Annotated in this window: 48 protein-coding genes and 1 riboswitch (1 of these 49 running past the window's edge); of the genes, 33 read left to right on the plus strand and 15 right to left on the minus strand. The window is 48.9% G+C overall.

Features of this window, described 5'->3' with window-relative positions:
* Positions 1 to 63 precede the first annotated feature (63 nt).
* The 4 genes from ACLR2L_RS03960 to ACLR2L_RS03975 all read right to left on the minus strand — a co-directional run bounded on the left by ACLR2L_RS03960 (position 64) and on the right by ACLR2L_RS03975 (position 2,707).
* Positions 64 to 630: a YqgE/AlgH family protein gene (locus ACLR2L_RS03960; protein ID WP_140961872.1), complete on the minus strand. Its 567-nt coding sequence runs from the start codon at positions 628 to 630 to the stop codon at positions 64 to 66.
* Between the two features lie 37 nt (positions 631 to 667).
* A complete protein-coding gene (gshB, locus tag ACLR2L_RS03965; RefSeq protein ID WP_413365891.1) occupies positions 668 to 1,618 on the minus strand; it encodes a glutathione synthase in 951 nt (316 codons plus the stop codon).
* A gap of 104 nt (positions 1,619 to 1,722) precedes the next feature.
* Positions 1,723 to 2,451, minus strand: a complete 729-nt coding sequence (locus ACLR2L_RS03970; RefSeq protein ID WP_413365893.1) for a 16S rRNA (uracil(1498)-N(3))-methyltransferase — start codon at positions 2,449 to 2,451, stop codon at positions 1,723 to 1,725.
* A 103-nt stretch (positions 2,452 to 2,554) separates the two neighbouring features.
* Entirely contained in the window at positions 2,555 to 2,707 is a 153-nt protein-coding gene (locus tag ACLR2L_RS03975) for a hypothetical protein (protein WP_181405266.1), read from the minus strand.
* A 387-nt stretch (positions 2,708 to 3,094) separates the two neighbouring features.
* Here ACLR2L_RS03975 and ACLR2L_RS03980 point away from each other — a divergent pair, with 387 nt between their 5' ends.
* Positions 3,095 to 3,934: a mechanosensitive ion channel family protein gene (locus tag ACLR2L_RS03980; RefSeq protein WP_413365895.1), complete on the plus strand. Its 840-nt coding sequence runs from the start codon at positions 3,095 to 3,097 to the stop codon at positions 3,932 to 3,934.
* 70 nt (positions 3,935 to 4,004) lie between these two features.
* On the opposite strand, the gene ACLR2L_RS03985 is transcribed toward ACLR2L_RS03980, so the two are convergent.
* Positions 4,005 to 4,802, minus strand: a complete 798-nt coding sequence (locus ACLR2L_RS03985) for a M48 family metallopeptidase (protein WP_140961879.1) — start codon at positions 4,800 to 4,802, stop codon at positions 4,005 to 4,007.
* Between the two features lie 208 nt (positions 4,803 to 5,010).
* Between ACLR2L_RS03985 and ACLR2L_RS03990 the strand changes: the two genes are divergently transcribed.
* From ACLR2L_RS03990 to prsR, 11 genes are all read left to right on the plus strand, one after another.
* On the plus strand, positions 5,011 to 6,801 hold the full coding sequence (locus ACLR2L_RS03990; protein WP_413365898.1) for a choice-of-anchor I family protein: 1,791 nt from the start codon (positions 5,011 to 5,013) through the stop codon (positions 6,799 to 6,801).
* Positions 6,802 to 7,095: 294 nt separating this feature from the next.
* Positions 7,096 to 7,449, plus strand: a complete 354-nt coding sequence (locus ACLR2L_RS03995; protein ID WP_413365900.1) for a hypothetical protein — start codon at positions 7,096 to 7,098, stop codon at positions 7,447 to 7,449.
* Positions 7,450 to 7,452: 3 nt separating this feature from the next.
* On the plus strand, positions 7,453 to 7,818 hold the full coding sequence (locus ACLR2L_RS04000) for a response regulator (RefSeq protein WP_140961885.1): 366 nt from the start codon (positions 7,453 to 7,455) through the stop codon (positions 7,816 to 7,818).
* 26 nt (positions 7,819 to 7,844) lie between these two features.
* The gene (locus ACLR2L_RS04005; RefSeq protein WP_413365902.1) at positions 7,845 to 9,743 is read left to right on the plus strand and encodes a chemotaxis protein CheA; all 1,899 of its coding nucleotides are present in this window, start codon (positions 7,845 to 7,847) and stop codon (positions 9,741 to 9,743) included.
* On the plus strand, positions 9,740 to 10,237 hold the full coding sequence (locus ACLR2L_RS04010; protein ID WP_140961889.1) for a chemotaxis protein CheW: 498 nt from the start codon (positions 9,740 to 9,742) through the stop codon (positions 10,235 to 10,237). The genes ACLR2L_RS04005 and ACLR2L_RS04010 overlap by 4 nt, the downstream gene beginning before the upstream one ends.
* A 369-nt stretch (positions 10,238 to 10,606) precedes the next feature.
* Positions 10,607 to 13,318, plus strand: coding sequence for a PAS domain-containing protein (locus ACLR2L_RS04015; RefSeq protein WP_413365964.1), 2,712 nt, complete (start codon positions 10,607 to 10,609; stop codon positions 13,316 to 13,318).
* Entirely contained in the window at positions 13,303 to 14,148 is an 846-nt protein-coding gene (locus ACLR2L_RS04020) for a CheR family methyltransferase (protein ID WP_413365904.1), read from the plus strand. Before ACLR2L_RS04015 ends, ACLR2L_RS04020 begins: the two co-directional genes overlap by 16 nt.
* Before the next feature lie 4 nt (positions 14,149 to 14,152).
* On the plus strand, positions 14,153 to 14,755 hold the full coding sequence (cheD, locus tag ACLR2L_RS04025) for a chemoreceptor glutamine deamidase CheD (protein WP_140961893.1): 603 nt from the start codon (positions 14,153 to 14,155) through the stop codon (positions 14,753 to 14,755).
* 217 nt (positions 14,756 to 14,972) lie between these two features.
* Positions 14,973 to 16,097 carry a beta-ketoacyl-ACP synthase III gene (locus ACLR2L_RS04030; protein WP_140961806.1) on the plus strand — a complete coding sequence of 375 codons (1,125 nt, stop codon included), beginning with the start codon at positions 14,973 to 14,975 and terminating at the stop codon, positions 16,095 to 16,097.
* A 63-nt stretch (positions 16,098 to 16,160) separates the two neighbouring features.
* Positions 16,161 to 18,185 (plus strand): XrtA/PEP-CTERM system histidine kinase PrsK, encoded by a 2,025-nt coding sequence (gene prsK, locus ACLR2L_RS04035; protein WP_413365907.1) that lies wholly within the window; start codon positions 16,161 to 16,163, stop codon positions 18,183 to 18,185.
* A 36-nt stretch (positions 18,186 to 18,221) separates the two neighbouring features.
* Complete coding sequence (gene prsR / locus ACLR2L_RS04040; RefSeq protein WP_413365909.1) at positions 18,222 to 19,583, plus strand: PEP-CTERM-box response regulator transcription factor; 1,362 nt, start codon at positions 18,222 to 18,224, stop codon at positions 19,581 to 19,583.
* 3 nt (positions 19,584 to 19,586) lie between these two features.
* Here the strand turns inward: prsR and ACLR2L_RS04045 are convergent, their stop codons facing one another.
* From ACLR2L_RS04045 to ACLR2L_RS04055, 3 genes are all read right to left on the minus strand, one after another.
* The gene (locus tag ACLR2L_RS04045) at positions 19,587 to 21,752 is read right to left on the minus strand and encodes a diguanylate cyclase (protein WP_413365911.1); all 2,166 of its coding nucleotides are present in this window, start codon (positions 21,750 to 21,752) and stop codon (positions 19,587 to 19,589) included.
* Between the two features lie 142 nt (positions 21,753 to 21,894).
* The gene (locus ACLR2L_RS04050) at positions 21,895 to 22,242 is read right to left on the minus strand and encodes a replication protein RepA (protein WP_413365913.1); all 348 of its coding nucleotides are present in this window, start codon (positions 22,240 to 22,242) and stop codon (positions 21,895 to 21,897) included.
* Positions 22,202 to 22,897: an AAA family ATPase gene (locus tag ACLR2L_RS04055; RefSeq protein WP_140961796.1), complete on the minus strand. Its 696-nt coding sequence runs from the start codon at positions 22,895 to 22,897 to the stop codon at positions 22,202 to 22,204. The genes ACLR2L_RS04050 and ACLR2L_RS04055 overlap by 41 nt, the downstream gene beginning before the upstream one ends.
* A 123-nt stretch (positions 22,898 to 23,020) precedes the next feature.
* Positions 23,021 to 23,104: riboswitch (cyclic di-GMP riboswitch) on the minus strand.
* A gap of 242 nt (positions 23,105 to 23,346) precedes the next feature.
* On the opposite strand from ACLR2L_RS04055, the gene ACLR2L_RS04060 reads away from it, so the two are divergent.
* A complete protein-coding gene (locus tag ACLR2L_RS04060) occupies positions 23,347 to 24,099 on the plus strand; it encodes a glutathione peroxidase (RefSeq protein ID WP_413365915.1) in 753 nt (250 codons plus the stop codon).
* Between the two features lie 51 nt (positions 24,100 to 24,150).
* Here the strand turns inward: ACLR2L_RS04060 and ACLR2L_RS04065 are convergent, their stop codons facing one another.
* The gene (locus ACLR2L_RS04065; RefSeq protein WP_413365917.1) at positions 24,151 to 24,498 is read right to left on the minus strand and encodes a putative quinol monooxygenase; all 348 of its coding nucleotides are present in this window, start codon (positions 24,496 to 24,498) and stop codon (positions 24,151 to 24,153) included.
* Between the two features lie 136 nt (positions 24,499 to 24,634).
* On the opposite strand from ACLR2L_RS04065, the gene ACLR2L_RS04070 reads away from it, so the two are divergent.
* On the plus strand, positions 24,635 to 25,936 hold the full coding sequence (locus ACLR2L_RS04070; protein ID WP_140961790.1) for a M20/M25/M40 family metallo-hydrolase: 1,302 nt from the start codon (positions 24,635 to 24,637) through the stop codon (positions 25,934 to 25,936).
* 84 nt (positions 25,937 to 26,020) lie between these two features.
* Positions 26,021 to 27,067 carry an alpha/beta hydrolase gene (locus tag ACLR2L_RS04075; protein WP_413365920.1) on the plus strand — a complete coding sequence of 349 codons (1,047 nt, stop codon included), beginning with the start codon at positions 26,021 to 26,023 and terminating at the stop codon, positions 27,065 to 27,067.
* A 67-nt stretch (positions 27,068 to 27,134) separates the two neighbouring features.
* On the opposite strand, the gene ACLR2L_RS04080 is transcribed toward ACLR2L_RS04075, so the two are convergent.
* The 6 genes from ACLR2L_RS04080 to ACLR2L_RS04105 all read right to left on the minus strand — a co-directional run bounded on the left by ACLR2L_RS04080 (position 27,135) and on the right by ACLR2L_RS04105 (position 37,285).
* Positions 27,135 to 30,257: an efflux RND transporter permease subunit gene (locus ACLR2L_RS04080; RefSeq protein WP_413365922.1), complete on the minus strand. Its 3,123-nt coding sequence runs from the start codon at positions 30,255 to 30,257 to the stop codon at positions 27,135 to 27,137.
* 12 nt (positions 30,258 to 30,269) lie between these two features.
* A complete protein-coding gene (locus tag ACLR2L_RS04085; protein ID WP_413365924.1) occupies positions 30,270 to 32,087 on the minus strand; it encodes an efflux RND transporter periplasmic adaptor subunit in 1,818 nt (605 codons plus the stop codon).
* A gap of 3 nt (positions 32,088 to 32,090) precedes the next feature.
* Positions 32,091 to 33,455 carry a TolC family protein gene (locus tag ACLR2L_RS04090; protein WP_413365926.1) on the minus strand — a complete coding sequence of 455 codons (1,365 nt, stop codon included), beginning with the start codon at positions 33,453 to 33,455 and terminating at the stop codon, positions 32,091 to 32,093.
* 118 nt (positions 33,456 to 33,573) lie between these two features.
* On the minus strand, positions 33,574 to 34,014 hold the full coding sequence (locus ACLR2L_RS04095; RefSeq protein WP_413365928.1) for a hypothetical protein: 441 nt from the start codon (positions 34,012 to 34,014) through the stop codon (positions 33,574 to 33,576).
* A 95-nt stretch (positions 34,015 to 34,109) separates the two neighbouring features.
* Positions 34,110 to 35,321, minus strand: coding sequence for a dipeptidase (locus tag ACLR2L_RS04100; RefSeq protein ID WP_255439381.1), 1,212 nt, complete (start codon positions 35,319 to 35,321; stop codon positions 34,110 to 34,112).
* Between the two features lie 20 nt (positions 35,322 to 35,341).
* Complete coding sequence (locus ACLR2L_RS04105) at positions 35,342 to 37,285, minus strand: S9 family peptidase (RefSeq protein ID WP_413365930.1); 1,944 nt, start codon at positions 37,283 to 37,285, stop codon at positions 35,342 to 35,344.
* 371 nt (positions 37,286 to 37,656) lie between these two features.
* Between ACLR2L_RS04105 and ACLR2L_RS04110 the strand changes: the two genes are divergently transcribed.
* The 18 genes from ACLR2L_RS04110 to lpxC all read left to right on the plus strand — a co-directional run.
* On the plus strand, positions 37,657 to 38,421 hold the full coding sequence (locus tag ACLR2L_RS04110) for a SapC family protein (RefSeq protein ID WP_413365932.1): 765 nt from the start codon (positions 37,657 to 37,659) through the stop codon (positions 38,419 to 38,421).
* Between the two features lie 74 nt (positions 38,422 to 38,495).
* Positions 38,496 to 39,944: a molybdate ABC transporter ATP-binding protein ModF gene (modF, locus tag ACLR2L_RS04115; RefSeq protein ID WP_413365934.1), complete on the plus strand. Its 1,449-nt coding sequence runs from the start codon at positions 38,496 to 38,498 to the stop codon at positions 39,942 to 39,944.
* Positions 39,945 to 40,331: 387 nt separating this feature from the next.
* Positions 40,332 to 40,790 carry a division/cell wall cluster transcriptional repressor MraZ gene (gene mraZ / locus ACLR2L_RS04120; protein WP_140959941.1) on the plus strand — a complete coding sequence of 153 codons (459 nt, stop codon included), beginning with the start codon at positions 40,332 to 40,334 and terminating at the stop codon, positions 40,788 to 40,790.
* Positions 40,787 to 41,722: a 16S rRNA (cytosine(1402)-N(4))-methyltransferase RsmH gene (gene rsmH / locus ACLR2L_RS04125; protein WP_413365936.1), complete on the plus strand. Its 936-nt coding sequence runs from the start codon at positions 40,787 to 40,789 to the stop codon at positions 41,720 to 41,722. The genes mraZ and rsmH overlap by 4 nt, the downstream gene beginning before the upstream one ends.
* A complete protein-coding gene (ftsL, locus tag ACLR2L_RS04130; protein WP_140959937.1) occupies positions 41,719 to 42,039 on the plus strand; it encodes a cell division protein FtsL in 321 nt (106 codons plus the stop codon). The genes rsmH and ftsL overlap by 4 nt, the downstream gene beginning before the upstream one ends.
* Positions 42,036 to 43,814 carry a peptidoglycan D,D-transpeptidase FtsI family protein gene (locus ACLR2L_RS04135; protein WP_140959935.1) on the plus strand — a complete coding sequence of 593 codons (1,779 nt, stop codon included), beginning with the start codon at positions 42,036 to 42,038 and terminating at the stop codon, positions 43,812 to 43,814. Before ftsL ends, ACLR2L_RS04135 begins: the two co-directional genes overlap by 4 nt.
* Complete coding sequence (locus ACLR2L_RS04140) at positions 43,804 to 45,333, plus strand: UDP-N-acetylmuramoyl-L-alanyl-D-glutamate--2,6-diaminopimelate ligase (RefSeq protein WP_413365939.1); 1,530 nt, start codon at positions 43,804 to 43,806, stop codon at positions 45,331 to 45,333. Before ACLR2L_RS04135 ends, ACLR2L_RS04140 begins: the two co-directional genes overlap by 11 nt.
* Complete coding sequence (locus tag ACLR2L_RS04145; RefSeq protein ID WP_413365941.1) at positions 45,330 to 46,748, plus strand: UDP-N-acetylmuramoyl-tripeptide--D-alanyl-D-alanine ligase; 1,419 nt, start codon at positions 45,330 to 45,332, stop codon at positions 46,746 to 46,748. The genes ACLR2L_RS04140 and ACLR2L_RS04145 overlap by 4 nt, the downstream gene beginning before the upstream one ends.
* Positions 46,742 to 47,824: a phospho-N-acetylmuramoyl-pentapeptide-transferase gene (gene mraY, locus ACLR2L_RS04150; RefSeq protein ID WP_140959929.1), complete on the plus strand. Its 1,083-nt coding sequence runs from the start codon at positions 46,742 to 46,744 to the stop codon at positions 47,822 to 47,824. Before ACLR2L_RS04145 ends, mraY begins: the two co-directional genes overlap by 7 nt.
* The gene (murD, locus tag ACLR2L_RS04155; protein ID WP_413365943.1) at positions 47,824 to 49,140 is read left to right on the plus strand and encodes a UDP-N-acetylmuramoyl-L-alanine--D-glutamate ligase; all 1,317 of its coding nucleotides are present in this window, start codon (positions 47,824 to 47,826) and stop codon (positions 49,138 to 49,140) included. Before mraY ends, murD begins: the two co-directional genes overlap by 1 nt.
* Entirely contained in the window at positions 49,137 to 50,459 is a 1,323-nt protein-coding gene (ftsW, locus tag ACLR2L_RS04160; RefSeq protein WP_413365945.1) for a cell division protein FtsW, read from the plus strand. The genes murD and ftsW overlap by 4 nt, the downstream gene beginning before the upstream one ends.
* On the plus strand, positions 50,452 to 51,516 hold the full coding sequence (gene murG / locus ACLR2L_RS04165) for an undecaprenyldiphospho-muramoylpentapeptide beta-N-acetylglucosaminyltransferase (RefSeq protein WP_413365947.1): 1,065 nt from the start codon (positions 50,452 to 50,454) through the stop codon (positions 51,514 to 51,516). The genes ftsW and murG overlap by 8 nt, the downstream gene beginning before the upstream one ends.
* Positions 51,517 to 51,519: 3 nt before the next feature.
* Positions 51,520 to 52,965, plus strand: a complete 1,446-nt coding sequence (gene murC / locus ACLR2L_RS04170) for a UDP-N-acetylmuramate--L-alanine ligase (RefSeq protein ID WP_413365949.1) — start codon at positions 51,520 to 51,522, stop codon at positions 52,963 to 52,965.
* Positions 52,962 to 53,912, plus strand: a complete 951-nt coding sequence (locus ACLR2L_RS04175; RefSeq protein ID WP_413365951.1) for a D-alanine--D-alanine ligase — start codon at positions 52,962 to 52,964, stop codon at positions 53,910 to 53,912. The genes murC and ACLR2L_RS04175 overlap by 4 nt, the downstream gene beginning before the upstream one ends.
* 2 nt (positions 53,913 to 53,914) lie before the next feature.
* Positions 53,915 to 54,637 (plus strand): cell division protein FtsQ/DivIB, encoded by a 723-nt coding sequence (locus ACLR2L_RS04180; protein ID WP_413365953.1) that lies wholly within the window; start codon positions 53,915 to 53,917, stop codon positions 54,635 to 54,637.
* A gap of 9 nt (positions 54,638 to 54,646) precedes the next feature.
* On the plus strand, positions 54,647 to 55,876 hold the full coding sequence (gene ftsA / locus ACLR2L_RS04185; RefSeq protein WP_413365955.1) for a cell division protein FtsA: 1,230 nt from the start codon (positions 54,647 to 54,649) through the stop codon (positions 55,874 to 55,876).
* Between the two features lie 105 nt (positions 55,877 to 55,981).
* Positions 55,982 to 57,139 carry a cell division protein FtsZ gene (gene ftsZ / locus ACLR2L_RS04190; protein WP_140959913.1) on the plus strand — a complete coding sequence of 386 codons (1,158 nt, stop codon included), beginning with the start codon at positions 55,982 to 55,984 and terminating at the stop codon, positions 57,137 to 57,139.
* A 145-nt stretch (positions 57,140 to 57,284) separates the two neighbouring features.
* Positions 57,285 to 57,671: the 5' portion of a UDP-3-O-acyl-N-acetylglucosamine deacetylase gene (lpxC, locus tag ACLR2L_RS04195; RefSeq protein WP_140959911.1), read on the plus strand. It continues 525 nt past the right edge of the window; 387 of the gene's 912 nt are visible here — the first part of the coding sequence; its start codon is at positions 57,285 to 57,287; its stop codon lies beyond the right edge, outside the window.

A 57,671-nucleotide genomic window follows, 5' to 3' on the forward strand; every position in this document is an offset into this window, starting at 1 on the left:
CCAATCGCAACGCCGATGCTGGTTGTGCCAAAATCGAAAGCCAGTACCGTTCTGTTTCCTGGCTCAGGCATGACCCACCTGAGGTGCCAGTTTCCATACATCAACGCCAAGCAGTTGCATAGCCGCTTCCCAGCGTTTGTGTATAGGCGTGTTAAACAGAATATGCGGATCAGCCTCAATGGTTAGCCAGGCATTGTTCTGAATTTCTGATTCCAGTTGTCCGGCACTCCAGCCCGCATAGCCTAAGGTGATAACGGCGCGATCAGGTCCACGGTGATTGCCAAGCGCACCCAAAATATCTTTAGAGGTGGTAACCATAATTTCCGGCGTTAGGGATAAACTTGAACTCCAGCCTGGTTGTGGCGTATGCAGAATAAAACCACGCTCCTGGCTGACCGGCCCGCCCGCCAGCACTATCTGCTGGCCTTTTTCATCGTCAACATCGGCGTCTTTTTCGGCTTGTTCCAGCAGTTCCCGCAGCGTCATGTTGGTAGGGTGGTTAACCACCAGACCCATTGCGCCGTCAGCATTGTGCTCGCAGATATAGGTTAAACTGCGTGCAAAAAATGGGTCTTCCATGGAAGGCATGGCAATTAAAAAGTGATTTGCCAGACTTTTTAGCTCAGTCATTGTACTACCTCGTTGATCCACTGCTACTCAGTATGACTCATTGCGCCAATTTTGCCTCTATGGCATCAAACAGGGCTGCCATAATGTTTATGTCGTAGGCGCGCTCTATCTCTCTTACACAGGTAGGGCTGGTTACGTTTATTTCGGTAATACGGTCGCCAATTACATCCAGGCCCACAAACAACAAACCTTTTTCTACCAATAACGGTGCAATGGTTTCTGCCAGGCGTTTGTCACTCTCGCTGATGGGTTGCGGACGGCCGGTACCACCTGCAGCCAGATTGCCTCGCGTTTCACCGGCAGAGGGCAGTCGGGCCAGGCAATAAGGCATCACTTCACCATTAACAATCAGTACGCGTTTGTCGCCATCTTTAATTTCCGGCAGGTACTTTTGCACCATCATCTGACGTTGACCGTTGGCGGTGAGTGTTTCAATAATCACGCCAAGGTTGTTGCCATCTTCCTTAACGCGAAATATAGACGCACCGCCCATACCGTCCAGCGGTTTACAAATTACGTCCTTGTGTGTGGCGTGGAATTCGCGAACCAGCTTGCCGCTGCGAGTAACCAGGGTATCCGGGATCAATTCCGGGAAATAGGCAGTGAATAGCTTCTCGTTGAAGTCGCGCAGGCTTTGCGGGCGGTTCACTACCAGCGCACCATCGCGTTCAGCCAGTGACAGTATTTGGGTGGCGTATAAAAATTCGCTGTCGAAGGGCGGATCCTTGCGCATCAGCAATACATTGATGTCGCCCAGCGCATAAGTAGTGGGTTCGCCCAGTGTGTAATAATCTTTGTCCTGATCCCGCACGGTTACCGTTTGGCCAATCCCTTTCGGGATGCCATTGTCGATATAGAGATCGCCAAGTTCAAAGTAAACAATGGTTGCGCCGCGTCGCTGGGCTTCCAGCATCATGGCAAAACTGGTGTCTTTGTAAGGTTTGATTTTGGCAATGGGATCCATTACCACGCCAACGGTATAGGTCATAGTGCGCTCTTAGAACTGTCAATATGTCCATAATGGAGATGATTCGACAGGAATCAAGCGCTGAGGCCAGAAATTATCACTTTGGCAGACTGACTGAAGCGAACTTACAGATCGCCAAATGTTGCTTGTAAAACCGCCACACTGGTTAACGCTGCGGTTTCCGTACGCAAAATGCGCGGGCCAAGCGAACAGCCGGTAAAACCGGTTTCCATTGCCTGGTGAACTTCGGTGTCAGATAAACCGCCTTCCGGACCAATGAGTAGCCTGAATCCCTGACTGTTTGCTGAAAGCTGTGACAACTTTTGCTGGCTGCCAGGTGATAATACCAAACGGGTTTGCGTAGTCGATTCTGCCAGCCAGCCAGACAATGTTCGCGGTGCATTCAGAATGGGTAACGTATTTCGTCCACATTGCTCACAAGCACCCTGAATAATTTTTTGCCACTGTTGCAGTTTCTTTTCCCAGCGTTTTTCATCCAACTTAACTGCGCAGCGTTCTGTAATAAGTGGCGTGATATGAGTAACGCCTAATTCGGTGGCTTTTTGCAACACGATGTCCATGCGATCGCCTTTGGAAATGCCCTGACCCAAATGGATCGGCAAAGGCGATTGCGGGTCAAGTGATAGTTTTGCGTCAATTTCCACAATCACCTGGCGGCGCTCGGCCACAATAATGGTTGCCGTGTATTCACTTCCATCGCCATTGAAGAGCACTACCGGATGTCCGGCTTTTAATCGCAATACATTGGCAACATGGTGAGTGGCATCACTGCTCAATACCAGTTCTGCGTCGACATTGATGGTGTCGGGGTGAAAAAGACGAGGGATTCGCATTACAAACTCATACGCTAATTTGGAAAGGCGTAGTGTACCTGCGGGAATGCGCTTGTTTCAATAAGAAGGGCTCCGGAGAGGCCGGAGCAGCCCTGGATTTTGGTTATTTTGAGGCAAATGTGTTGATTGCCTGGCCCTGACTGGGCACCATTTGCTTGGCGCGACGGGCATGTACTGTATGTTTGCCTTTATCGCTAGTGAGCGCATAACCAAAAATCATCAACACGACTGTAAATAATAAGCTAAGTAGTAACATTTTCTATTCCTTAAAAAAATCTACCTTCATTGTTGGCAGTGACGTCATACTACTTGAGTTAATGTACGTAAAAAGCATACCAACAAATACTACTGAATACCCCACAATACCTTTTGTGGCCTCAACACAGACTCATTGGCCTGCACAGGTCACAGAATATAGAGTGAAAAAGGCGAAAATTCCAGCTAAAAATGCCTTGAAAAACGACCCTGAAAAAATCCTCCATGCTTTCAGCTACTTGGCTTTCAGCGATATTTTACATGACGCTCACTGTACCTGGTGGGTGTGACAATCTGATGAATATATTTTGTCAGTGTTATTTTGTTGCTAAGCCCATTCGATCACTGATAAGTTATTAGATACTTTTTCAGCAACACGGATAGAAACATGTTTAATCAAGAAGATATCGAAATGTATATCAATACCTATGCCATTCCATGGGGAATAAATATCGCAATGGCGATAATTATTTTTGTACTTGGGCGCATGGTGGTGGGTGTCATTATTTCCATGATTGGCAAATTAATGGCCAAATCAAAATATGACGCCATGCTGGTGGATTTTCTGAAGTCAATTCTGAATGCCATCTTAATGCTGTTTGTTGTGGTTGCCTCGTTGGATCAACTGGGTGTAGATACGACTTCACTGGTTGCTATTTTAGGTGCCGCGGGCCTGGCAATAGGCTTGTCTTTGCAGTATTCGCTGAAGAATTTTGCGGCCGGCGTAATGTTACTGGTATTTAAACCTTTCCGTTCAGGTGATTTTATTGAAGCGGCAGGTACAGCTGGTGTGGTGAAGAAGATCGGTATTTTCACTTCAACCATGAACACACCGGATAACAAAGAGATTATCGTGCCCAACGGCAAGATCTATGGCGACAATATTGTAAACTACTCAGCCATGGCAACCCGCCGCGCAGATATGACCTTTGGCATTGGGTATGGCGATGATTTGTTGAAAGCCAAAACACTGCTTGAGCAAATGATTACCGAGGACGAGCGTATTTTAACCGAACCGGCACCTGTGGTTGCGGTATCGTCACTCGGTGATTCCAGCGTAAACTTTGTTGTGCGCCCTTGGGTGAAAAAAGAAGATTATTGGGCGGTTATCTGGGCGTTTACTGAAAATGTGAAGTTGCGTTTCGACCAGGAAGGCATTTCAATCCCGTTCCCGCAGATGGATGTGCACTTGTACAAAGAGAGCGAAGGGCAGGAAGAAGGCAAATAAGCCTGCTTACTCCCAATAAAAAATCCCGGCTTGCCGGGATTTTTTATTTCAAGTACCAACAACTACCAACCTACTGGCAAGTCGCCTTTTTGCCACTTGCCGTGTAATCACGCATCGCTGCTTCCATATTGGCTTGCAGATTTTCGATACGCGTTTGCGGAGCCGGGTGGGTAGACAGAATTTCAGCCGGGCGCTCACCGCCGCTTGCGGCTTCCATGTTTTGCCATAGCTCAACCGACTGACGAGGGTCGAATCCAGCAAGCGCCATCAATTGTAAGCCAATAATGTCAGCTTCAGACTCATGTGCGCGGCTAAAAGGTAATTGCACGCCTACCTGTAACCCTAAACCAAGGCCAGACATAATGGCCTGATTGTAAGGCACTTCATTGGCAGCAAGGATTTGATTAACCGCCTGAGAGCCCATTTCAATTAACGTGCTCTGTGACATCCTCTCGTTACCATGCTGAGCAATAACATGACCAATTTCGTGGCCAATTACCGCCGCCAGCTGATGCTGGTTTTTGGCAACATTCAATAAGCCGGTGTACACGCCGATTTTACCGCCCGGCAGTGCAAATGCGTTTACCTGCTCATCGTTAAATACAACCACTTCCCAATTTCCGCCATACACACCCGCGGGCACAAACGGCAGTAAGGTTTCTGCCACGCATTGCACATAAGTGTTTTGCGACGCTTTTTGAGACACCGGTGTTTCCGCTTTCATGCCGTCAAAGGCCTGGGCGCCCATTTGGTCGAGTTGGGTACTGCTGAAAATCAGCAATTGGCTGCGACCTGTTGGCGAGGTGGCACAAGCCGTTATACCCATTGCTAACAGCAGACAACTGGTTATTTTTAAGAGTGGTTTCATTCCGTATTCCTTTCGCAGCATGGCACGCAGTGTGTTTATCGTTACCGGATTATTACGCGGTGATTCATAAATCTGTCATCCCCGGGACATCAAAGTGTCATCGGAAGTTCTTACTTTTACTAGTTTAACACCTTGATAATGCAACGCTAATTATTGTTGTTGCAGCAGGGTTTAGCTTACTTCAAAAGACTACAAAAAAGGAACAACAATGATAGCGTCAAACTATAAAGCAAGCCTGTTGGCACTCGCAATTGCAGGTTTATTAGGCGGTTGTAGCCTCGAAGGGGATGATGGCCAGGATGGTGCAACAGGTGCTCAGGGATCACAAGGCGAGAGCGGAGCAAACGGTGCTGATGGTCAGGATGCACTGCAAGGTATTGCACTGTCGGTAATAGGCCGGGCAACGCTGAATGCTCAAGGCGCAGCTGAAATTGTTCAGTATGACGTTAGTACCAATACCATTTATGTGACTAACAGCGATACAAATACCGTTGAAATGGTAAGCACTGCCTCGCTAACTGCTGAAGCAATGAGTAACCCGATCACCAGTTTTAATATGACAACGGGTACCAGTTTAGTGTTGCCTGCAGAAGTGGGCGGGGTAGCATTGGCTGGATTAACCAGTATTGCGCTGTCTGGCGATCTGCTGGCCGTAGCAGTGCCGGCAGACAATAAAAGTGACAATGGTTATATCCTGTTTTACACCGGTGTATCGGGTTCTGCGCCAGTATTTTTGAAAGCTGTTGAGGTGGGCAATTTGCCCGATATGGTTACATTTACGCCAGACGGAACCAAAGTACTGGTTGCTAATGAAGGGGAACCCAGCGGTGATTATACTATCGATCCAGAAGGCTCTGTGGCGGTGATCGCTGTAGCCGATGGCGTGCCTGCGGACACGGCTTCAATTGTTGATTTTACCGCATTTAATAACCAGAAAGCCGCGTTAACCGCAATGGGAATGCATTTTCCGAATCCCGAAGGCCGTACCATTAATGGCGTTACCATCACAACTAGCGTGGCACAGGATTTAGAGCCTGAATACATCACCACAAATAACGAAACCGCATTTGTAACGCTGCAGGAAAACAACGGCGTGGCAGTGATCGACTTAACCACGCTGGAAGTCAGCATTGTTGGTTTGGGTTTCAAAGACTGGTCTGAGTTAAATATCGATGCGCAGGAAGACGGTGAAGTCAGTTTTGGCAAATACGCGGGTCTGTATGGCGTATACATGCCTGATACTATTGCCATGTATACCTGGAAAGATGCGCCTTTCCTGTTAACCGCAAACGAAGGTGATGCACGTGAGTATTTTATTGCTGATGATTTTACTGAAGCAGAGTGTACCGCTGCCGGTGGTCAGGATTTCGATGATGGAGAGTGTCTTGCATTTACGGAAGAAGTGAAGCTGAAAAATCTCACTGCAGCGCCAGGTTCGTTACTTGAAGCACTGCAAATTAACGGTGATATTGATGATTTACGTGTTACCAATGCGCTGGGTGACACTGACGGCGATGGTCAGTATGACGCTGCCTATACCTATGGTGCTCGCTCCTTTACCATTTGGGATCAGAATGGACTGGTTGTGTTTGATTCAGGTGACGATTTTGAGCGTATTACGGCGTCCATTTATGGGGCGCAGTTCAATAATGGCGACGATGAAAATGAAGGTGACTCACGTTCTGAAAACAAAGGGCCCGAGCCAGAAGCATTAACCGTTGGCAAAGTAGGTGAGCGTACCTACGCGTTTATCGGTTTAGAGCGAATGGGCGGGATCTTTATTTACGATATTACTAATCCTTACGATGCTTTCTTTGTGGATTACATTAACAATCGCGATGTTACCGAAGGCCTTACCGTTGATGATGCAATTGGTGATTTGGCGCCCGAGAGCCTGTTGTTTGTTGCGGCTGAGGACAGCGTTACAGGTTTGCCAATGCTGATCGCAGGTAATGAAGTGAGCGGTACAGTTGCTGTTTACGGTATCACTGCGCTGTAAGTGTAAGCTAAGGCGAAAGCCTCTGCCTTAAAAAGGCCCGCATAGCAATTAACGGCTATGCGGGCTTTTTTTATGTGCACTGACAACGGTTTACATTGTCTTTTTTTACTTTCTGACATCACTTCTTACTTTATTATGTCGCAAATGTCACTAAATGCACAAAGTAAATAAAATAAACGAAAGTATAATTGAAAGCGTGAGAGGTTGGGTGAATAATTATTGTACAAAATAAAAGGCGTTCGCTGACTTTTTGGTTAGCTTATATAGTTGAATGCTTTATTTGTTGGGGTGTTTATGGCTTCGATGAAAATGTATTTAGTTGGATCACGTCGCGTTCTAAATGTAGGTTTAAGCGTATTAATTAATATATTTGTTTTAATTTATATTTCGTTGCATACCTATGTCGTCAGGTGTATTGGCATTGCAAGTACATCCCATGGACCCTCATCCATTTTAGCTGCAGGCCACGCCAGTGTTGGCTTAACTTATCTTCAATACACTTCAGGCAGCAAGCATCTTGGTTTGCAACCTAGTCAGCTTAACCTCAACCAGGTTGCCGCACATCGCCCATTTACTTACTCCTTGGCAGCGCTTGTCAGTGTTGCTATAGGAGCTGGACCGTCTGAACTACAAGCAGTTGGAGTATAGCGTATGTCAAAACATATCTTAGTTGTTGATGACTCAGTTTCAATCCGCCGAATGGTAGAAGTCACGTTAAAGAGTGCGCAGTTTCAGGTCACTCTGGCCGAGGATGGCGAAGATGCTTTGGACAAGTGCAAACATGGCTCATTTGATTTTGTATTAACGGACCAGAATATGCCGCGGATGGACGGTATCACGTTAATCCAATCATTGAGAAATATGGTGACGTTTCAAAGGACCCCAATCGTTGTGCTAACAACCGAATCCGGCTACGACATTAAACAACGTGGCCGCGCTGCCGGGGCGACTGGCTGGATGGTAAAACCGTTTTCGCCAGACGTGTTACTGAACGTAATGCACCGGGTTCTCGGATAAGCTGGCAACCAGAGCGAGGATGGCTAATGAGCGTTAATCTTGAGCAGTTCCATGCGGTGTTTTTTGATGAAAGCAATGAGCATCTACAGGCAATGGAACAATTGCTGATGTCGCTGAATGTTGACCATCCAGACATGGAAGAACTGAACAGTATTTTCCGCGCGGCACATTCAATAAAAGGCGGTAGTGGAATATTTGGCTTTGAAGCGCTGGCTGGTCTTACTCATGTAATGGAAACCTTACTGGACCGGGCGCGCAATCAAACCATGCGTTTATCGGTAAATGCAGTTGATGTACTGCTTGATACCGTAGACGTACTGAAGGCCACACTGGATGCATACATGCACGGTGGAGTGCTACCAAATACAGATATTGCGAATGGGATAACCAAGCTGGAAGGCCTGCTTGGCAGTGGATCTGATTCAGCGGCTGTTGTTAATGAAGCGAAATCAGACGACGAAACGCCGCTTGCCTTGTTAGAAGACGATGGCTTCGGCTTATTTGACTCAATGCAGGAAACGTCCGAGTCATCGTTTGATACCGATGATCTATTCGCTGATTTGGCTTTCGTTACGACCGCGCAAACGTCAAACGCGTTGCCTGAAGACGCAATTCAAGCCGAACAGGCAACAGTTGCACAAGCCAAGTTACACAGTACTCCATATACAGAAAACCTAAAAAACGTCACGCCTATTTCTGGTGTCCGATCCGAGTCTGAGGGCAAACCCTCCACAGCTAAAGAATCGGGTTCAATACGCGTGGATACATACAAGATAGACGGCATGGTGAATCTGGTTGGGGAACTGGTAATCACTCAGTCAATGCTGTCTATGATTGGCAGTAGTCTGGAAGGCAAAGCTGGCAAAATGCTACAGGCGGTTATCGACGAATTGCAACGCAATACCCGAGAGATCCAGGAATCTGCCATGTCGATGCGTATGCTGCCGGTAAATATGACGTTTAACCGGTTCCCGCGGGTGGTGAGAGATCTCTCGCAAAAGTTGGGCAAGCAAGTCAATTTGGTGATTGAAGGCGGCGCAACTGAAATTGATAAAAGTATGATCGAAAAACTGGTGGACCCGCTTACTCACCTGGTGCGAAACAGTATTGATCACGGTATCGAAACGCCTGCGATTCGAAGAGAAGCAGGTAAGCCTGAAATCGGTACCGTAGTGCTTAGCGCCGCGCAGAAAGGCAGTAGCATAATCATTCGAATTCAGGATGACGGGGCGGGCTTGAATCGTCAGGGTATTCTAAATAAAGCCGCCGAAAATGGCCTGATTCAAAATGATGACATGCCCGATCACGAGGTTTGGAAGTTGATTTTTGAACCGGGCTTTTCAACTGCCACAGAAGTCACCGATGTCTCCGGTCGCGGCGTGGGAATGGACGTTGTAAAACGCAATATTGAATCGATAGGCGGACGCATTGAGATTGAATCCAGACATGGAGCGGGCTCATCGTTCGACATTCATTTACCCCTGACCCTGGCGATTGTTGACGGTATGTGTGTTGCCGTTGGCGATCAGGTTTTCGTGGTGCCCTTACTCAACATTATTGAGTCATTCCAGCCAAAACGCGAACACATTCAAACGGTGAGCAATGAAACGTTGCTGAGTACCCGAGGTGAGTACTGGCCACTGATAGCGTTGTACGAAGCGATGGATGTTGGCGGTGCAATTGAAGATCCGGCAGACAGTATCGTGGTGCTCTTGGAAAGTGGCAAAAAGCGTTTTGGCATTCAGGTAGATGCGCTGTTAGGGCAGCAACAGGTAGTGATTAAAAGCCTGGAAAAGCATTATCGAAAAGTCGCTGGCGTAGCCGGTGCAACCATTATGGGTGATGGCAAGGTAGCGTTGATTCTCGATGCTGATTCCTTAGCTCAATCCTGCCACAACACTATGAATCAAGAGGCATGCGCATGACACAAGCAACCTTACAGCAAACCCCTGTCGCTTCAGACGAAAAAGAATACCTGAGTTTCGTATTGGGCAAGGAGTGTTATGCCATCGATATTGCCACTGTAAAAGAAATACGGGGGTATGAGCCGGCCACCAAAATTGCAAATGCGCCAGCATTTATTAAGGGCGTACTGAATTTGCGTGGCGACATTGTGCCTATTGTGGATTTGCGCATTAAGTTTGAGGTAGGTACGCCTACCTACAACGAATTTACCATTGTGATCATGCTGCATATTTTTGATCGCATTGTAGGCGTAGTGGTGGACGCAGTGTCCGATGTCGTGCGTTTAACCGACGAGGATATTTTACCACCACCGAATTTTGGCGTTGCTTTCGACAGCCAGTTTTTACTTGGACTGGCAGATGTGGAGAGTTCAATGGTGATTTTGGTCAATATCGAAAAGCTGATCACCAGCGACGCATTAGCACTTGTCGACAATACCCAAACTGCCGCGTAAACCGGTCAACTAACAAATTTCTTGTTGGTGATCACGCATCAACAAGCAAGCATATGATGGAGTGAAATCATGGGCGTATTTAATTTATTTAACCAAGATGCGTTAAAAGCAGCACAAAAGCTGTCAATCATGCAACAGAAAGCACTGGATAACAGTTCTGCGGCCATCATGATGGCAGACGCAACCGGTATAATTACTTATGCCAATCAGGCTTGCCGTCAATGCATGGAACACTGCGGCATATCGGTTACCATCGGCCAGCATTGTGATTCGTTAAAGCAAGGTTTGTTTGCCCAACTGCAACAACATAAAAGTGGTAATGCAGTAAACGTGGGCGGGGTAGCATTAAAATTAACCACAACAACCCTGATGAATAGCATTGGGCAAGCAGACGGCTATGTGCTTGAGTGGGCCGATACCACTCAAGCCCAGGCTGAACACGGTAAATTAGCGGCCATGGACCGCGCTCAGGCAGTGATTGAATTTTTACCGGATGGCACGATTGATGCCGCCAACGAAAACTTTCTGAGTACTTCAGGCTACACACTCAATGATATCAAGGGAAAGCACCATCGGATGTTTGTCGAATCCGCTTTTGCCAGTTCCAAAGAGTACGCGGAATTTTGGCAAAGTCTCAGACAGGGCAACATTCAGGCGGGTGAATTTAAACGCCTCAACAAGCAGGGGCAGCCATTCTGGATCCAGGCATCGTACAATCCCATATTTGATGAGAACCGCAATGTTGTTCGCGTAGTGAAGTTTGCTACTGATATAACACAAGAAAAGCTCATTAATGCCAACTACAACGGCCAGATTTCGGCTATCAGCAAATCTCAGGCAGTTATCGAATTTGACTTAAATGGCACAATTTTAAACGCAAACGAGAACTTCCTTACCACCCTGGGGTATACGCTGGCAGAGATTCAGGGTAAACACCACAGTATGTTCGTTAAACCCGAGTTGGCAACATCAGAAGAATACAAAGCGTTTTGGCATTCTCTGAAGGCAGGCCAATTCTTTAGCGGTGAGTTTCAGCGCATTGGTAAAGGTGGGCGGGATGTATGGATTCAGGCCAGTTACAACCCCATCACGGACCTGGATGGTAAGCCATTCAAGGTGGTTAAGTATGCATCAGATATTACTGCCGCGAAATACCGGACTGCTGATTTTTCCGGCCAGATTGACGCCATTGGCAAATCTCAGGCTGTGGTCGCCTTTACACCCGATGGTACGGTGTTAGATGCAAACCAGAACTTCCTGGATGCACTGGGGTATACCCTGGACGAAATTAAAGGTCAGCATCACCGCATGTTTGTGGATGTGGCAACGCAAAACAGCGCAGACTATAAATCCTTCTGGTCTTCATTGTCGAAAGGAAAGTTCTTCGCCGGTGAATTCAAACGCATCACGCGCAGTGGCGATGAAATCTGGATTCAGGCTTCGTACAACCCCATTCTGGATATGAACGGCAAAGTGTTCAAAGTGGTAAAATTTGCCACCGATATTACCGCAGAAAAGCGCAAGAATGCGTATTTTGAAGGGCAATTAAACGCCATTGGTAAATCTCAGGCTGTGATCGAGTTTAACCTGGATGGCAGCATCATCAGCGCGAATGATAATTTCCTCAATGCCCTGGGGTACAGACTGGAAGAAATACAAGGCAAACACCACAGTATGTTTGTTGAGAATAGTTATAAGAATAGTCCGGAATACAAACACTTTTGGGAAAACCTGAACAAAGGCGTGTTTGCCTCGGGGGAATTTAAACGCATTGCAAAAGGCGGCCGCGAAATCTGGATCCAGGCAACCTACAACCCCATTTTGGATCAGAATGGCAAGCCATTCCGGGTAGTGAAGTTTGCTACCGACGTTACCGCGAGAACGAAAGCGGTAAATGAAATCAAGCATGTTATGACACAACTGGCTAAAGGTGATTTAACCTGCAAAATTGAACAGGAGTTTGAAGGCGAGTTTAAAGAGCTGGGCCAGGCCACCGACCAGTTTATCAGAGATATTCGGACGACTATTTCAGACGTTAAAGACGTAATGACAAGACTGGCTGACGGTGATTTGACCTGCGGTATCGAACATGAGTTTGAGGGCGACTTCAAAGTACTTGGCGAAGCCATTAACGAGTTTGTTCACAATATGCGTAGCACCATCGGTGAAATCAATGAAGCAGTGGAAACCATCAATACTGCATCGTCGGAAATTGCCACAGGGAACGCAGATTTGTCTTCGCGTACCGAGCAGCAGGCTTCCAGCCTGGAAGAAACGTCTTCCAGCATGGAGGAGCTCAATGGCACGGTAAAACTAAACGCAGAAAATGCCGAACAGGCTAATAATCTGGCTTCTCAAGCCTGTAACGTTGCTGCTGAAGGGGGGGAGATGATCAAACAGGTTGTAACTACCATGTCAGCCATTAATGCTTCTGCACAGCGAATTTCCGATATTATCGGGGTAATTGATGGCATAGCGTTTCAAACCAACATACTGGCGTTGAATGCTGCTGTGGAAGCTGCAAGAGCGGGCGAGCAGGGGCGCGGTTTCGCCGTAGTTGCCAGCGAAGTGAGAACATTGGCGCAGCGCTCAGCTGACGCCGCTAAAGATATTAAAGAACTCATCTCTGACTCGGTGACTAAAATCAGTACGGGCAACGAACTGGTTAATCGTTCCGGTAAAACCATGGATGATGTGGTGATGGCAATCAAACGAGTGAATGACATCATGTCAGAGATTGCTGCTGCGTCGGTTGAGCAAGCTTCAGGCATCGATGAAGTGAGCAAGGCAGTAGTACAAATGGACGAAATGACGCAACAAAATGCCGCATTGGTAGAAGAAGCTGCCGCTGCAGCCGAAAGCCTGCGTCATCAGGCTGGGCAATTATCAGATCGGGTTGCAACGTTCAAACTAGAACAACACACTGTGCAGTCAGTGTCTAAAACGCCCATGTTGACCAAAAAACCGGTTATCGCACCAGCAAAGCCTGCGATCAATGGACACTTACACACGTCATTGCCTAAAACAAAGACTATGTTAAAGCCAGCCAAAGTCGCAGACGATGAATGGGAGATGTTCTGATGCAACTGGCTACCGCTTCAGCGGTACCAAGGGAGTTTGCATTTCACAGAAATGACTTTGAAAAAGTACGCAGCACCCTGATGAGCAAGGCGGGTATCCGCCTTGCAGACTCCAAAGATGGTATGGTCTACAGCCGCCTGTCTCGCAGGTTACGGGCCCTAAATATCGACAGCTTCAGTCAGTATTTGAGGCTGGTGGAATCCTCTTCCGCGGAGCAAGAGCAATTTATTAATGCACTAACCACCAATCTGACTTCATTTTTTCGTGAAGCGCATCACTTTGATGCACTGGCCAAATATTTACATGAACATCCGGACACCCACACCATTTGGTGTGCCGCCAGCAGCACTGGGGAAGAGCCTTACTCAATTGCGATGGTGGTGGCAGAGGTCTTTGGAAGCTATAAACCACCGATAAGTATTATTGCATCTGACATCGACAGTAACGTGTTGGCAAAAGCCAGGAGAGGTGTTTATTCCTATAGCAGCATTGAAAAACTCTCTCAGAGCAGAAAACAGCAGTTTTTTCACCGCGGCAAAGGCACAAATGTCGGAAAGGTTAAAGTGGTTGATGAATTAAGGGACATGGTGACCTTCAGACAAATCAATCTGCAACAAGTGCACTGGGGGTTTAAGCAGCGTGTAAACGTCATATTTTGTCGCAATGTGATGATTTATTTCGATAAGGATACACAGCTCAAATTACTGGCTCGTATGGTGGATTTACTGCCTGAGAATGGCATGTATGTAGCCGGACACTCTGAAAATTTTAATTTGCAGACTCACCTGGTACGCCCGATGGGCAAAACAATATATCGGCCCGTGAAGTAAAGGTATGCAGCAGACATTTGATGATTCAGAGGCAACCCCCGTCGCGTATTTCGACACCCGCTTTAATCGCGACGCCATTAAGTTGTTACCCGGACAGTATTTTGCCACCAGTGCCGACAAGCTGATAGTGACTGTGCTTGGCTCATGTGTTGCAGCCTGTATTCGCGACCCGATTGCCCGAATTGGGGGAATGAATCACTTTATGTTGCCAGAAGCCGCCCGCGATGACGACCGGGTACGCAGTATGCTAACCCGTTACGGCCTGCACGCCATGACAATGTTAATCGCACACATTGAAGAGCTTGGCGGTCGCAGAGAGCGGCTGGAAGCGAAGGTGTTTGGCGGTGGTAAAGTACTTAACGGTTTTGAAAAGTGTGATGTAGGACAGATCAACGCAAAATTTGTGCAAGCCTTTTTAACCCGAACTGGTATTCCTGTGGTGGGTCAGGACTTGTGTCAGGATTATGCCCGCAAAATTTACTACATGCCCGCTACTGGTGAAGTCTACATGAAACGCATTCAGCGCTATAACAACACTACCATTTTTGACCGCGAGCAACGGCATCGGCAGAGCTTGCTGGCTCAAAACCACAATGTGCAAATATAAGTTTATGGCGTACAGTCTTGTTTGAATTCGTTTTGCTTGCTGTGTTTTTAGTTTAACCAGATGTAAATACCAGTGGATGAATTAGCAACGTTTACGCCAAACATCGATACCAGATCATGACATTTCCTGCTCAAAAGGATAAGCTTAAGCGAATCTAACAGCCCTGCGTATTATGTGGTTAATGCAGCGCGGAATTGAATTGAGACAGAAAAATAATATGAACTCATCTGTAGTGTTAAGCGGTGTCGGCCTGTGGACACCACCGAACAAAATCACCAATGAAGAATTGGTCGACAGTTACAATGCCTGGGCAGATGCCTATAACGCCGAACACGAAGCGGACATTGCAGCCGGTAATCTGGAAGCGAAACCGCACTCCAGTGCAGAATTTATTGAAAAAGCATCGGGTATTAAAAGCCGTTACATTTACTGTAAAGATGGCGCGCTGGATATTAATCGCATGCGTCCTGCCATTCCTGAGCGGGCCGAAGATGAACGTTCCAATCAGGCTGAAATTGCCATAGAGGCTGCCAAACTCGCTCTGGCAGACGCCAACAAAACACCGGCAGATGTGGATGCTGTTATTGTGTCCTGCGCGTATACACAACGCGCTTATCCTGCTATTGCCATTGAAGTACAGGATGCGCTGGGCATCGATGGTTTTGGCTTTGACATGCTGGTGGCTTGTTCCGCCGCGACGTTTGGCATGCATCGCGCCTGGGAAATGATTGCATCGGGTAATGCAAAATGCGTCTTGGTAATCAATCCTGAACTGGTGTCACCGCAGATTAATTATACCGATCGCGACAGTCATTTTATTTTTGGTGACGTTGCCACCGCTACCGTGCTGGAATCGGCCGATACGGTAACAACTGACAACGCATTTGATATTTTAAGTACCAAAGCCAAAACGGTCTTTTCGAATAATATTCGCTCTAATTTTGGGTATATCAGTCGTGCAAACGACGCCGATCCGTTTGGGCCGGATAAGCTGTTTCATCAGGCTGGCCGCAAGGTATTTAAAGAAGTGTGTCCGATGGCGGCCGATCATATCGCAGCGCATTTAGGATCGCATGGCTATCAGCCAGAAAACGTGGCCAGATGGTGGTTGCATCAGGCGAACATCAATATGAATACCTTAATTTGCAAACGCCTGTTAGGACGTGACGCTTCCCAGCAGGAAGCGCCAATCGTTCTGGATGAATATGCCAATACTGCCTCGGCGGGTTCGGTTATCGCGTTTGCGTTGCATCACCAGGATTTACAAGCGGGTGACGTAGGGGTAATTTGTTCATTTGGCGCTGGTTATTCAATCGGCAGCCTGGTGATTAAAAAGCGTTAAATACCAGGGCAACATGCCCTCGTTAAACAGTCGGTTACAGGGACAAGCATCGGGTGGTGACAGATGATTGCTGATATTGGATATGGGCTGAACGCCGCCGGCTATCTGGTGTTGTTGTTGCTGCTATTTACGGTGAGAAAGCCGGGCCTGGCAAAGTACCTGCTTAGTCTGGCAACGCTGTTCACCATGGTGTGGTCGATGAGCTTTATCAGTTTACTCAGCGGCCCGCTGGATGTGATTCACTTGCTCCAGGCCGACAGTATTAAGCAGTCGATCTGGCTGTTATTTATTGCCGGTTGTTTAAAGCCTGACTTTCAGAATATCTGGCAGGTATTACGTCAACCTGCCACGTTAATGGCGTTATCGGTGCCACTGGCTGCGCTGATCTTGCCCTGGGTAGTGAGAACCGACATTACCTGGCATTTCTTACTTCAAACCCTGATTGCCCTTGAAGTACTTATTCTGCTGGAAGTGTTGTATCGACAGGTGGGCGATGAACAGTGGGCATATAAACCCCTGGCATTGTATTTGGGCGCGACCAACTTGTTTGAGTTTGTGTCCTATGCCAACGCGACCATGATCGCACAGGTTGAACCTGGATTCATTGCTGCCCGGGGTTACATTTATCTGCTGATGCTCCCCTTTTTGGTTATTGCGACCCGCCGTATAAAACACTGGGGTGTCAATATTTTCATTTCCCGGGACGTGGTACTGCACAGCAGCTTGCTATTGGTTGCAGGTGTGTATTTGTTCATCATGGCAACGCTAGGGTATGTTATCAATTATTTGGGCTGGAGTTGGGGCAGTACCGTTCAGATAATTCTGATTGCACTGTCTTTGGTAATGCTGGCAACGCTGTTTTTGTCGAACAACTTCCGCACGCGCATCAAAATATTTATTACTAAACACTTTTTTGCCAATCAGTTTGACTACCGCGAAGAATGGGTAAAACTGACTAACGTGCTGGCCAATACCGACCAATCGTTGCCCAATGTGTATCAGATTGCGCTGGAAGGTGTAATGGGGGCCGTCAACTACGACAGCGGCGCGTTGGTTAAAAAACAAGGTGGTCGGTTTACGCTGGTAAGTGATCAGTTCTTTATACCACTGGAACAAGCCGAACCGGCGCTAACCTCTTTGTGGGACTATTGCGAGCGCACAGGCTGGATGGTCGATCTTGAAGAATACCGCAATAAGCCGTTTAACTACGAAGGATTGCAATTGCCTGCAAAAGTGGTTGAAGAAACCCAATTGCAATTGGTGTTGCCATTCATTAAAGAAGATAAAATGTGGGGGCTGGCTTTGCTTAGCGCCGTTGACCGGCCCAAAGTGTCACTCAACTGGGAAGTAAGAGATTACCTGAATGCAGTGACCAACCAGATTGCCAACTTTATTAATTTTCATGAAGCGGCTCAGTCGTTAGCAGAAAATGCCCAGTTTGCTGCATTTAATCGAATGGCAGCATTTGTACTGCACGATCTGAAAAATGTGCTGGCACAAATCGATCTGATTTTGTGCAACGCAGCAAAGCACAAAGATAATCCTGAATTTATTGAAGATACCTTCGAAACATTGCATCATACCAAGGCTCGTATGGATCGGATGCTACGCCAGTTAACGGAAAAACAAGTCGATGAAAGTGGCGTTGATGCCACTCATACTTTATCCGAACTCATTTCACAGGTTATTGCGCAGCGCTGTCAGTCACTCAAACCCTTACCCGTTATGCAACTAAAGGATGAAACGGGAGTGGTGGTTGATCAGGAAAAATTCGCTAATGTCATGTATCATCTCATTAGCAATGCGCAGCAGGCTACACCGGATGACGGCCAGATAGACATTACCATTGTGCTCGATTCGCAGCACGGGTATCAGTTGGTTTTCATTGAAGACACCGGGTGTGGCATGGATGCAGAGTTTATTAAAACCCGTTTGTTTAAGCCGTTTGATACCACTAAAGGTAATGCGGGCATGGGGATTGGTGCATACGATGCAAAAACATATATGGAATCCATAGGGGGCTACTTGCAGGTGCAGAGCCAACCGGGAATGGGAACCTGCTTTACGCTGGGCTTCCCAATCGAATAAATACCCTCGTGGTCGGAACGAAATGGAAAAATAAACATGGCTGACACCATTCTGGTAGTTGATGATGATTTAGGCATTCAGAAGCAGTTAAAATGGAGCTTAACCGATTATAACGTGGTGTTTGCAGACGACAGGCAGTCTGCTATTGCACAGCTTCGGCGCTTTGAACCCAGTGTCGTTACACTGGACCTGGGGCTTCCTCCAGATCCTGCCAACGCCTCTGAGGGGCTAAAAACCCTCGAAGAAATACTGGCCTTGTCGCCACGAACTAAAGTGATCGTGGTGACGGGCAACAACGATAAAGAGAACGCACTCAGAGCGATTGATCTGGGCGCTTACGATTTTTATCAAAAGCCCATTGATTCAGACACCATTAAATTGCTGGTGAACCGGGCGTTAAACCTGTCGAAACTGGAAGACGAAAACCGCATTCTGGCCAAAACCCGGCCGTCAATGGGGCGAATTATCGGCAACAGCGAAGCTATCCAACTGGTGATGCGTAAGGCGGAAAAGATTGCCGGTACCGATATCAGTACGCTGTTATTGGGGGAAAGCGGCACGGGTAAAGAGGTGTTTGCCCGCAGTATTCACGAGCATAGCCCACGCAAGGACAAGCCTTTTGTAGCGATTAACTGTGCTTCAATTCCGGAAAACTTGCTGGAAAGTGAGCTGTTTGGTTACGAAAAAGGGGCATTTACCGGTGCCAATAAAACCACGTTGGGCAAAATTGAAACCGCTCAGGGCGGCACATTATTTTTGGATGAAATTGGTGATATGCCAATTGGACTGCAAGCCAAAATGCTGCGTTTCCTGCAAGAGCGGGTCATTGAACGAGTGGGGGGCCGCACTGAAATTCCTGTCGATATTCGGGTGATTTGCGCTACACACAGGGATTTGCAAACCATGGTTGCAGAAGAAAGTTTCCGGGAAGATTTATTCTACCGCATAGGCGAAATACCAATTAATATTCCTCCGCTACGCGAACGCGATCAGGACATCGTTTTATTAGCCCGCACGTTTCTGAATCAGTACCGGGAAGAATTTAATGCGAAAGCGAAAAGCTTCAGCGATGGTGCAATTCAGGCATTACTGGCACATAAGTGGCCTGGTAATATTCGCGAGCTACAAAATAAGCTGAAGTCGGCCGTTATAATGGCGGAAGGCACGGTAGTTCAGCCTGAAGATTTGGGGTTACGGGTGCCTACCACCGAATTTGAAAGTGATACGCTGAATTTGCGCGAAGTGCGAGAGCAGGCCGAAAGCCGGGCTATTCGCAAAGCGTATCAGCGTGCCGACAAAAATATGTCAAAAACGGCAGAGCTGCTGGGTGTTACGCGCCCTACGTTGTATTCCCTGATAGATAAATACCAGCTGGAAGATCTGAAAACCGGCGTATAACGCTCATTCAGCGCAATTCCAGTTTACCGCCGACAGGTGATTCAACGACGTTTGAATGCGTGTTGGCGGCAAGTTGTACTTTTCCTCTAAAGGCGAAAGCTGGTGTGATTGGTGCTGTGAGCGGGATTTTTCGCCCAGTAAGCCAATCCAACAATCTTTTCCCGAGCTCTTAGCCGCATATAAACAATCATCGAGAATGGCAAAATACTCACTCCATTCCAACTTTGTGGGATCATCCGGATAGAGTGGCAATACACAAAAGCCAATCGAACAGGTGATCTTCAATCGTGTTTGATCGTTTAACGAGAACGATTCCTGATGCAGGGACTGATGTAGTCGCGTTGCCAGAGTTACCGCTTCTAGCCGGCTGGTATTGCGGCAAACCGCCAGAAATTCCTCCCCACCCCAGCGTATCAGCATGTCAGACGGCCTGAAAACCGAGCGCAGCAGCTTGCTTAACTGAATGAGTATCCGGTCGCCGGCGAGATGGCCATAAGTGTCGTTAATGTGCTTGAAGTTATCGATATCCAGCAGAAAACACACCAAATCTGCATTGGCAGCATCGGCGCCAACAGGCTTGTGAACCAAATAGTTTTGTTGCGCGCGGTGAATTTCCTGAGGTAGCTGGTTATTGAGATACTGACGGTTATACAGGCCGGTAAGCGGATCCAACAAGCTGGCGCGCTCCAATGCCTGATAGGCACTTTCAAGCTCTGCGTTTTTGATTTCAAGTTCCTGGGTTCGTCGTTTTACTTCACGTTTTAGCAGGCTGGAGCGTTGTTTTTGATTTACCCTGCTCCAAAATAAAAACACAAACAACAGTGAGGCCATTAATGAGCCATAGAGCATCTTAGTTCTGAGCTGCTGTTGTTCAGCCTTTGACAGCTCGATAGCTTGATTTTTACTGAGTAGGGTGAGTGCCTGAGCCTGTCGTTCGGCATCGATCTGTGACTGAAGATACAATAAGGCCAGTGAACGGCGTTGATCAAGGCTGGTAGATTCCAGCTTGCGCTGACGCTGTAACGCCTCGAACGCCGCCTCATAGTTCTGTTGTTGCACATACAACTTCACCCTGACTGCCTGGAATTGTGACTGCGTATACAGCTCTTCTCTGTCTATAGCCTGTTCCAGACCGGCTTCGATATGATACTGCGCTTTTTCCTGGTCGTCGGGTAAATACGCATCGGCCAGTGCCAGATGGATATCGGTTAACAATGTTGTACAGTTGTTCGCGGTTGCATCGGTCAGTTCTTTTAACAGTAATTGACGTCCCTGTGCGTATTGTTGTCCGGCTATAAGGGCTTCGCCATAACTCGCGGTGGCCTTTCCTTTGTCGCACAATGCGCCTAGTTTAGAGAAGCCTTCAATACTGCTGTTGAGATACCGCAGCGCATCGTCGTAGTTGCCTACCGATGCATACACTTTGCCAAGGTGATACCCCAGCTCTGCATTTAACAACGACATCGAAAGGGTGCGGATGAGTTGCTCGGCATCTTTTAAGTACAGTAAAGCCTGATCGTTTTTACCAACATCACTGTAAACGCGGGCAATATTCATTAGCGCGAGTGCACTTGCGGCATTGTCATTTGTTTCGCGAAGCAGGGGCAGTGCCCTTTCTAACTGGCTCAGCGCACTCTCAAACTGTCCAAGCTGGCGAAGTGAAACGCCAATTTCAAGCTGTTGGAGTGCAATACCATCGTTACGGTTTTGCTGGTGATAAATTTCTTTGGCAAGATTGAAATAACTGAGGGCAGACTGATACAGCCCCATTACCCGGTATGTTCTGCCGATATCGGTGTAAAGGTCAGCGATGGCCAGCGACTGATTAGTACTTTTAAAGTAATTAAGACTGGTTTGAAACTGAGTTAAGGCTAACGGATAGAGGTTTTTAAGCAGTGATAAATGGCCGAGCGCGTGCACACCCAACGCTACCGCATTGTCTTCATTATTAGCGCGAGCCTGCGCCAGAGCGTCTACAATTTGCTGTTCGGCCTGCTGAATATTGCCCTGCGCCACGAGTAGCTGGACGCCGGATGAACCGCCGCCATAATGCTCGCTGTCCAGAGAGATATGTCGCAGAGGATGCCCCTTCGCCTGTGCTGACACCAAGGTGAACACAAGTGCGAACAAACACAGCATTAGCAGATTTAAACTGCCACGGGTTATCATAAATGCCTTTTACACCGCTTTTCTTTGTTGCTAGAACCGCTACTACATACATCTGCGTGCTATCTGTCTTTATACTTTAGTATAGGCTATATCGCCTTTTAAATGTTGAAAATTTAATCAGTTGTTTGATTTGAATGCAACACTACCAGTCACTCCTTGTGTGAGAAAAATGTGCTATCCATAGCCGGATCAGTTTGGATTTAGCCACTCCGCTCTGATCCGAGATTGCTTGCAACTGCGCTATACACTCTTCAGTAAGCGTAAACGTAGCGCGGCGCATAGGCTGAAGTGACAATTCGGCTTCAGCTTCTTCAGTAGCAGCCGTTGTTGCACTCACCTTTTTAGAGAGCTGTGCCGTTGCAACTGAAAGCGCGCACGACTGTCCACTGGCGTAGTGCAATGCCTCGTCTATAAATGTATCGGCAGTCACGGGTACAGCATTAGTGCCACTAGCTCGCGGCGTGGTACACGACAGATTGAGTAGGCTCATTTTGTTCCCCCTTTCTGCGGGCCAGTAGCTCTTCAATAATACTTCTGATCTCAATAGCGGCTTTGCCTGTTGGCTCACTTTCCAATACCGAGCGTCCGGACTCTTCGGAGTCGTCATACATATTCCGGCTAAAGGTCACCGAATTTAATACGGGTACTTCAAACGAACGGCAAACCTCTTTAGCTTCCAGAATACGCGATGCCAGACTCGGCAATGAAGGGCATTGCGTGATCACAAAGGCGGCGTTCATTCTGGGATTAACCATTTTACAGGTCGACAGAATGTCTTCCATATGCGGTACGGTTTTCAAGTCGCGGCGTTTGGGGCGCAATGGGATAAGAATATGGTCAGCTACTGCCATAGATGAGCGCAATGCCAGATTATCCTGCCCGCCGCAGTCAATCACCACGAAGTCGTAACGCTCTTTTAAACTGAGTAATTCGTTGCGAATTTTTCCGTATAACTGGATACAGGTAATATTGGGGAGTGCATTATTACTGCTGCGTTCCTGCGCCCAGTCTGACGTGGTGCGCTGTGGGTCACAATCCACCATCAGAACACTGGCTTTCTTTTCGCAACGCAGGTAAACAGCGATGTTTTGGGCGAGACAGCTTTTGCCACTGCCGCCTTTCTCGCCACCGACTAGAATCATCATTGGTTCAATCCTCATTGGAGCTTCGCATATACAGTTTGAAGCCCGCTGTAATGGTCATTACACAATGAAAAAGTGAACATCGTTATGGGTATTGCAACAGCTGGTGTTGTCAAAACCTATGTGTTCGGTAGCCCCGCTATCATATCAGATGATGAAGACCGGAGGCTTTGCGTCACGCGCTTTCGTCGCGTTTTGCCTTTTTCAAACGCTTGCAAAGTGAAACACTGATACCTGTGATACACCTTACGTGACATAGCATAAGCAAAGCTGCGATGCAGCGCTATGCCATTGACGCATTGCAAACCATAAAAAGGGATTGTTCCGTATACCAATAGCAAATCATGGCGCAAGGTTATCTAATTGGATTTTTAGATTAAAACGATGGACTATTTTCGCTTTCATAGTTTTTTGTGGCAGCTATACTTGAAACATCAATTAAGGAGATGACCATGACACACCCCGTAGATAAACCATCACGCGAAGGTACAAAAGTACCTGACGTTACCTTTGCAATTCGCGAAGGCGAGCAATGGATAAACCGCACTTCCGGCGATATTTTTGCAGGCAAAACTGTAGTGGTGTTTTCGCTACCGGGGGCCTTCACGCCCACGTGCTCTTCAACTCACTTGCCGCGTTATAACGAGCTGGCCGACGTATTTAAACAAAACGGTGTAGATGAGATCGTATGCGTATCGGTAAATGATACCTTTGTCATGAATGCCTGGGCTGCTGATCAGGAATCCGAAAATATTTCTCTTATTCCGGATGGCAATGGTGAGTTTACCGATGGTATGGGCATGCTGGTAGACAAAGCCGACCTGGGGTTTGGCAAACGCAGTTGGCGCTACTCAATGCTGGTTAAAGACGGTGTAATAGACAAACTGTTTATTGAGCCTAATAAGCCGGGCGACCCTTTCGAAGTGTCTGATGCCGATACTATGCTGAGTTATATTGCGCCTAATGCGGTTAAACAGGAGCCGGTGTCGATACTGACCAAGCCGGGTTGTCCTTACTGTGCTAAAGCGAAGGCGTTGTTGCAACACCATGGTTACCGTTACGAAGAAATTGTTATGGGGCAGGGAGCAACGCTCACGTCTCTGAAAGCCATCAGCGGGCGCACAACGGTACCGCAGGTATTTATTGGCGGAAAACACATTGGTGGCAGCGACGATTTAGAAGTGTTTTTTGCCGCGCAGGCATAAATACAACAGCGGCTCGTTATTCATGTAACGAGCCGCTATGTTGATTATCTTCTACAACACGGGCGCATCGTAGTCCGTTGGTTCGTCGGTATAAATACACACATTCCAGTCTTCAGCTAAGCCATCCTCAGCCTGACAATATTTCGCAAAAAATGCCGCAATTTCACTGCGCTGACAGTGTGCCTCAAAACTCGCCATATCAGCCCATATTTCGTTAAACACAATAGGAAAGCTGTTGCCTTCGGCAAACGGACTGGTGATATGTCGCGTCACAACGTACTGAATACAGCCGTCTTCTCTTAACGTATTGGGTTCCAGACGTTGAAGTACTTCAAACAGGGCTTTTTCTTTGCCGGGTTTGGGCAGAAATTGTGCGCAACAATACACTTTCTTAGACATACTACCTCCTGAGCTGAGCGTTTTTGTGTGGGTTACCTGACAGAAATAAACAATCATTCATCGCCATCATACTCGAATATCGGGTTTATCTCTGTAATATTACGCTGAACACCGGTTAAACATTAGGGAAGGGAACATGAAACTAAAGCAATTAATCAGCGCGGGTGTAATTGGCCTGCTTGTGTCTGCTTCGGCGCATTCTGCCGTTCGCTCCGAAGAAAAAGCCATGATCAATGCAATTGATAAAAACAAGGCCAACGCTATTAAATTGCTTGAAAAGAGCGTCAGCATTAATAGTGGCACCATGAACTTTGCAGGTGTCAAAGCCGTTGCAGAACACCTGTTACCGGAATTCAAAGCGCTTGGTTTTACTGCGCAGTTTGTGGATGGCAGCGCATTTAAACGGGCTGGTCACCTGGTTGCGACTATCGAAGGTGGTTCTGGCCCTAAGATGTTGCTGATTGGCCATTTGGATACCGTATTTGAGCCAGATAGCCCGTTTCAGCGTGTCACCTATATCGACAAAAATACGATGAGCGGTCCTGGTGTGTCAGACATGAAAGGCGGCAATATTATTATGCTGGAGGCGCTGCGTGCTCTGGCGAGTATTGGTGTGCTGAAGAAAATGAATATCAAAGTGGTGCTAACAGGCGATGAAGAGCTCAGTGGCCGGCCGTTAAACTTATCCAAGGCTTCGTTAATCGAAGCGGCTAAATGGGCTGACATTGCTCTGGGTTTTGAAAATGGCGATGGCAACCCAAAGACAGTGAATACCTCCCGCCGTGGCTCGGTGGACTGGACATTAACCGTTACTGGCGTGTCTTCGCACTCCTCACAGGTGTTCAAACCCAATATTGGTGCTGGTGCTATTTACGAAACCTCGCGGATTTTGAATCAGTTTTACGAAGAGCTAAGAAGTGAGCCCATGCTGACCTTTAATCCAGGGCGAATGTTGGGTGGCACTGACGTAAAGCACGACAGAGCGGGCAATCAGGGCACGGCGTTTGGTAAGAACAATGTGGTGGCTGAGCACGCTGTGGTAACGGGAGATATTCGCGCAATCAGCCAGGAGCAATTAACCCGGGTACAGCAAAAAATGCAGACTATAGTGTCTCGCAACTTGCCGAAAACCAGTGCGGTTATTCAGTTTGGCGAGGGATATCCGGCCATGGCACCAACGGAAGGCAACATGAAGCTGCTAAAAATGTACAGTGCAGTGAGTGTTGATTTGGGCCAGGGCGAAGTGACTTCCGTTGATCCTATTAATGCCGGTGCAGCCGATGTGTCATTTGCAGCTGATCATGTTGATATGGCACTGGATGGACTGGGAATGAGTGGTTCAGGTAATCACACGGTAAAGGAAGTGGCGGTATTACCTGCATTACCGTTGCAAGCGAAAAAAGCGGCTATTCTGATGTACCGGTTATATAAACCCTAATGCAAGTTGTGCTCTGGTGTTGTTCGGTTGCAATTAAGTGGCAAGATGCCCATAGTAGGCGCAAATTTGTTAGCGGAGTACACTTTGTTTTCACTTAAATCTTTCACAGCACTATGTGGTGCACTGTTGCTCAGTGCACCTGTGATGGCCCGGTCTGCCTTTGAACTTACCAATGGCTTTCAGGCATTGTATGACGAGTCATTAGGTGACGTCAGAAAATGTGCTGATACCAGTACCAATCGCTTTGCAGTGTGCTCTGATGCGCTGCGTGGCGACGGTAATGCGCCATTTATTTTGATGCAGCAAGTACCGGAAAGTCCGGTGGCGGTGTTAATACACGGTTTAAGTGACTCGCCCTATTTTGTAACAGCCATTGCAGATGAGCTTTATAGCATGGGGTATACCGTTGTTGCGCCCTTGCTACCCGGGCACGGTTTGAAACAGGCCGATGCCGATATGGAAGATGATCAGTTGTCAGAACGCTGGCAGGCTCATGTAAGTGACGTCGTATCGCTGGCCCTGTCAGCCAGCAGTACCGGTAAAGTGGTTATTGGTGGATTTTCTACTGGCGGCGCGTTATCAGTAGATTATACGCTTTCTCACCCGGATAACGTGCAGGGGCTGTTGTTGTTCTCCGGTGCGCTGGCGCTGAATGGCAATGTGGAGTCGTTGTCGAAAATTTGGGGAGTACGCTGGTTGGCAAAGCTACTGGATGGCGAGTATCAGACCGATGGTCCAAATCCACAAAAGTATCCCAATGTGGCCAGTTTCGCGGGGTTGGAGTTAATGTCGTTGATCAGCGATATCCGCGAGCGTCTGGATGCCGGTGGTACTATTGATGTCCCGGTGTTTATTGCTCACTCTGAAGCCGACCAAACCACTCCCATCGAAGGGGTGCAATCGTTACTAAGGTCGGTGAATGCTGATAACACATTCTATGTCATTGATGCTGCAGAGAACGTATGTCATGCGGATTTGGTGGTAAACAGGTTGTTGCTGGAGAATATGCACTTTGATCGCAATCGGGCAGATTTGAGCGAGACCTGTGTGGTACCTCAGGTAAACCCCCAGTTTTTCCCCATGATGCGCGCACTGCGTGGTTTTGTGGAGTTTTCGCTAGCCGTTCGATAGTCATACCAACTGCTATGCGAATTGGTATTATAGGCCGCTGGTAAAGCGGCCTGATTGTTTTGTTTTGCTATTTTGCCAGCTGTTTCGCCATTCGGCGAACCTGCACAAGGTAAAAGCAAGCCGGGATCACCAATAACGATAACACCAGTGCACTTGCCATACCGCCTACCATCGGGGTGGCAATTCTGCTCATTACTTCGGAGCCTGTGCCGGTTCCCGCCATAACAGGCAATAACCCAATCATCACCGTTGCTACTGTCATTAATACCGGTCTGACACGCTTTAAAGCGCCTTCGGCCACGGCGTCGCGCAACAGGTCGGTGGTGATTAACGCATGATGACGGGCCAGGGTTTTACAGGCGTCGTTTAAATACACTACCATGATCACCCCAATTTCTACGGTTACCCCCGCCAGGGCTATAAAGCCTACCCCAACGGCCACTGACAGTTGGTAATCCAGCCAGTAAAGCAACCAGAAGCCGCCAATCAGGCCCAGCGGCAGGGTGCCCAACACAATCGCCACATCTACCATGTTGCGGAAACTCATAAACAACAGGATCACGATAATGGCCAGAGTGAGAGGCAGTACATAGGTGAGCTTTTGCTTGGCCCGTTCCATGTATTCATACTGTCCCGCCCATTTCAGGCTGTAGCCTGCAGGCAGGGTCAGGTGGGCGTCCAGTGCAGATTTCGCATTGGCAACATAGGTCTGAATATCGCTGGTGGTTAAATCAATAAAGGTGTAACCGGTTAGCCGGGCGTTCTCACTTTTTAACGCTGGGGGTCCTTGAGTAATGTTGATATCAGCCACATCACCCAGCGTAATACGCTGGCCGTTAGGCGTTATCAACGGCAAATCAGCCATCGCTTCCGGTGAGTCCCGGTATGTTTGCGGATAGCGCATATTCACCGAATAGCGTTCCAGCCCCTCTACGGTAGTGGTAACCTTTTTACCGCCAACAGCCGTGCTAATTACCTGCTGTACATCGGCGATATTCATGCCGTATCGCGCAGCGGCATAGCGATTAACGTCGAGCGTGATATAGCGCGCACCGGCGACTCGCTCTGCGTATACTGAAGCGGTGCCGGGTAAATCGCCCAGAATTCGTTCAACGTCTTTGCCGAGCTGTTCAATAACCGTGATGTCGGGGCCAGAAATCTTCAGACCCAACGGGGTTTTTATGCCCGTTGCCAGCATGTCGATTCGGGTTTTAATAGGCATTACCCATGCGTTGGTTAATCCCGGAAATTGCACAAGTGCGTCAAATTCGGCTTTGAGTGAATCGGTTGTTACACCTTCGCGCCATTCTGATTGTGGCTTTAACTGAATAAAGGTTTCAATCATGGTGAGGGGCGCTGGGTCGGTAGCCGTTTCCGCCCGGCCAACTTTACCAAATACCGTTTGCACTTCGGGCACGGTGCGAATGAGCTTATCGGTTTGCTGCAGAATTTGTCGTGCTTCACCAATTGACACACCGGCGTAGGTGGTAGGCATGTACATCAAATCGCCTTCATCCAGTGGTGGCATAAACTCACTGCCGAGCTTGGTAACCGGATAGAAACCGATCACCCCTAACAACAGCGCAGCGGCAACAGTGGATTTGGGAAAGCGCAGCACAGTTTGTAGGGCTGGTTGATAGATGGCTTGCACAGCCCGGTTAACCGGGTTTTTGGCCTCAGGCATAATGTTACCGCGAATAAAGTAACCAATTAGCACCGGAATCAGTGTAATTGCCAGTCCTGCCGCTGCGGCCATTGCATAAGTCTTGGTGTAGGCAAGGGGAGCAAACATTCTGCCTTCCTGGGCTTCCAGAATAAACACAGGCAAAAAGCTCACGGTAATGATCAGCAAACTAAAGAACAGGGCTGGGCCAACTTCCCCGGCCGCTTCTGCTACCAGCTCCCAGCGATCGCGGTCACGGTTGGCCGGATCTTCCAGGTGTTTGTGGAAGTTCTCAATTAACACGATGGCGCCATCAGTCATCGCGCCAATGGCAATGGCAATGCCGCCCAACGACATAATATTGGCATTTAATCCTTGCAGGTGCATCAGAATAAAGGCGGCAAGAATCCCCAGTGGCAGGGTAACCAAAGCCACAATGGCACTGCGCAGGTGAAGTAAAAATAAACCACACACCAGCGCCACAATAACCAGTTCTTCAATGAGTTTATCCCACAGGTTATCGACGGCTTTAGTGATCAGATTGGAACGGTCATACACAGTCGTGAGTGTTACACCATCTGGCAGGCCAGTCTGTAGTCGTTGCAAGGCCGATTTTACACCGGCTATGGTTTTCTCTGCGTTCTCACCATAGCGCATAACAATGATGCCTCCCACGGTTTCACCTTCACCATTTAGTTCTGCGATGCCACGGCGTGCTGCTGGTCCAAGGCGAATTTCTGCGACATCACTCAGTAATACCGGCGTGCCATCGGGCGTTGCGCCTAGCACAACCTGGCGTAAATCATCTTGTGATTGCAAATAACCGGTTACGGTTACCATGTATTCGGCTTCAGCCATTTCAACAACAGAAGCGCCAACTTCCTGGTTACCACGAGTAATGGCGCGTTCAATACTGCTCAGTGGCAGGTTATACGCCTGTAATCTGAGTGGGTCGATGACGACCTGATATTGCTTCTTCATGCCGCCCACCGTGGCGACTTCTGCTACACCCGGAACGGTTTGCAGTTCGTATTTCAGAAACCAGTCCTGGAGTGATGTGAGGCCTGCTATATCAAGCTTCCCTGTTGGGTCGGATAATGCGTAGATGTAAACCCAACCTACACCGGTTGCGTCCGGACCCAACTGCGGTGTTGCCGTATCAGGCAGCGTAGGAGCTACTTGTGATAGATACTCAAGTACCCGTGAGCGCGCCCAGTAAATATCGGTACTGTCATCAAACAGAATGTAAACGTATGAGTCGCCAAAGAAGGAGAACCCCCGCACGGTATGAGCGCCGGGTACAGACAACATGGCCGTGGTCAGCGGATAGGTTACCTGTTGTTCAACTACCGAGGGGGCCTGTCCGGGATAAGACGTTTTAATGATTACCTGGACATCAGACAGATCCGGAATGGCATCAACCGGTGTTTGTTTTACCGACCACACGCCTGCAGCACCCAACATAAGTGTGGCAATAAGCACCAGCACCCGGTTTGCAATGGACCAACGAATAATATGTGCTATCACAATTGGCTCCTGTTAGTGATGCGCGTGAGCAGATGACGTGGCATTGATTTGCTCATTGATGTCAACAATCACAAATTCGCCATCGCGGATCTCGAAAGTAAATTCGATTGCCTGGCCGGCTTTGAGATTGTGGAGTTGCACTGAGTCGTCTGCCGTGAAATCCAGTGTGGCGGGTTCACGCCCCCATTTTTCGATGGCGCCTCGCGACACGTTGAGTACCCGTGATTCGGCGTCAATGTGATTAATTACGCCATTTACCGTGGCAGACTGTACCTCTTGTGTGTCTGCGCTGGTATTCATGCTACTTTCTTCCATGGCCAGGCCAGCCATTCCCGACATTATGTGAATACCAGTGATAACGGCTAAACCAGAGGCTGATTTATCAATTTCCATGTGCAGTGTAACGCCTGCTCCCAACTGATTAATATCAACGTCGTCGGCTACGGCAAAATCCATTACCATGGCGGGCCATTGCCAGTCTTCAATGGCTTCATGACTGGCGTTTACTGTGCGCGACTCAGCATCCACACTGTTGATTTCTGCTGCCACCCAGGCACGAGTGGTGTCGCTCTGGCTGTTGTCGGAGCCTTCACTGTATCTGGCTAAGTCAGAATCGATTGCGCTTTCTGAATCCAGCAAAAACTGTGCGTTGGTAACTACCCGGTCGCCTTCTTCCAATCCGTCAACAATTTCAATGCTGTCGCTGTTAATGTTGCCAAGCGTAACTGCAACAGATTTATATTTGCCGTCGCCCAGGGCCAGCACAACCCGGTTGTTTTTCGCGGTGCGGATAACTGCATGACGTGGAACCGTGAGCACCATTTCGTCATTGCTGATTAAAAACACCACATTGGCAAACATATTGGGTTTAAGTTTTTTCTGGGTATTGGGCAAACGCAGGCGCACCTGGAGTGTGCGGGTAGCAGCGTTCATTACCGGATAGACATAATCTACCATTGCGTGAAATACCTGGTCGGGATACGTGTCCAGGGAAACCATGGCATGCTGACCAGACTGAATCTGGGCTGCTTGTCTTTCGGGCACTTCGGTGGTGAGCCAGACTTCATCCAGACTGGCAATTTCCATCAGGGTGATCCCCGGCTCGACGTAAAAGCCCGGGCGAACGTTAAGTTTGGCTACTATGCCCGACTGGGGGGCAGCAAACGCTACCTGTTGGCTTACCATACGATTACGGGTTACCGATTCTATGGTGCTTTCAGGTAACTGCAGTGCCACCAGTTTATCCCTTGCGGCTTTGATCAGCGTTTGGTTGTTGCGGTTAAGTGCGAGCAGATATTCTTCCTGAGCATTCACCAGCTCAGGCGAGTACAACCGGTAAAGCACTTCACCTTTTTGTACCATTTGCCCTTCGTTGTTTACGCCCAGGTATTCAATCCATCCTTTTACCCGGGGGTGAACATGAATGATATTGTCCTGATTAAAGCCAATTACCCCTAGTGCAGCAACCGATTCAGACAAAGATTCAAATTGCGCGCTGGCAGTGGTTACGCCGAGACTTTGCTCAATAACGGGAGAAATCGATACCGTACCGGGCGAGTCAGTTTGCTCGCTTGCATAAACCGGCACCAGGTCCATTCCCATGGGGGATTTTCCCGGACCATCCCGGCGGTAACTGCTGTCCATGGGCGCAACCCAATAGAGAATTTTGTTGGCATCGTCTGATTTACCCTGCGCATCATTCATGGATGAGTGCGCGGAGTTGTCTGAGTTCAGTAAACTACCGCCAACTACGCCAATTGCGATACCAACGAAAAGTAGGGTAATCAGTAATACCGGTTTAACCGAACCTGAAGAAGTGCTTATAGTCATACGTTACTCCTGTGTGGCCGTTCCGGAAATCGTTCCGGGAACCATTCCGGGAACCATTCCGGGAACCCGGGAAGAATAGTAATAGGCGATCTTTATACCCATTTTGGCCATCTCACCCTGAATCGATAATTGTTTAAGTTGCGCATCAAGCAATGCAATGTGGCTTTGTAATACCGCCAGAAAATCACCATTTGCGCTGGTATAGGCATTGAGTGCCGCGTCGTACTGTTGCTGTTGAAGCGGGATCAGCGAATCCCGGTAGCGTACGTAACGGCGATTCAGGCCGTCCCATTGCGCGGTCAATTGCTCAATGTCGCTAAGCTGCTGTTGTATCAACCAGCGTTTTTCAGTTTCAATACTTTCTGTTTGTTGCACCATCGCAGCGATTGCTGGCTGGTGATGAGCCTTGGTAAACAGTGGTACATCCACGCTAAGACCAACCGAAATAAAGTCGGCGCGCGAGCGATTTGCGGTATCGTCCTGGCGGTAGGAATAACCCGCATTCACTTCCCATTGCGGTTTTAGATTCTCAGCCACTTGCTGTTGTTTGAGGCGTTGAGTATCTATTTGCGTGTTTTTGAGCAGTACTGCGGGGTGTTGTTGTAACAGGAGCAAACGCTGCGAGTCTGGTACGTCTGTCTGTCCATACCACTGCATAGCCGACAACCACTGGCTGTCGGTGTCGGTAGGTGTTAAATGCGTGAGTTGCGGATGTACGGTTGCGGGTAGCCACAATGTCAACCGCGCAACGGCGGTCTGCTGACTGGTGAGCGAAGCATCCAGACGGTCTTCCAGGGCCAGCGCGAGTACATCTGAACTTAGCACGTCGTATTGTGACGGGCCCGACGAGGCTGCATAGCTATTTTGTATAGCATCTGACAACTGGGCGACCACCTGTTGCTGTGCGCGAATAAATTCTGCACTTTGGGCGGCAACCAGCCAGTCGGTCCAGGTTAGCTGAATATCGCGTTGCAATTCCAGCTCCCGATTTTGTCTGCGCAGCGGTTCTGCACTGGCAAGCGTAGCCATTTGCTGGCGTTGTAAAGCCACGCTGTCACCGCGCGGGAACATTTGGGATACGCCAACCCGAAGCTGTGTCATTCCCTCCTGGTTAAGGGCAAAGCCATCGGTAGGGACATTCAGTACGCCCAGCGAAAAGCGAGGATCGGGCATGCTGCTTACAGCGTCACGCTGCAAGGTAAGTGACTGTTCAGACTGGGTACTTTGTTGAAGTGTCAGGTCATGCCTGATCGCGTTGTCGATTAGCCAGTTAAGTGACGTGCTGGAAGGCTGTTCAGCCATTGCCGGGCAAGCCAGTAAACTCATTAGTAAGCCGCCCGTGGCAGCAAGTAACGCAGATTGTTTCATTGTAAAAACCTAAAACCGAATTGAACTAACGGTAATGTCTAAGGCACGTTATAACGGTAAGCGAGCACTAGACGTTAGCGGGTCGTGTAAAAGCGACTGCTGGTATACGTTGAGGTAATCAGGCGATAGGTGGGCGATACGGAGAATTGATTTCACCGCTGAATGGCTGCGGTGAAAGCTGCATTGCAGAGTAAAAAGCCACAACCGGACTGGTAAACAAATTCGATTCAGCAATATACACCGGTGACTGGCAAAGGTGCTTACAGGCACAACCGCCATTGTCGCAATCACTTTGCATCGCGCAGTTATGTGCAGTGTTTGAAGTAACAGTATCCGGTGAAGAGGACTCCGGACAGCAACTGTGTGAGTTGGTTGTTTGTGCGTTGTGATGAATGAAAGACGCATTACCAGCATCTGCTATTACATCTGGTGTTACATCAGACTTTGCCATTTTGACGTGTTGCGTTTGCATTTTGGGCGCAGCACTCACCATTGCATGCCCGGCGAAGGGTAGCAATGACACCGCCACAATCAAAAAATACCAAACTAAACGCTGCATGGTTGCCTTAATGTTTTACACTGCAAAGCAGTATACGTTAATAAGCTTTGCTGGCACAAGATGCTTGTGCCAGCTGTGACGGGTTTAGCTTGTGGCTAGTGAGCCGCCGCATAGGTTTCTACCTGAGACCATACGCGAAGCAGGTTTTCGCCCAGCAATTTGGCAATACTTGCTTCGTCGTAGCCGCGGTCGAGTAACCCCTGTACCAGAGACGGGTAAGAGGCGACATCCTTTAATCCAATCGGCAGGGAGTCACCCACGCCATCGTAGTCTGAACCAATCCCAACGTGATCGATGCCTATCAGTTTTACCACGTGATCAATGTGATCCAATACATCTGCTAACGTGGAGTAGGGGTAGGGGTTTTCGCGGCTGTACTGGTCGGCAAAGTTTTTTACCTGTTCACTGTCTTCGCCAAACTCTTTTACCAGCGCATTGCGCTGTTTGGTGCGATTGTCACTCCACAGGCGGGCTTCACGGGTAACAAAGCCAGAACCAAAGTTAATCATTACCACACCGCCGTTTTCGCCCAGTTTAACCAGCATTTCGTCGGTCATGTTGCGTTCAAAGCCTGGTGTAAAGCTGCGCAGTGAGGAGTGGGAGGCAATTACGGGTGTATTGGTTAATTCAATCACCTGATAAAATGCGTCGTCGGAGACATGAGAAATATCGATCAGCATACCGATGTTATTCATTTCGGTAACCAATTGCTTACCAAACGGACTCAGGCCCTTCCATTTTCGGCGAATGTCATAAGATGAATCACTGATATGGTTAGCAAGGGAGTGCGCCAGCGTGATGTATCGTACGCCGCGATTGTAGAAAATCTCCAGGTTGGCCAGATCGCCCTGAATGGGCGAGCCGTTTTCCATTCCCATGGGCAACGAAATCAGGCCTTTGGCAAATTGTTCCCGCACATCGGCAACACTGGTGGCAATAGCAAATTTGTCTGGCGCACGGGCCACTATGGCTTCAACCGAATCAATTAACAGGTGAGCCAGTTGAGTGGACTCAGCAGAATCATCCAGGCTGGCTGGTACATAAATCGACATAAACGGCGCGTTTAACCCGCCAGAAACGGCTCTCGGGTAATCGAAATCGCCATCGGCAGTGGCCTGGGTAACGTCTACCCATTTGTCGTGTACGCGGTAAGGCACATCAATATGGCCGTCCACAATAATATGCTTTTTAGCGATTTGTTGAGCAACGGACAATCCTTTATAGGCGTCGATTTCATTAGACGTGGACTGGCAACCGGTTAACAGGCTTAATGCTGTTAGTGTGCCAACCATCAACACATGTTTCATGGTACAGGTTCCCTATTGTTTTATTGTTGTGCAGTTAAATGGCGTTCCAGAAATTCAGCCAACGCCCGATAGAAGGTAACACGATTTTCCAATTTACTCACACTATGACCTTCATCGGGAAAACGTAAATAGGTGACGGGCAAACCTTTGTCGCGTAGCACTTTTACCATGCGATCAGATTCGGTTACCGGGTCACGGGGATCGTTTACGCCATGTTCAAAAAACATCGGGGCCTGAATGCGGTGTACTGTGTTAATAGGGGAGTTTTCAGCATAAAACGCCTGCCATTTGGGCTCGCGAATGTCGCCATACTCTATGCGATCAGAGGCTTTCAATCCGGGAGACGCTTCCTCGAGTGCCCGCACCCAGTCTGATACACCTACAAATGACGCGCCCGCTTTGAATGCGTCAGGATACAACCCCATTACGGCGTTCACCATGTAACCGCCATACGAACCACCCATCACCGCGCTGTTTTCAACGTCTATTCGCGGATCGCCTTTTAAATAGGCTAGTGCATCAACCAGATCCCGCACGCTGTGCAGGCGCTTTTCCTGATTATCGAGGCGGGCATAGGTTTTGCCAAAACCGGTGGAGCCCCGCACATTTATATCCAGCACGGCAATGCCTTTTCCAACCAGATACTGCGTGAGGGGTTGCCACGAGGGTTTCGCCTGAGCGGTTGGTCCGCCGTGCACATCCACAACTAACGGGACTTTGTTAAGCATGCCTTTCGGTAAATACAGTAAACCGTGCAGCGTAATGCCGTCCCTTGCAGGGAATTCAATTGCCTGTGGTGTAATCAGTTGTTCGGAGTCAATACCGGCCATGGTAGCGCTGACTAACAGTCTGGCTCGCTCTCCGGTGAGATTGGTAACAAACACATTTGCCGGTGAAGTTGGACTGCTGATTTCCACCGCAACCACATCAGAACTGTTGGCACAGCTAACCTGATAAACGCCGTCGGGCAAAGCAATTTTTCGAAGTCCTGAGCCATTCAACCGGCTGGTGTACAAGGTGTCAAAACCCTGATTGTTTTCGGTCCAAACCAGACTGGACTGATTGTGGCAAACTAGCAGGTTGTCCAGGTCGAATTCGCTTTGGTGACGGAGTCGGGTTGTTTCGGTTTCAGTATTGTACTCATACAAGGCGGTCATTTCGCGGTCCAGATTCGACAGGAAATACAGCGTTTTGCCATCGCTACTCCAGTGGAAATTGCTGAAAGCGGCTGCCACAGCGGGGGTATATAATGGAGTAAGGGTGCCAGTATGAATATCGAGCAGAAACACATCCTGTGCATCTTCTCCTCGGGTTTCGGTAACGACGACATTGCTGCTATTGGGTTGCCAAGCATGAGGGAAGAAACCAAACTCGGCCTGATACACCATGGTAGATTTGCCGGTGTTGATATTGTGTTCATAAATATCAAAGTCGCGGCCATTGCGTTCGGTAGAAGCATAAGTAAATCGCGTACCATCGTGATTAAACTCACCGAAGCGCCGAAATGCATTACTGTGAGACAGCAACAAGGATTCGCTAAGACCATTGGTGCGAATACTGTAAAATGCCTCCCGCTCATTGCCATCGTTATCCGCGCCGTAGATCAATTGTGAGCCATCCGGATGCCAGCGGAAAAATGAAATACCATTACCAAAGGTTAACTGAGTGGCCTGCCCACCCTGAACAGATTGCACCCATAGCTGCCGCTCGCCGGTAGCTGTGCTGATAAAGGCAAGTTGAGTGCCTTGTGGATTGATAGCTGCCTGACTTACCCCTCGCGAGAGTAAGTAGCGACTAATATCCACTGGCTGTTCGCCCGCCAGACCTATGTTCAGGGCTGACGAACCAGGCGTATCCTGCGGGTAAGGCCAGTCTGAAGCGGAAGTGTCGCTGGCGGCAGAATGTCCGGCAAGAAATAAACTGGCGCATAGACCGATAATAATACGCTGGCGTAAAAGTGTCATAGTTACCTGCTACCCTGAGAATGATTACTTAAATGCGAATTGGTATTACACCAAGGTATACCAAGCGTTTGGTTCTTTGTGCTTTTTTTCGGTTAATCGACAAAATTGTCTGTCGAGTGAATTCCAGGCTGTAAGAGGGTGGCTTTACGGCTGACGTGAAATACGCCATACTGCCCGCCGACTGGTTGGGATCATAGGGCAAAAAAGCCCGGAACTGTTTCGGCTAAAAAGCGTCGAAACTCACTGTGATTGCATTGGCATGGATCACGACTGACGGTTTGTCGATGACTACAACCACCCCATTATGGATAGAGAGTTGCCCTGTTTAAGGCAGTGTGGCAACGAAGCAAATAACAATTGAGATAGTACTTATGGCAATGAATTTTGTACCGCTGGATAAAAACAAACATAAAGACATTAAAGTTGCAGTAGATCCGGCTTTCCCATTTGCAAAAAACACCCACCTGGCCGCAGCGTCAATCCGTGAATTCGCCCAATTGGCAAGCGCTATGCCGCTGGTATTCATTCAGGATCCTAAAACTCAGAATCACCACGTGGTAGCGATGCTGGGTATGGAGCCAGGTCAAAACCTGTTCCTGACTGAAGGTAAGTGGAACGCTCCACACATTCCAATGAACATTGTACGCTACCCGTTTGACGTGCGTCCTGACGGCGAAAAGCTGGGCGTGTACATCGATGAGAACAGCGAGCAAATTAAAGACGCAGGTCAACCGTTGTTCAAAGAAAACGGCGAGCCAAGTGAATTCCTGAACAGCCGTCAACAACTGCTGGTGGATCTGGCTAACAGCGAAATGCTAACGCAGCAGTTCGTGAAGAAAGTAGTAGATCTGGGCTTGCTGGATGATGTGCAGTTGCGTTTGCAATACGTAAGCGGCCAGGGCCGTAACGTAGGCGGCATGATGACCATCAACGAGAAAAAACTGATGGAACTGTCTGACGAGCAGGTACTGGAACTGCACAAAGCGGGTTTCCTGGGCGCCATGTATGCCGTAATGATGTCGCTGGGTCAGTTAAACCGCTTGATCGAACTGTCTAACAAAACTGACAACCCAATTCGCTCTATGCAAATGGGCCCGGCTAAGAAAGAAGAACAGCCGGCTCCAGCTGCTCAGTAAGCACTTACTTATTATTCGAGAAGCGGGTGAAAGCCCGCTTTTTTTATTTTAACTCTTGGAATGCTGCGCACATCATGTCGATTTTATTGTCTGAATGCCTTGTTAAACTTGCCCCGGCTTATCATTTTGCTTTGTCGTCATTCCAGCTTTCTGAAGGACAACACCTCGTGATCACCGGCTTCAATGGCAGTGGAAAATCCTCGCTGGCTGCGGTGATGGCGGGTGCAGGAGAATTACTTTCAGGCATCCGTGAGACACCTGCCCGATTAGGATGGGTTAGTGTGGCGCAGCAACGGGCGATTATTGAAGCTGAGCGTAAAAAGGACGACGCTGATATTCTTGATGTGGTGCCAACACCCAGTAGTGCACTGCAAATCGCCTTGCAGCACAACCCACAGCCAACCGCAGCACAGTTGCAAACCCTTGAGTACCTGGCTGACATGCTGGGTATTACGCCATTATTAGCGCGGGCATTTTTGTCGCTGTCTACCGGTGAAACCCGCAAGGTGTTGTTATTACAACAACTACTGAGCGAACCCAAATGGTTGGTGTTAGACGAGCCCTTCGACGGATTGGACGTGGAATCCGTGGCAAAGTTAACAGACTACCTGAATACACTTGCCCACCACTGTACGCTCATTATGGTAATCAATCGGTTAAGTGAATTGCCAGACTGGGCAGGCAAGCTGGTGTTCATGGAAAACAATCAGATTGGCTGGCAATCCCAGGGCGAAAGCATCACCGACGCCGACCGCCAGCACCTTGCCCAAATACTCCACATTCAGCATCAGGTAAGTACATTGCCCCCTGCAGACACTGAACATCGGGCGCCAACGTTGTCGAATAAACATACCCCCTTGGTAAAACTGGTGAATGGTAATGTAGCCTGGGGAGATAACACGGTATTTGCGCAATTAAACTGGGAGATTTACCCCGGCCAACACTGGCAAATCAGTGGGCCAAATGGTTCGGGAAAAACCTGTTTACTCACCCTGATCACGGGGGATAACCCACTTTGTTACAGCAATGACCTGATGGTATTCGGTTACCAGCGTGGCAGTGGAGAAAGTATTTGGGATATCAAACAACACCTTGGAATAGTGTCAAACAGTCTGCATTTGCAGTACCGGGTAAATTGTTCACTGCTGGATGTGATTTTATCTGGCTACTACGACAGCATTGGCTTGTATCAGCAACCAACACTGGCTCAGCGCAAGCTGGCGACGGCGTGGTTGGAACTGATTAATATGGTGTCACTGGCAAAAACGCCATTTCAGTCGTTATCGTTTGGTGATCAGCGATTGGCACTCATTGTGCGCGCCATGGTAAAGCACCCGAGCCTGCTCATACTGGATGAGCCGTGCAACGGTTTAGATGATGCCAACCGGCTTAAAATTCTGGCTATGGTGAATTTGCTCGCTCGTCAGGGCGATACCACCCTGCTGTATGTGAATCATCACAGCGAGGATCGTATCGACGCCATTAAACACTGCCTTGATATGCGGGATTACGCAACAAAATAGCCGCGCTATCCGATCGGATCGAAGCAATAATGCGATCTGTGCGATCCCCGGATTGCTTGCATTTGCTGCCAATTCCTCGCGAATTGGTATAAGCCCGCGAAATTATTTTAAGTCAATTGAGCCTCCTGCAAAAAGCCTGCCTCAACGCAGGCTTTTCTATTTTCTTACTTGTTATCAGCCACTTCGGCTGTGGCCCTTAATATTCAAAAATTGGATGTCGGAATCACGCTCATATTCGGGGTCTTTTTTGCTTGACAGTGGGAAGGATTGATACCTAAACTGTCAATTGTGGGTAAAAGTGGTAAATAGTGGATCCTATAATCAAGGTTTTGCAGATCGGATCTCAAAAACAAGAACAACAAGATCAAAATAAAAAAGGCTAGGGGAATGTTCCGCGGCGCTAATGCAATCAATCTGGATACAAAAGGGAGACTGGCCATACCTACGAAGTATCGACAGTCTCTTTTGGATGATTGCAACGGACAGCTGGTCTGCACTATTGACACACAACAAAGCTGTTTACTGCTTTACCCACTTCCCGAATGGGAAGAAATTGAACTAAAACTGAGTAAGTTTTCGAGCATGATCCCGTCTGAACGACGCATGCAGCGATTACTGCTGGGTTATGCAACAGAATGCGAAATGGATAAAAGCGGCCGCGTCTTGCTGTCGTTGCCATTGCGCAAACACGCCGCACTCGATAAAGAAGTGATGTTGGTGGGTCAACTCAATAAGCTTGAAATTTGGGATGCTGAAATCTGGGCAACGCAAATTGATGCTGATATGGAAGTGGAACGTTCAGGTGGATTTGAACTGACCGAGCGACTACAGGACTTCTCTCTATGAGCGACAGCTTCAAACACACGTCGGTACTACTACAGGAATGTCTCGATGGTCTGGCGATCAAGCCTGATGGGATCTACATTGATGCCACATTTGGTCGTGGCGGCCATTCCGGTGAAATTTTATCTCAGTTGGGCGAAAACGGCCGCCTGATTGCTTTTGATCGCGATCCTCAGGCTATTGAAGCAGCCCAGCGTTTTGCTGATGACAAGCGTTTTACCATTGTTCATTCTGCGTTTGGCGATATGGCTAACGTTATTGAAGGGATGTCGTTAACGGGGCAAATCGACGGTGTGCTGATGGATTTAGGCGTATCTTCACCGCAATTAGACGATGCCGAGCGAGGCTTCAGTTTCCTGCGCGATGGTCCGTTAGACATGCGCATGGATACCAGTCGTGGCCTGAGTGCTGCTGAATGGCTTGCAGAAGCTGATGAGCAGGATATTACACAGGTTATTAAGGAATTTGGCGAAGAGAAATTTGGTAAGCGTATTGCCTATGCCATCGTGAACGAGCGCAAGGTAAAGCCTATTACCCGTACCACTGAGCTGGTGAAGATCATCGAGCAAGCCATGCCAGTGAAAGACAAATTCAAACACCCGGCCACCCGCACTTTCCAGGGCATCCGTATTTACATTAATGCCGAACTGGAACAATTACGCGTGGGTTTGAAAGCCGCTACCGCCATACTGAAGCCTCAGGGTCGCTTGGCGGTGATTTCGTTTCACTCGCTGGAAGATCGCCTGGTAAAGCGATTTATGAAGGAACAAAGCAAAGGTAAAGCCGTTCCACACGGCTTGCCATTAACCCAACGGGAGATCGATGCAGATAAAGTATTGACGTTGATAGGCAAGGCTATCAAGCCTGGCGATGATGAGCTGGCGGTTAACGTCCGGTCCCGAAGTGCGGTACTCAGGGTGGCGGAAAAACGATGACAAGCTCAACGACGAACTTTAATTTACTGCTCATCCTGGTTACCGAATTGACCCGCCATAAAGTGCGGGTTTTGTTGTTTATAGCGGTCATTGCAAGTGCGCTGGCGGTGATCCTGAGCAGTCACCATAATCGTCAGCAAAACATCGCATTAGAACAGCTGATGCGCGAGAAGGACGACCTGGATGTAGAGTGGCGGAATCTGGTATTAGAACAGCGTGCGCTCACCGAACACAACCGCATTGAGGCGTTGGTAGAGAAGCATCTGGATATGCAGCGCCCTGGTGCAGAAGACGAAGTAGTGGTGCGTATAAAATGACTACCATTACCTTAAAAGCCAGTAAGTCAAAGACCAGCGGCGCAAAAATGAATAACCGGCCGGGCCCAATGCAATGGCGCTTCCTGGTGGTACTGGGCGTTATCATTCTGGTGTTTTTGGTATTGGCCATGCGGGCCGCGTTTATTCAGGTAATCGAGCCTGACGATTTGATCCAGCAGGGTGACAGCCGAACGTTGCGTACCCGCAACATGCCAACTTATCGCGGTTTGATTACCGACCGCAATGGCGTGGAACTCGCTGTTAGCGTACCGGTACGTGCAATTTACGCCGATCCCAAAGTCATTCACGATGCCAATGCGCTTAACCAGACCCGTCGCTGGCTTGCTCTGGCAGAAGTCATTGGGCAGGACGTAGATGAGCTGGTTAGCAAAGTAGACAATCCTCAGCGACGCTTTGTATACCTGCAACGTCAGGTTTCCCCCGCTATGGCCGACTATGTAGAGCAACTTGATATTCCGGGCGTCTATTTGCGCAAAGAATCTCGCCGTTATTATCCAACCGGTGAAGTAGGTGCACAGCTCATTGGCATTACCAACGTAGATGATCAGGGTATTGAAGGGCTGGAACGGTTATATGACGACTGGTTAACCGGATCGCCTGGTAGTCGTAAGATTCGACGCGATGCGAAAGGCCGCCAGGTAGAAGTACTTGAAAGCACAGACGGCGAAGCCGCTGGCAACCTGGCGCTTACTATTGACCAGCGCATTCAGGCACTGGCCTATAAGCAAATTAAAGAAGCTATGTTGTATTACCAGGCCAGTTCAGCGTCGGCCATCGTGGTAGATGTGCACAGTGGCGATATTCTGGCTATGGTGAATGCTCCGTCATTCAACCCTAATGATCGCAGTGATATTTCTCCCCATCGTATGCGCAACCGCGTGATCACCGACGCGTTCGAGCCGGGAAGCTCGCTAAAGCCGCTGGCAGTGTTAAGTGCATTGGAATTTGGCGTGGTAAAACCTAACGATATCGTAGACACCTCGCCAGGCTGGATGCGCCTTGGGGGGAGTCTGGTTAAGGACGTTCGCAATTACGGCAAGCTCAGCCTAGCCGAAATAATTCAGCATTCCAGTAACATGGGTACGTCAAAACTGGCTTTGTCGGTACCCAAACAGTTCCTGCTGGATACGTATTACAACATGGGTCTGATGTCGGATACCGGCGTAAATATGCCGGGTGAAAGTACGGGCATATTCCACGAGCGCAATCGCTGGTCGGAATTTGAGTTGGCTACGTTGTCGTTTGGCTATGGGATATCGGTGACTACCGCGCAACTGGCGAGAATGTACGCTACTATTGCCGCCGGTGGTATAAAGCGCCCGTTAAATATTGTACGCGACACTGAGTCTTCGGCGTATAAACCTGCAGAAGAACGCGTGATCAGCGAAAGCAATGCTAAGGCCATTCTGGCCATGATGGAAACCGTTACCCAGGATGACGGTTCAGGGGTGAAAGCGCGCATTCCCGGTTATCGGGTAGGCGGTAAAACAGGTACCAGTCGAAAGGCAGTCGCGGGTGGTTACGGCGAAGAATATGTCAATATTTTTGCCGGCGTTGCGCCAATCACTAACCCACAGCTTGTCACAGTGGTGCTGATTAATGAACCGGGTGGCGATTTGTATCATGCGGGTGACACCGCCGCACCGGTGTTTTCGGAAATAATGGGTGGCGCATTACAATTGCTCAATATTGCGCCGGATGACAGACAAATGAGTGCCACGCAGGTAATTGAGAGGGTGTCTCATGGTGGTTAGTGCTTTTACCCAAAGTCTGCATGCATTGATGTTGAAGTTCGGTGTGAATGCCCCGGATATTCGCGTTCAGGGTTTAACGCTGGACAGCCGTGATGTCACACCAAAAATGGTGTTTGTGGCAGTTAAAGGGCATCAGCAGGATGGACGTGATTTCATTCCTCAGGCTATCAGTTTGGGGGCCAGGGCCATTCTTGCTGAAGCGGATGACGCCAGCGAGCATGGCCACATCACTATGCGTGAACACACAGTTATCATGCATTTTTGGGGATTAAGAACACTGCTGTCTGCATTGGCTGCTGCGTTTTATGATTATCCAGCCAATAAACTTGCCACTATTGGTGTTACCGGCACCAATGGCAAAACCTCTGTGGTGCAATTAATTACCCAAATGAAGCATCGGTTGGGTCACCGCGCCGCGTCGATTGGTACGCTAGGCAGTGGTATCTACCGCGATGAGGCTTCCTATGCGCCGGCCAGTAATGGCAATACCACTCCCGACGCAATTTATATGCAGTATCTGCTAGCCGAATTTGTGCAACAGGAAGTACAGCAAGTTGCCTACGAAGTGTCCTCCCATGCATTGGTTCAGGATCGCCTGAAGCAAGTAAAAACCGACATCGGCGTGTTTACAAATCTTACCCGCGATCACCTTGATTATCACGGCACAATGGATGCTTATGCTGAAGCCAAACGCGCATTACTCAATCTGCCAGGCATGCGTCGGATTGTGCTTAATCAGGCTGATCCGGCGAGTGAAGCATGGCAGAAAGCGGCGGCTGATCGCATTGAGGTTGTGTGGACCAATGTGTTGGCAGAAGTACCGCAGAATTTGCCCGAACAGCGCTATTGTTTTGCCACAAATGTGCAATACCATGCCAATGGATGTCAGTTCAGACTCGCGAGTTCGTGGGGGACAACTGTGGTGCAGGTAGCGTTATTAGGCGCATTTAACATCGCTAATCTGATGAGTGCAACGGCCGCTTTGTTATGTCAGGGAGAGCGTTTCGCCAATGTGGTTAGTGCACTGGAACAAGTGCATGCGGTACCCGGTCGACTAGAGGTGTTTGAGTTTGCGAATAACGCCAATGTGGTAGTGGACTACGCCCATACACCCGATGCGTTGGAAAAAGCCTTGTCGGCACTACGCAGTCACACCAAGGGTAAAGTGTGGTGTGTATTTGGTTGTGGTGGCGACCGTGACAAAGGAAAACGGCCACTCATGGCTCAGGCCGCTGAGGCAGGCGCAGATCACCTAGTGATCACAACAGACAACAGTCGCTCTGAGCAGGCGCAAGCCATTGCCAACGACATCAAGGCCGGACTCACTCAGCCTGATTTGGCAATGGATATTCCCGATCGCGAGCAGGCCATTCGCTATTGTCTGACACATGCCGACAAAGACGACTTAATTCTGGCCGCCGGTAAAGGGCATGAAGATTATCAAATTATTGGTAAGCAGCGAATTAACTATAACGAACGGGCAGTGATCGCCCGTTTGCAGCAGGAGTGCAGCAAATGATAAACACAACGCTGGCATGGATTGCACAACAGATCCAGGGAAGACTGGAAGGTAACGATATTACAGTAAGTGCTGTGAGCACTGACACCCGGCAGTTGAACCAGGGCGACGTGTATCTGGCATTAAAGGGCGACAATTTTGATGGACACGCCTTTGCTGAGGCCGCTGTAAACGCGGGGGCAAGTGCCATCATCGCCAGTACACCAATTGCTGCCGGGCTTGCTGCGCAGGTACCGGTAATTTATGTAGACGATACCAAAACCGCATTGGGTGAGTTAGGCGCAGCGGTGAAGGCAGCTGTTCAGCCAAAAACTATCGGAATAACCGGCAGTAGCGGTAAAACTACAGTAAAAGAAATGTGTGCGGCAATCTTGGCACAGCGCGGAAACGTGTTGGCAACCGCCGGCAACTTCAATAACGACATTGGTGTACCTCTGACTTTATTGCGTCTTACTCCAGAGCACGAATACGCGGTAATTGAAATGGGTGCGAATCACCTGGGTGAGATTGCGTATACCACTAATCTGGTAAAACCGGATGTGGCCACTATTGTTAATGCGGCCGCAGCGCATTTGGAAGGCTTTGGCAGTTTGCTTGGCGTAGCGCGAGCTAAAAGTGAAATTTTTAAAGGGTTAGGGGATAACGGCCTGGCCATTGTTAACCGCGATAGCCAGTTTGCAGAATTTTGGTTGGGTAAACTCAAGTATCAGCCAGTGCAAACCTTTGCGCCAGATTCAGCCAGTACAGAAGCCGATTACTATGCGTCAGATATCACCATTGATTTAAATGGTTGTGCTGAATTTGTTATGCATACGCCAAAAGGCACGGCAGAAGTGCGTTTGTCGGTACCCGGTATGCATAACGTCGGCAATGCGTTGGTCTCCGCTGCGCTGACACTGGCGGTAGGCGCAACACTCGAAGACGTGAAATTTGGCTTGCTGGCAATGAAAACGGTAGGCGGTCGCCTCAAAGTGGTGCCACTTACCGACCAGGTGCGTTTACTGGATGATACTTACAATGCGAACGTGGGCTCGGTAAAAGCCGCAATTGATACGCTGGCCAGCTTTGCCGGTAAGCGGGTACTGGTGCTGGGTGACATGGCTGAACTGGGTGAGCAGTCCCGTTACTACCATGAACAGGTAGGCGAATACGCCATGCAACGCGGTGTGGATTGTCTGTATACCGTTGGCGTACTGAGCCAAAGTGCCACCACGGCTTTCGGACAAGGGGCCTTTCACTTTAGCGACAAGCCCGCGCTGATTGAGGCGATCGTGAATGATTTGGGTAATGAGCAACGCGACCTGACTATTCTGGTGAAAGGATCGCGCAGCGCCAGAATGGAACAGGTAATTACAGCACTGGAGGAATCCCCATTGGGAAAGCTTAATCGTCGGCGGGAGAAAATTGCATGTTGATCTGGCTCGCCGACTGGCTAACGCAGTTTGAGACTGGGTTTAACGTATTTTCGTATCTAACTATGCGTGCAATTCTGAGCACACTAACGGCTCTGCTGATTGCCATATTAATTGGTCCGAAGATGATTCGCTGGCTGCAAATGATGCAGATTGGCCAAACGGTTCGCAACGATGGCCCGCAATCGCATTTGTCTAAAGCGGGCACACCAACCATGGGCGGCTTGTTAATACTTGCGGCTATAGTAACAAGCGTACTGTTATGGGCAGATCTGAGTAACCGCTACGTGTTGGTTACGCTGTTTGTGGTGGTTACTTTCGGCATTGTGGGATTTGTTGACGATTACCGTAAGGTGATCCGCAAGGATTCCAAAGGCCTGATTGCACGCTGGAAATACTTCTGGCAGTCGGCCATTGCGTTGTGTGTTGCATTTTACCTGTACAGCAGCGCACAGCAAATGGAAGAAACAGCCTTGTTGGTTCCTTTCTTCAAAGATGTGCTACCGCAGTTGGGTATTTTCTATATTGCGATTGTGTATTTCGCGTTAGTAGGCACCAGCAATGCGGTAAATTTAACCGATGGTCTGGATGGTCTGGCGATTGTGCCTACCATTCTGGTAGCCGGCGCGTTTGCGATTTTTGCGTACGTTACGGGTAACGTGAATTTTTCAGCGTATCTGAATATTCCCTACATACCGCTTACCAGTGAACTGGTGATTGTGTGCACGGCTATAGTTGGTGCTGGCCTGGGCTTTTTATGGTTTAACACCTATCCGGCCATGGTATTTATGGGCGATGTAGGCTCACTGGCGCTAGGCGGTACGCTTGGCATACTTGCAGTGTTAGTCAGACAGGAAATTGTACTGATTATCATGGGGGGCGTATTTGTTATCGAAACACTCTCGGTGATCATGCAAGTGGGGTCGTACAAGTTGCGTGGGCAACGCATTTTCAGAATGGCGCCTATCCACCATCACTACGAATTAAAAGGCTGGCCGGAACCACGCGTTATAGTGCGCTTTTGGATCATTTCTCTGATTCTGGTTCTGATTGGTCTGGCAACATTAAAGCTACGCTAATGAATAACTTACTGAATAACGCTACACATTTTGTTGTTGCAGGCTCCGGGCTATCGGGGCTGTCCTGCGTGCGTTATTTACTGGATCAGGGAAAGCAGGTGAAGCTGTGGGATACCCGCCCGCATGCCCATATACCCGACACGCTCACTATTGATGTTGTATGCGGTGAATTGCCGGATAATTATTGGCAGGGAATGGAAGTACTGGTGGTGAGTCCCGGTATTTCACCCGCGCTACCTGCCATTCAGAACGCGGCGGCCAGCGGTGTACAAGTGGTTGGTGATATCGAACTCTTTGCCCAGGCTGTGCAATGCCCGGTGATAGGCATTACCGGCTCAAACGGCAAAACCACTGTTACACTGCTAACTACGCATATTCTTCAACAACTGGGTATCAATGCCATTGCGGCTGGTAACGTGGGTTTGCCCGCGCTTGACGCATTGTCGCTCAAGCCTGAGGTTGCTGTTCTGGAATTATCGAGTTTTCAGTTGGAAACCACCGTATCACTTAATCTGCACGCTGCTACTTTACTTAACGTATCTGCCGATCATCTGGATCGCCATGGTACGTTAGATGCCTACCGGGCTGCCAAGCAACGGATATTTTTTCACGCCCGGTGCGCTGCCGTAAACCGTGATGACAACGAAACCCTGCCTACGGATTCGGCTATACCCGTTATTCAAACGGGTTTAACTGAATGCAGCACCGGTTTTGGCTGGCGAGGTGAAACACAGACTATTCTGTACAACGGTCAGCCGATACTTCGTATGGTCGACACTCAACTTGTTGGGTTGCACAATGCGCTAAACATTCAGGCATCGCTGGCGTTAGTGTCGGTATTAAATGTGGATGTTGAGCAGGCAGCTCAGGCAGTAAAAACGTTCAAACCTGCTCCGCATCGCTGTGCAAAAATCGCGGTGAAAGGCGGGGTTACCTATATCGACGATTCAAAAGCGACCAATATAGGCGCAACGGAAGCAGCACTGATTGGCCTGGGTCCGACACTGGCCGGCCGGTTAATACTCATTGCCGGAGGCGACGCCAAAGGTGCTGATTTAACCGCGCTTAAGCCGTTATTCGATAAACACGTGAATGCGGTAATCGCAATGGGGCGCGACGGTAAAGTGCTCAGCGACATTGCTGCAAACGGACATTACGTTGCTACCATGCCAGAGGCCGTTGCGCTGGCCGCATCGATGGCACAGCCGGGGGATACTGTTCTGCTTTCACCTGCGTGTGCCAGCCTTGATATGTTTAAAAACTATCAGCACCGGGCCGAAGTATTTGCTAACGCAATTCAGGAGCTGCCAGCATGAACGCCGTGACCAGCCAGCTAGCTTCGCTGTTTTCTGCCCGTCACGATCAACCCGTGCACAGTGAGCCGGTATTCGACGGCAGCATTGTGCTGGTTGCGTTTGCGCTGATGGCAATTGGCCTGGTCATTGTGTGTTCCGCATCCATGCCGATTGCTGACAGGATCCATGACAACCCGTTTTACTTCGCCATTCGACACGGTATTTATTTAATTGCTGCCATTATTGCCGCGATGGTGGTAGTGCAACTGCCCATGCAGTTTTGGCGTGTTGCTAATCCCTATATGTTGTTATTGGCGATCGGTTTGCTGGTTGCCGTATTACTGATCGGTCGCAACGTAAATGGCTCTACCCGTTGGCTTGCAATTGGCCCAATTACTATTCAGGCTGCAGAACCAGCCAAACTGTTCTTTTTCTGTTATCTGGCTGGCTATCTGGTGCGACGCTACGACGAAGTAACTGAAAATCTGAAAGGCTTTATTAAGCCTCTGGTCGTGTTCTTCATTCTGGCATTGTTGCTATTGGCCCAGCCAGATCTGGGTACCGTGGTTGTCATGCTTGCAACCACTATTGGATTGCTTTTTTTGGCCGGTGCCAGGTTATGGCAGTTTTTCGCACTCATGTTTGTAGGCATTCTGGCCGTTGTCGCGTTGATCGTGTTCGAGGAATACCGTTTAAGGCGGGTAACGTCATTTCTTGATCCCTGGGCCGACCCATTTGGCAGCGGCTACCAGCTTACACAATCCTTAATGGCCTATGGCAGGGGTAACTGGTTTGGACAGGGATTAGGCAACAGCTTACAGAAGCTCGAATTCTTACCCGAAGCTCACACCGACTTCGTTATGGCTATCCTGGCAGAAGAGCTGGGCTTTGTTGGCGTAATGATGGTATTGATGCTGATGTTATGGCTGGTACTGCGAGCGTTGCAAATTGGCAACAAAGCACTCGCCAGCGACCGCCCTTTTGATGGCTTCATGGCGTATTCGATTGGTATTTGGTTCAGCTTTCAGACGGCTGTCAACATTGGCGCCAGTGCCGGTATTCTGCCTACCAAAGGCTTAACCTTGCCATTGGTCAGTTATGGTGGTTCAAGTCTTATTGTAATGGCGGTTGCCGTGTCATTGTTGTTGCGCATTGATTTTGAATTGCGCGTATCGGGTGTTCAAGCGCTCACCAAAGGCGTTAAAGCCGACACTAAACGGGAAGCAAGGCGCAGTAAAAAGCAAGAAGCCAAAGCCAAAGTAAAACAAGCGATGCAAAGTGCTGAGGATATGGCAGAAGACGCCAGCTTACTCGATGATGAGGAGACGCAGCATGGCTAAGCGTTGTCTTATCATGGCAGGCGGCACCGGAGGACACGTGTTTCCGGGGATCGCAGTGGCTGATACCCTGGTAAAACGCGGGTGGCATATCGACTGGCTGGGTACGGCTGAACGCATGGAAGCCCAGGTAGTGCCTCAGCATGGATATCCTATTCACTTTATTCCGGTTAAGGGCTTGCGCGGAAAAGGTATTCAGGCCCGGGTAACTGGCCTATGGGCACTGCTAAAATCACTGATTGCCGCACGTAAGCTGGTTAAGTCAATCAAGCCTGATGTTGTTCTGGGCATGGGCGGTTACGCCAGTGGACCAGGTGGACTCGCTGCCTGGAGCCTTGGTATCCCGGTGGTGGTTCACGAGCAAAATGCCGTGCCTGGCATGACTAACCGACTACTTGCTAGAGTGGCAAAGCGCATTATGCTGGGATTTGAATCGGCCAAAATTCACTTTGGTAAACAGCAGAAAAAATGTGTGAACGCGGGGAATCCGGTTCGCTCTACCATTCTTACCTTGCAGGCTAAGGCAACGTCACAGTTGCCATTGAATATGCTGGTGGTGGGCGGCAGCCTTGGCGCACGTCCTCTGAACGAACAGATCCCGGAATTATGCAAAAATTTATCGGGATTGAATATCTGGCATCAAAGTGGCAAGGGTAATGCCGATGCTGTTACGCAGGCTTACGGTAAGACCACCGTCAGAGTGACAGAATTTATTGATGACATGGCAGAAGCCTATCAATGGGCTGATTTTATTGTGTGCCGGGCCGGCGCGCTCACCGTTGCCGAAGTCGCAGCAGCGGGAAAGGCAGCCATTTTTATACCACTGCCGCATGCGGTGGACGACCACCAAACGCAAAATGCCCGCTCGCTGGCAGACAATCACGCGGCAGCGTTGGTGCCTCAGGCAAAACTGAGTGAATTGCTGCCCGGTTTAATTCAAAGCTGGATCGATGATCCACAGCAGTGCAGTCTGATTGCGCATAAGGCGAAACAGTTTGCACCGCATAACGCAGCGGGCCTGGTGGCTGACGCTTGCGAACACGTTGTAATTGGAGAGTAGTACATGGTTTTACAAACACCTTTTCAAAGCCCGCAGATGCGCAAAGTTACGCGTATCTTTTTTGTGGGTATTGGCGGTGCCGGCATGGGCGGCATTGCTGAGGTGTTATTGAATGAAGGTTATCAGGTAGCCGGTTCCGACATTCAGGCTGGCGCAATGACCCAGCGCCTGTCGGCACTGGGGGCGTGCATTGCCATTGGTCACAAGGCCGAAAATGTGGAAGGAGCCAACGTTGTAGTGGTGTCCAGTGCGATCAATGAATCCAATCCTGAAATACAGTATGCCCGTCAACAGCGCATTCCCATTATCCGGCGCGCAGAAATGCTGGCGGAGTTAATGCGTTTTCGCCACGGCATTGCGGTAGCGGGTACACACGGTAAAACAACCACCACCAGTCTGATAGCCACTATTTTTGCAGAAGCAGAGACTGATCCTACTTTTGTGATTGGTGGATTACTCAACAGCGCAGGCACCAATGCCCGGCTAGGCAAGAGCCGCTATCTGATTGCTGAAGCAGACGAGAGCGATGCGTCGTTTTTACATTTACAGCCCATGATGAGCGTAGTAACCAACATAGAAGCCGACCACATGGCTACCTATGACGGTGATTTTTCTAAAATGACCGACACCTACATTGAATTCTTACACAACCTGCCATTTTATGGTCAGGCTGTGGTATGCGGCGACGACCCGGTCATTCGCGAGTTACTGCCCAGAATTGGTCGCAGCGTACTGACATACGGATTGAAAGATGACAACGACGTGCGGGCTACCAATATTCAGTTTAGTTTTGGACGCACCCGTTTCGATGTGTCACGACCGAACAAACCTGTACTTACCATTGAATTAAATCTGACCGGTACACACAATGTGCTCAATGCACTGGCAGCCATTACGGTAGCCACCGAGGAAGGCATCGAAGACGACGCTATTTGCAAGGCACTCTCAACCTTTGGTGGAATAGGTCGCCGATTTGAAATACTGGGCCAGTTTGATACTTCAGTGGGACATATTACCCTGGTAGATGACTACGGTCATCACCCTACAGAAGTGGCTGCAACAATTGCTGCTGCGCGCAATAACTGGCCATCCCAACGTTTGGTGATGGTATATCAGCCACATCGTTACAGCCGGACCCGCGATTTGTACGAAGACTTTGTGGAAGTGTTGTCCCAGGTAGATTGTTTGTTGTTGCTGGATGTCTACGCGGCCAGTGAACAGCCTATCGAAGGGGCCGATAGCAGGGCGCTTGCCAGATCGATTCGCGCCAGGGGGCAACTGGAACCTGTATACGTGAGTAGCCATGAAGAATTACCACTAATTCTGGCCAATCAACTGCAGGATGGTGATATTGTGATGTCTCAGGGAGCGGGTAATATTGGCCAACTCGCAAAAAAACTGGCGGCAACCGGTATGGAACCCGCAAATCTTCAGGGGCAAACGTCATGAAATTTACCACGTATTCTGCGCAACAATACGGGCGCGTTGCAGTGATGCTGGGCGGTGAATCGGCTGAACGCGCGGTATCGCTGAACTCCGGGAAAGCAGTACTGAGTGCGTTGCAATCAGCAGGTGTAGATGCCTTTGCCTTTGATACTGCTGAACGGCAACTAACTGATTTGTTAGCGGAAAATGTTGATCGTGTAATGATAATGCTACATGGTCGCGGAGGCGAGGATGGCTCCATGCAAGGCGCCCTTCAACAACTGGGTATTCCCTATACCGGAAGCGGTGTGTTGGGGTCGGCTTTATCGATGGATAAAATCCACACCAAGCAAATCTGGCAATGCCTGCAACTTCCTACTGCGAAATATGAAATTGCTGTAAAAAGTCGCTTTGAAGCTGGATCATGCGGCGCTATAATGGAAAAATTAGGGGGAATAGTCATGGTCAAACCCGCTCGGGAAGGTTCGAGTATTGGGATGGCCAAAGTGACAAGCGCTAAACAACTAGAAACCGCCGTTCAGGACGCCTTTAATTATGATAATCAGGTCCTGATAGAGCAGTTCGTAGATGGTCTTGAATACACTGTATCGGTTGTACAGGGTAAAGCTTTACCATCAATCCGCATGTCAACCCCACATACGTTTTACGATTATTCAGCAAAGTACCAGGATAATACTACCCAGTACTTTTGCCCCAGCGGCCTTTCTGATGAACAGGAAAGCACGCTGGCACAATTGTGTACCAATGCGTTTGAAGCGTTATCTGCCAGCGGCTGGGGCCGGGTAGATGTAATGCAGGACCGCCACACAGGTCAGTTTTATTTACTGGAAGCCAATACGGTGCCAGGCATGACAGAGAAGAGCCTGGTTCCCAAAGCCGCAGCCGCGGCAGGGATCAGTTTTCAGGAATTAGTGCTGGCCGTGTTAGCAACCAGTATGGAGCCTGCGTAAGCATGACAGCGCAACAGCATTCTGTGCCTTGGGGCGGCATTACCTTTTTGGTGATGTTGTTTGCTGTGTTAGTCGCAACGGGTATTAAAACTTACTCCTGGATGCAGGATGAGCAGCGGGCGCCGGTGCAGGTAATTGATTTTTCCGGTCGCTTTAAGCATCTGGACGTGTTGAAACTGGAAAAGCTGATTCGCCAGTCTCAACCCGGTAGTTTTTTTGCCCTGGACGTCAACGACATCCATCAGCTGTTGGAACAACAGCCATGGGTTTATCGAGCATCGGTGCGCAAGCAGTGGCCAAATCGACTTAAGGTGTATTTGGTTGAGCAAACGCCGGTAGCGCGCTGGAATGAAGATTTAATGCTGAATCCTTACGGCGAAAGCTTTAACGCTGAGGGAAAAACACTGGGACTGCCAAAATTATTTGGGCCTGGTGGCAGTGAGAAAACCGCGTTGGAAGGTTATAACGCCATGCAATCTCTGCTGGCAGGACAGAACCTGGCGATTGCGGAGCTCTCGCTGAGTGAGCGGTACGCCTGGCAGGTACAGTTACAGAACGGTATAGAACTGAATCTGGGCAGGCAGGAATTTATAGACAGGTTACAGCGTTTTGTGGATGTGTATCCGTTACTGGCGAAGCAACCCAAAGCAGTGAAATACGTAGATTTGCGATACGATACCGGACTAGCTGTTGGCTGGGACGACAATAACACGACAAAAAGTTAAGAGAATTAAATGTCTAAAGCGGCAGAACGTAATTTAATTGTAGGACTTGACATCGGTACCAGCCGGGTTAAAGCCGTCCTCGGTGAATTACTGGATGATGAACAAATCAGCATTGTTGGGGTGGGTACCCATGCCGCACGTGGAATGGACAAAGGCGGCGTTAACGATCTGAATTTGGTAGTAAAGTCAGTTCAAAGTGCCGTGAATGAAATGGAGCTCATGGCAGATTGCCAGGTGTCGTCTGTGTTTATGTCCATTTCAGGGCGTCATGTGAAGTGCCAGAACGAAAGTGGCATGGTACCGATTAACAATCAGGAAGTGACCCAGGAAGACGTGGATAACGTGGTACACGCAGCCCGTTCTGTGCCAATTGCAGCAGAACGCCGCTTACTGCATGTGTTACCACAGGAATTTACTATTGACGTGCAGGAAGGGATAAAGAACCCGGTTGGCATGTCCGGTGTACGGATGGAAGCGGAAGCGCACATTATTACCTGTGCCGATGACATGGCCAAGAATCTGGTTAAATGTGTTGAACGCTGTGAACTACACGCCGACCAACTGATATTTTCTGCGTTGGCTTCCAGCTATGCCGTGCTTACTGACGATGAGCGTGAATTAGGTGTTGCGGTGGTTGATATTGGTGCCGGCACCATGGATATTGTGATTTTTACTGATGGCGCTATTCGTCATACAGCGGTTATTCCACTGGCCGGAAACCAAATTACCAGTGACATAGCCAAGATATTCCGTACCCCCATCAGCAACGCAGAAGAGATCAAGGTGAACTATGCCTGCGCGCTGAAAGACATGGTGAGTATGGAAGAAAGCATTGAGGTACCCAGTGTCGGCGGTCGCCCGGCAAGGGTGATGTCACGCCATACATTGGCAGAAGTGATTGAACCCCGGTACCAGGAGCTGTTTGAGTTAGTGCATAAAGAAATCAAAGCCAGTGGCTTTGAGGAGCAAATTGCTGCAGGTCTGGTATTGACCGGCGGTACCGCCAAAATGGAAGGCGCGATTGAATTTGCAGAAGAAATTTTTCAAATGCCGGTAAGAGTGGGCAAGCCACTGGGCATTGTAGGTTTGTCGGAGTACACAGACGATGCAGGTTTTGCAACGGCAGTTGGGCTTCTGCAATATGGAAAAATGCAATTTGATAATAAAAAAACCAGTAAGCAGCGCGCCACAGACAGTATGTGGAAGCGGGTTCAAAGCTGGTTCAAGGGTGAATTTTAATTATTTTTTAGGGGGCGCTTAATCACGCACAACCGTGACGACGGAATTGTCACAATAACTGTGTTTGGTTAAGTGTGTATAGACGTACAAAACCGGAGAGTAAGTATGTTTGAATTAATGGATAGCCACGGTGAAGAAGCCGTAATCAAAGTCATCGGTGTTGGTGGCGGCGGCGGTAATGCAGTGCAACACATGGTGTCGCATAGCATTGAAGGCGTGGAATTTATTGCAGTAAATACCGATGCGCAGGTATTACGCAGTTCATCAGCCGATGTAACGTTACAAATCGGCTCAAATGTTACCAAAGGTCTGGGTGCTGGCGCCGATCCAAACAAGGGTCGTGAAGCAGCGCAGGAAGACCGTGAAACCATTCGTCAGGCCCTTGATGGCGCGGACATGGTATTTATCACCGCAGGTATGGGCGGTGGTACTGGAACAGGTGCAGCACCAGAAGTGGCTAAAATTGCCCGTGAAATGGGTATTTTAACCGTTGCGGTAGTAACCAAGCCATTTCCGTTTGAAGGGAAGAAGCGTACTGATTTCGCTAATCAGGGTATCGAAGAACTGTCGCGAAATGTAGACTCTTTGATTACTATCCCGAACGAAAAACTGTTAAAAGTAATGGGTCCTGGTACGCCATTGTTGCAGGCATTCAGTGCGGCAAACGACGTATTGCGCGGCGCAGTACAAGGTATTGCAGAATTAATTACCCGCCCGGGTCTGATTAACGTTGACTTCGCCGACGTACGCACTGTTATGTCTGAAATGGGTAAAGCCATGATGGGCAGCGGCAAAGCATCCGGTCCGGATCGCGCTGAAGAAGCGGCAGAAGCGGCTATTGCCAGTCCATTACTGGAAGATATCGACCTGTCAGGTGCCCGTGGGATTCTGGTGAATATCACTGCTGGTCCGGATTTTGCAATCGATGAATTTGAGACTGTAGGTAATGCGGTTAAGGCGTTTGCTTCTGAAAACGCAACGGTAGTAGTGGGAACGGTTATCGACATGGAGTTAACCGACGAACTGCGGGTTACCGTTGTCGCTACCGGTATTGGTGCGGAGCGTAAGCCTGATATTGCACTGGTTAGCTCTGAAGGTGCGCGTTTATCGGCATCTGCCCGTGAGTATCACAATGGCGGTGAGAGCCGCGCTGTAGGTGGTACCGACGGCAACCAGGCGCTAAAGGCAGACGAAAGCGCACAGCCTGGTAATGATCTTGAATATCTGGATATTCCTGCGTTCCTGCGTAAGCAAGCAGATTAAACCAGTAAAGAGAACTTTACACAGCTTTTACAGTCGAGACGTTAAATATTGCTGGTAATGCGGTAATATTCATGACAGATTTTTGACAAGTAATAGTCGGCTCCCTATAATTGCCGACCGTTTTTGTGTAGGTAATACGAAATCGATGATTAGACAACGTACAATTAAACATGCTGTCCAGGAAACTGGAATTGGGTTGCATAAAGGAGACAAGGTCACTATGACTCTCCGGCCAGCGCCTGCGAACACGGGAATCGTGTTTCGGCGTATTGACCTTGATCCGCATGTCGATATCCACTCACGCGCTAACGCCGTGGGTAACACAATGTTGTGTACGTGTTTGAACAACGAAGATGGCGTCAGTATTCACACCGTGGAGCACCTGGCGTCTGCGCTGGCAGGCCTGGGTATTGACAATATTATTGTTGAAGTAAACAGCAATGAGCTACCGATTATGGACGGTAGTGCGAGCCCATTCGTATTCTTATTACAATCGGCCGGCATTGAAGAGCTGAACGCGCCTAAGCGGTTT

This window comes from Alteromonas sp. AMM-1 (assembly GCF_047290655.1).
Classification (GTDB): Bacteria; Pseudomonadota; Gammaproteobacteria; order Enterobacterales; family Alteromonadaceae; genus Alteromonas; species Alteromonas mangrovi.

What these genes read in the sequence shown, in the direction of transcription:
- ACLR2L_RS04030 (WP_140961806.1), top strand. Translation starts at nt 14,973, where the DNA reads ATGAACTCATCTGTAGTGTTAAGCGGTGTCGGCCTGTGGACACCACCG.
- murD (WP_413365943.1), top strand. Translation starts at nt 47,824, where the DNA reads ATGAATAACTTACTGAATAACGCTACACATTTTGTTGTTGCAGGCTCC.
- cheD (WP_140961893.1), top strand. Translation starts at nt 14,153, where the DNA reads ATGCAGCAGACATTTGATGATTCAGAGGCAACCCCCGTCGCGTATTTC.
- ACLR2L_RS04140 (WP_413365939.1), top strand. Translation starts at nt 43,804, where the DNA reads ATGGTGGTTAGTGCTTTTACCCAAAGTCTGCATGCATTGATGTTGAAG.
- mraY (WP_140959929.1), top strand. Translation starts at nt 46,742, where the DNA reads ATGTTGATCTGGCTCGCCGACTGGCTAACGCAGTTTGAGACTGGGTTT.
- ACLR2L_RS03995 (WP_413365900.1), top strand. Translation starts at nt 7,096, where the DNA reads ATGGCTTCGATGAAAATGTATTTAGTTGGATCACGTCGCGTTCTAAAT.
- prsR (WP_413365909.1), top strand. Translation starts at nt 18,222, where the DNA reads ATGGCTGACACCATTCTGGTAGTTGATGATGATTTAGGCATTCAGAAG.
- ACLR2L_RS03980 (WP_413365895.1), top strand. Translation starts at nt 3,095, where the DNA reads ATGTTTAATCAAGAAGATATCGAAATGTATATCAATACCTATGCCATT.
- ACLR2L_RS04010 (WP_140961889.1), top strand. Translation starts at nt 9,740, where the DNA reads ATGACACAAGCAACCTTACAGCAAACCCCTGTCGCTTCAGACGAAAAA.
- ACLR2L_RS03985 (WP_140961879.1), bottom strand. Translation starts at nt 4,802, where the DNA reads ATGAAACCACTCTTAAAAATAACCAGTTGTCTGCTGTTAGCAATGGGT.
- mraZ (WP_140959941.1), top strand. Translation starts at nt 40,332, where the DNA reads ATGTTCCGCGGCGCTAATGCAATCAATCTGGATACAAAAGGGAGACTG.
- ACLR2L_RS04175 (WP_413365951.1), top strand. Translation starts at nt 52,962, where the DNA reads ATGAAATTTACCACGTATTCTGCGCAACAATACGGGCGCGTTGCAGTG.
- ftsW (WP_413365945.1), top strand. Translation starts at nt 49,137, where the DNA reads ATGAACGCCGTGACCAGCCAGCTAGCTTCGCTGTTTTCTGCCCGTCAC.
- ACLR2L_RS04090 (WP_413365926.1), bottom strand. Translation starts at nt 33,455, where the DNA reads ATGAAACAATCTGCGTTACTTGCTGCCACGGGCGGCTTACTAATGAGT.
- ACLR2L_RS04095 (WP_413365928.1), bottom strand. Translation starts at nt 34,014, where the DNA reads ATGCAGCGTTTAGTTTGGTATTTTTTGATTGTGGCGGTGTCATTGCTA.
- ACLR2L_RS04110 (WP_413365932.1), top strand. Translation starts at nt 37,657, where the DNA reads ATGGCAATGAATTTTGTACCGCTGGATAAAAACAAACATAAAGACATT.
- ACLR2L_RS04100 (WP_255439381.1), bottom strand. Translation starts at nt 35,321, where the DNA reads ATGAAACATGTGTTGATGGTTGGCACACTAACAGCATTAAGCCTGTTA.
- ACLR2L_RS04055 (WP_140961796.1), bottom strand. Translation starts at nt 22,897, where the DNA reads ATGATGATTCTAGTCGGTGGCGAGAAAGGCGGCAGTGGCAAAAGCTGT.
- ftsA (WP_413365955.1), top strand. Translation starts at nt 54,647, where the DNA reads ATGTCTAAAGCGGCAGAACGTAATTTAATTGTAGGACTTGACATCGGT.
- ACLR2L_RS03960 (WP_140961872.1), bottom strand. Translation starts at nt 630, where the DNA reads ATGACTGAGCTAAAAAGTCTGGCAAATCACTTTTTAATTGCCATGCCT.
- murC (WP_413365949.1), top strand. Translation starts at nt 51,520, where the DNA reads ATGGTTTTACAAACACCTTTTCAAAGCCCGCAGATGCGCAAAGTTACG.
- ACLR2L_RS04015 (WP_413365964.1), top strand. Translation starts at nt 10,607, where the DNA reads ATGAATAGCATTGGGCAAGCAGACGGCTATGTGCTTGAGTGGGCCGAT.
- ftsZ (WP_140959913.1), top strand. Translation starts at nt 55,982, where the DNA reads ATGTTTGAATTAATGGATAGCCACGGTGAAGAAGCCGTAATCAAAGTC.
- ACLR2L_RS04020 (WP_413365904.1), top strand. Translation starts at nt 13,303, where the DNA reads ATGGGAGATGTTCTGATGCAACTGGCTACCGCTTCAGCGGTACCAAGG.
- ACLR2L_RS04065 (WP_413365917.1), bottom strand. Translation starts at nt 24,498, where the DNA reads ATGTCTAAGAAAGTGTATTGTTGCGCACAATTTCTGCCCAAACCCGGC.
- rsmH (WP_413365936.1), top strand. Translation starts at nt 40,787, where the DNA reads ATGAGCGACAGCTTCAAACACACGTCGGTACTACTACAGGAATGTCTC.
- prsK (WP_413365907.1), top strand. Translation starts at nt 16,161, where the DNA reads ATGATTGCTGATATTGGATATGGGCTGAACGCCGCCGGCTATCTGGTG.
- ftsL (WP_140959937.1), top strand. Translation starts at nt 41,719, where the DNA reads ATGACAAGCTCAACGACGAACTTTAATTTACTGCTCATCCTGGTTACC.
- ACLR2L_RS03975 (WP_181405266.1), bottom strand. Translation starts at nt 2,707, where the DNA reads ATGTTACTACTTAGCTTATTATTTACAGTCGTGTTGATGATTTTTGGT.
- ACLR2L_RS04105 (WP_413365930.1), bottom strand. Translation starts at nt 37,285, where the DNA reads ATGACACTTTTACGCCAGCGTATTATTATCGGTCTATGCGCCAGTTTA.
- ACLR2L_RS04005 (WP_413365902.1), top strand. Translation starts at nt 7,845, where the DNA reads ATGAGCGTTAATCTTGAGCAGTTCCATGCGGTGTTTTTTGATGAAAGC.
- ACLR2L_RS04070 (WP_140961790.1), top strand. Translation starts at nt 24,635, where the DNA reads ATGAAACTAAAGCAATTAATCAGCGCGGGTGTAATTGGCCTGCTTGTG.
- ACLR2L_RS04180 (WP_413365953.1), top strand. Translation starts at nt 53,915, where the DNA reads ATGACAGCGCAACAGCATTCTGTGCCTTGGGGCGGCATTACCTTTTTG.
- gshB (WP_413365891.1), bottom strand. Translation starts at nt 1,618, where the DNA reads ATGACCTATACCGTTGGCGTGGTAATGGATCCCATTGCCAAAATCAAA.
- ACLR2L_RS03990 (WP_413365898.1), top strand. Translation starts at nt 5,011, where the DNA reads ATGATAGCGTCAAACTATAAAGCAAGCCTGTTGGCACTCGCAATTGCA.
- ACLR2L_RS04145 (WP_413365941.1), top strand. Translation starts at nt 45,330, where the DNA reads ATGATAAACACAACGCTGGCATGGATTGCACAACAGATCCAGGGAAGA.
- ACLR2L_RS04045 (WP_413365911.1), bottom strand. Translation starts at nt 21,752, where the DNA reads ATGATAACCCGTGGCAGTTTAAATCTGCTAATGCTGTGTTTGTTCGCA.
- ACLR2L_RS04060 (WP_413365915.1), top strand. Translation starts at nt 23,347, where the DNA reads ATGACACACCCCGTAGATAAACCATCACGCGAAGGTACAAAAGTACCT.
- ACLR2L_RS04135 (WP_140959935.1), top strand. Translation starts at nt 42,036, where the DNA reads ATGACTACCATTACCTTAAAAGCCAGTAAGTCAAAGACCAGCGGCGCA.
- ACLR2L_RS03970 (WP_413365893.1), bottom strand. Translation starts at nt 2,451, where the DNA reads ATGCGAATCCCTCGTCTTTTTCACCCCGACACCATCAATGTCGACGCA.
- ACLR2L_RS04000 (WP_140961885.1), top strand. Translation starts at nt 7,453, where the DNA reads ATGTCAAAACATATCTTAGTTGTTGATGACTCAGTTTCAATCCGCCGA.
- murG (WP_413365947.1), top strand. Translation starts at nt 50,452, where the DNA reads ATGGCTAAGCGTTGTCTTATCATGGCAGGCGGCACCGGAGGACACGTG.
- ACLR2L_RS04085 (WP_413365924.1), bottom strand. Translation starts at nt 32,087, where the DNA reads ATGACTATAAGCACTTCTTCAGGTTCGGTTAAACCGGTATTACTGATT.
- modF (WP_413365934.1), top strand. Translation starts at nt 38,496, where the DNA reads ATGTCGATTTTATTGTCTGAATGCCTTGTTAAACTTGCCCCGGCTTAT.
- ACLR2L_RS04050 (WP_413365913.1), bottom strand. Translation starts at nt 22,242, where the DNA reads ATGAGCCTACTCAATCTGTCGTGTACCACGCCGCGAGCTAGTGGCACT.